This is a genomic window from Neisseria montereyensis, assembly GCF_024834045.1.
GTDB classification, from domain to species: Bacteria; Pseudomonadota; Gammaproteobacteria; order Burkholderiales; family Neisseriaceae; genus Neisseria; species Neisseria montereyensis.
Map to the genome: position 1 here is coordinate 57,079 of NZ_JANUXW010000003.1, position 57,671 is coordinate 114,749.

General features: G+C 48.2%; 49 protein-coding genes, 1 other RNA gene and 1 pseudogene (2 of these 51 only partly in view). 28 read left to right on the forward strand and 23 right to left on the reverse strand.

Annotated features, from left to right (window positions below):
- Positions 1-761, forward strand: partial view of an iron-containing alcohol dehydrogenase gene (locus NXS09_RS04560; RefSeq protein WP_259291382.1) — the 3' portion only. Its footprint begins 385 nt before the window's first position; only the last 761 of its 1,146 coding nucleotides appear in the window; its start codon lies off the left edge, out of view; the stop codon is at positions 759-761.
- Positions 762-1,161: 400 nt separating this feature from the next.
- On the opposite strand, the gene NXS09_RS04565 is transcribed toward NXS09_RS04560, so the two are convergent.
- The 3 genes from NXS09_RS04565 to NXS09_RS04575 all read right to left on the reverse strand — a co-directional run bounded on the left by NXS09_RS04565 (position 1,162) and on the right by NXS09_RS04575 (position 5,334).
- Complete coding sequence (locus tag NXS09_RS04565) at positions 1,162-3,399, reverse strand: nitric-oxide reductase large subunit (RefSeq protein ID WP_259291383.1); 2,238 nt, start codon at positions 3,397-3,399, stop codon at positions 1,162-1,164.
- 612 nt (positions 3,400-4,011) lie between these two features.
- Entirely contained in the window at positions 4,012-4,833 is an 822-nt protein-coding gene (dapB, locus tag NXS09_RS04570) for a 4-hydroxy-tetrahydrodipicolinate reductase (protein ID WP_259291384.1), read from the reverse strand.
- Between the two features lie 30 nt (positions 4,834-4,863).
- Positions 4,864-5,334, reverse strand: coding sequence for an outer membrane protein assembly factor BamE (locus NXS09_RS04575; protein WP_259291385.1), 471 nt, complete (start codon positions 5,332-5,334; stop codon positions 4,864-4,866).
- Positions 5,335-5,509: 175 nt separating this feature from the next.
- On the opposite strand from NXS09_RS04575, the pseudogene fur reads away from it, so the two are divergent.
- Together fur and aat are read left to right on the forward strand one after the other, a co-directional pair.
- Positions 5,510-6,017: pseudogene (gene fur, locus NXS09_RS04580) on the forward strand (ferric iron uptake transcriptional regulator).
- 80 nt (positions 6,018-6,097) lie between these two features.
- The gene (gene aat / locus NXS09_RS04585; RefSeq protein WP_259291387.1) at positions 6,098-6,844 is read left to right on the forward strand and encodes a leucyl/phenylalanyl-tRNA--protein transferase; all 747 of its coding nucleotides are present in this window, start codon (positions 6,098-6,100) and stop codon (positions 6,842-6,844) included.
- Positions 6,845-6,934: 90 nt separating this feature from the next.
- Here the strand turns inward: aat and pyrG are convergent, their stop codons facing one another.
- The 3 genes from pyrG to mnmA all read right to left on the reverse strand — a co-directional run bounded on the left by pyrG (position 6,935) and on the right by mnmA (position 11,540).
- Positions 6,935-8,581 (reverse strand): CTP synthase, encoded by a 1,647-nt coding sequence (gene pyrG / locus NXS09_RS04590; RefSeq protein WP_259291388.1) that lies wholly within the window; start codon positions 8,579-8,581, stop codon positions 6,935-6,937.
- Positions 8,582-8,679: 98 nt separating this feature from the next.
- Positions 8,680-10,350 (reverse strand): AMP-binding protein, encoded by a 1,671-nt coding sequence (locus tag NXS09_RS04595; RefSeq protein ID WP_259291389.1) that lies wholly within the window; start codon positions 10,348-10,350, stop codon positions 8,680-8,682.
- Positions 10,351-10,439: 89 nt separating this feature from the next.
- The gene (gene mnmA, locus NXS09_RS04600) at positions 10,440-11,540 is read right to left on the reverse strand and encodes a tRNA 2-thiouridine(34) synthase MnmA (RefSeq protein WP_259291390.1); all 1,101 of its coding nucleotides are present in this window, start codon (positions 11,538-11,540) and stop codon (positions 10,440-10,442) included.
- On the opposite strand from mnmA, the gene NXS09_RS04605 reads away from it, so the two are divergent.
- The 3 genes from NXS09_RS04605 (at position 11,539) to kdsA (ending at position 13,136) form a co-directional block, all read left to right on the forward strand.
- Positions 11,539-11,715 (forward strand): hypothetical protein, encoded by a 177-nt coding sequence (locus NXS09_RS04605; protein ID WP_259291391.1) that lies wholly within the window; start codon positions 11,539-11,541, stop codon positions 11,713-11,715. The genes mnmA and NXS09_RS04605 overlap by 2 nt on opposite strands.
- A 104-nt stretch (positions 11,716-11,819) precedes the next feature.
- The gene (panD, locus tag NXS09_RS04610; RefSeq protein ID WP_259291392.1) at positions 11,820-12,203 is read left to right on the forward strand and encodes an aspartate 1-decarboxylase; all 384 of its coding nucleotides are present in this window, start codon (positions 11,820-11,822) and stop codon (positions 12,201-12,203) included.
- A 90-nt stretch (positions 12,204-12,293) separates the two neighbouring features.
- Positions 12,294-13,136, forward strand: coding sequence for a 3-deoxy-8-phosphooctulonate synthase (gene kdsA / locus NXS09_RS04615; protein ID WP_259291393.1), 843 nt, complete (start codon positions 12,294-12,296; stop codon positions 13,134-13,136).
- Between the two features lie 125 nt (positions 13,137-13,261).
- Here kdsA and recB read toward each other — a convergent pair whose 3' ends face one another.
- From recB to NXS09_RS04635, 4 genes are all read right to left on the reverse strand, one after another.
- On the reverse strand, positions 13,262-16,906 hold the full coding sequence (recB, locus tag NXS09_RS04620; protein WP_259291394.1) for an exodeoxyribonuclease V subunit beta: 3,645 nt from the start codon (positions 16,904-16,906) through the stop codon (positions 13,262-13,264).
- A 210-nt stretch (positions 16,907-17,116) separates the two neighbouring features.
- Positions 17,117-17,719 (reverse strand): biliverdin-producing heme oxygenase, encoded by a 603-nt coding sequence (locus NXS09_RS04625; protein ID WP_259291395.1) that lies wholly within the window; start codon positions 17,717-17,719, stop codon positions 17,117-17,119.
- A 92-nt stretch (positions 17,720-17,811) separates the two neighbouring features.
- Positions 17,812-20,304: a TonB-dependent hemoglobin/transferrin/lactoferrin family receptor gene (locus NXS09_RS04630; protein WP_259291396.1), complete on the reverse strand. Its 2,493-nt coding sequence runs from the start codon at positions 20,302-20,304 to the stop codon at positions 17,812-17,814.
- A gap of 89 nt (positions 20,305-20,393) precedes the next feature.
- A complete protein-coding gene (locus NXS09_RS04635; protein ID WP_259291397.1) occupies positions 20,394-21,431 on the reverse strand; it encodes a Slam-dependent surface lipoprotein in 1,038 nt (345 codons plus the stop codon).
- A gap of 308 nt (positions 21,432-21,739) precedes the next feature.
- Between NXS09_RS04635 and NXS09_RS04640 the strand changes: the two genes are divergently transcribed.
- The 4 genes from NXS09_RS04640 (at position 21,740) to NXS09_RS04655 (ending at position 26,168) form a co-directional block, all read left to right on the forward strand.
- Positions 21,740-23,287 (forward strand): surface lipoprotein assembly modifier, encoded by a 1,548-nt coding sequence (locus NXS09_RS04640; protein WP_259291398.1) that lies wholly within the window; start codon positions 21,740-21,742, stop codon positions 23,285-23,287.
- Positions 23,288-23,755: 468 nt separating this feature from the next.
- Complete coding sequence (locus NXS09_RS04645) at positions 23,756-24,658, forward strand: Dyp-type peroxidase (RefSeq protein WP_259291399.1); 903 nt, start codon at positions 23,756-23,758, stop codon at positions 24,656-24,658.
- A 198-nt stretch (positions 24,659-24,856) separates the two neighbouring features.
- Positions 24,857-25,483 (forward strand): phosphoribosylglycinamide formyltransferase, encoded by a 627-nt coding sequence (gene purN / locus NXS09_RS04650; RefSeq protein ID WP_259291638.1) that lies wholly within the window; start codon positions 24,857-24,859, stop codon positions 25,481-25,483.
- 22 nt (positions 25,484-25,505) lie between these two features.
- Positions 25,506-26,168, forward strand: coding sequence for a DUF3108 domain-containing protein (locus NXS09_RS04655; protein ID WP_259291400.1), 663 nt, complete (start codon positions 25,506-25,508; stop codon positions 26,166-26,168).
- Between the two features lie 83 nt (positions 26,169-26,251).
- Here NXS09_RS04655 and NXS09_RS04660 read toward each other — a convergent pair whose 3' ends face one another.
- Entirely contained in the window at positions 26,252-26,800 is a 549-nt protein-coding gene (locus NXS09_RS04660; RefSeq protein WP_259291401.1) for an ACP-like domain-containing protein, read from the reverse strand.
- A 270-nt stretch (positions 26,801-27,070) separates the two neighbouring features.
- Positions 27,071-28,363, reverse strand: a complete 1,293-nt coding sequence (clpX, locus tag NXS09_RS04665) for an ATP-dependent Clp protease ATP-binding subunit ClpX (protein WP_259291402.1) — start codon at positions 28,361-28,363, stop codon at positions 27,071-27,073.
- Between the two features lie 443 nt (positions 28,364-28,806).
- On the opposite strand from clpX, the gene NXS09_RS04670 reads away from it, so the two are divergent.
- Together NXS09_RS04670 and NXS09_RS04675 are read left to right on the forward strand one after the other, a co-directional pair.
- Complete coding sequence (locus NXS09_RS04670; RefSeq protein ID WP_434803010.1) at positions 28,807-29,694, forward strand: serine hydrolase; 888 nt, start codon at positions 28,807-28,809, stop codon at positions 29,692-29,694.
- 311 nt (positions 29,695-30,005) lie between these two features.
- Positions 30,006-31,187: an NAD(P)H-dependent flavin oxidoreductase gene (locus NXS09_RS04675; protein WP_259291403.1), complete on the forward strand. Its 1,182-nt coding sequence runs from the start codon at positions 30,006-30,008 to the stop codon at positions 31,185-31,187.
- 149 nt (positions 31,188-31,336) lie between these two features.
- Here the strand turns inward: NXS09_RS04675 and NXS09_RS04680 are convergent, their stop codons facing one another.
- Positions 31,337-32,023, reverse strand: coding sequence for a peptidoglycan DD-metalloendopeptidase family protein (locus NXS09_RS04680; protein ID WP_259291404.1), 687 nt, complete (start codon positions 32,021-32,023; stop codon positions 31,337-31,339).
- 182 nt (positions 32,024-32,205) lie between these two features.
- Between NXS09_RS04680 and NXS09_RS04685 the strand changes: the two genes are divergently transcribed.
- From NXS09_RS04685 to accD, 3 genes are all read left to right on the forward strand, one after another.
- Positions 32,206-32,694 (forward strand): FxsA family protein, encoded by a 489-nt coding sequence (locus NXS09_RS04685; RefSeq protein ID WP_259291405.1) that lies wholly within the window; start codon positions 32,206-32,208, stop codon positions 32,692-32,694.
- 198 nt (positions 32,695-32,892) lie between these two features.
- The gene (gene trpA / locus NXS09_RS04690) at positions 32,893-33,675 is read left to right on the forward strand and encodes a tryptophan synthase subunit alpha (RefSeq protein ID WP_259291406.1); all 783 of its coding nucleotides are present in this window, start codon (positions 32,893-32,895) and stop codon (positions 33,673-33,675) included.
- Positions 33,676-33,958: 283 nt separating this feature from the next.
- Positions 33,959-34,831, forward strand: a complete 873-nt coding sequence (gene accD / locus NXS09_RS04695) for an acetyl-CoA carboxylase, carboxyltransferase subunit beta (RefSeq protein ID WP_259291407.1) — start codon at positions 33,959-33,961, stop codon at positions 34,829-34,831.
- Between the two features lie 93 nt (positions 34,832-34,924).
- Here the strand turns inward: accD and folE2 are convergent, their stop codons facing one another.
- A complete protein-coding gene (gene folE2 / locus NXS09_RS04700) occupies positions 34,925-35,698 on the reverse strand; it encodes a GTP cyclohydrolase FolE2 (RefSeq protein WP_259291408.1) in 774 nt (257 codons plus the stop codon).
- Between the two features lie 230 nt (positions 35,699-35,928).
- Here folE2 and NXS09_RS04705 point away from each other — a divergent pair, with 230 nt between their 5' ends.
- The 4 genes from NXS09_RS04705 to hpnC all read left to right on the forward strand — a co-directional run bounded on the left by NXS09_RS04705 (position 35,929) and on the right by hpnC (position 39,409).
- The gene (locus tag NXS09_RS04705) at positions 35,929-37,092 is read left to right on the forward strand and encodes a trans-sulfuration enzyme family protein (RefSeq protein WP_259291409.1); all 1,164 of its coding nucleotides are present in this window, start codon (positions 35,929-35,931) and stop codon (positions 37,090-37,092) included.
- A gap of 272 nt (positions 37,093-37,364) precedes the next feature.
- A complete protein-coding gene (locus NXS09_RS04710) occupies positions 37,365-38,189 on the forward strand; it encodes a class I SAM-dependent methyltransferase (RefSeq protein WP_259291410.1) in 825 nt (274 codons plus the stop codon).
- A 206-nt stretch (positions 38,190-38,395) separates the two neighbouring features.
- Positions 38,396-38,492: signal recognition particle sRNA small type (gene ffs, locus NXS09_RS04715), an RNA gene on the forward strand.
- Positions 38,493-38,593: 101 nt separating this feature from the next.
- Positions 38,594-39,409 (forward strand): squalene synthase HpnC, encoded by an 816-nt coding sequence (hpnC, locus tag NXS09_RS04720; protein WP_259291411.1) that lies wholly within the window; start codon positions 38,594-38,596, stop codon positions 39,407-39,409.
- A 50-nt stretch (positions 39,410-39,459) separates the two neighbouring features.
- Here the strand turns inward: hpnC and ruvX are convergent, their stop codons facing one another.
- From ruvX to NXS09_RS04740, 4 genes are all read right to left on the reverse strand, one after another.
- Positions 39,460-39,918 (reverse strand): Holliday junction resolvase RuvX, encoded by a 459-nt coding sequence (ruvX, locus tag NXS09_RS04725; protein WP_259291412.1) that lies wholly within the window; start codon positions 39,916-39,918, stop codon positions 39,460-39,462.
- Entirely contained in the window at positions 39,911-40,459 is a 549-nt protein-coding gene (locus tag NXS09_RS04730; RefSeq protein ID WP_259291413.1) for a YqgE/AlgH family protein, read from the reverse strand. Before NXS09_RS04730 ends, ruvX begins: the two co-directional genes overlap by 8 nt.
- 234 nt (positions 40,460-40,693) lie before the next feature.
- The gene (locus tag NXS09_RS04735) at positions 40,694-41,953 is read right to left on the reverse strand and encodes an RsmB/NOP family class I SAM-dependent RNA methyltransferase (protein WP_259291414.1); all 1,260 of its coding nucleotides are present in this window, start codon (positions 41,951-41,953) and stop codon (positions 40,694-40,696) included.
- Positions 41,954-42,083: 130 nt separating this feature from the next.
- The gene (locus NXS09_RS04740; RefSeq protein WP_259291415.1) at positions 42,084-42,485 is read right to left on the reverse strand and encodes an RNA-binding S4 domain-containing protein; all 402 of its coding nucleotides are present in this window, start codon (positions 42,483-42,485) and stop codon (positions 42,084-42,086) included.
- A gap of 246 nt (positions 42,486-42,731) precedes the next feature.
- Between NXS09_RS04740 and NXS09_RS04745 the strand changes: the two genes are divergently transcribed.
- Positions 42,732-43,691: an acetyl-CoA carboxylase carboxyltransferase subunit alpha gene (locus NXS09_RS04745; protein ID WP_259291416.1), complete on the forward strand. Its 960-nt coding sequence runs from the start codon at positions 42,732-42,734 to the stop codon at positions 43,689-43,691.
- Between the two features lie 102 nt (positions 43,692-43,793).
- Here the strand turns inward: NXS09_RS04745 and NXS09_RS04750 are convergent, their stop codons facing one another.
- Complete coding sequence (locus NXS09_RS04750; protein WP_259291417.1) at positions 43,794-44,669, reverse strand: cation diffusion facilitator family transporter; 876 nt, start codon at positions 44,667-44,669, stop codon at positions 43,794-43,796.
- Positions 44,670-44,726: 57 nt separating this feature from the next.
- A complete protein-coding gene (locus tag NXS09_RS04755) occupies positions 44,727-45,554 on the reverse strand; it encodes a ferritin-like domain-containing protein (protein ID WP_259291418.1) in 828 nt (275 codons plus the stop codon).
- Between the two features lie 219 nt (positions 45,555-45,773).
- Between NXS09_RS04755 and lolA the strand changes: the two genes are divergently transcribed.
- The 4 genes from lolA (at position 45,774) to NXS09_RS04775 (ending at position 52,929) form a co-directional block, all read left to right on the forward strand.
- Entirely contained in the window at positions 45,774-46,394 is a 621-nt protein-coding gene (gene lolA, locus NXS09_RS04760) for an outer membrane lipoprotein periplasmic chaperone LolA (RefSeq protein WP_259291419.1), read from the forward strand.
- Positions 46,395-46,780: 386 nt separating this feature from the next.
- On the forward strand, positions 46,781-50,176 hold the full coding sequence (mfd, locus tag NXS09_RS04765) for a transcription-repair coupling factor (RefSeq protein WP_259291420.1): 3,396 nt from the start codon (positions 46,781-46,783) through the stop codon (positions 50,174-50,176).
- Positions 50,177-50,312: 136 nt separating this feature from the next.
- Positions 50,313-51,254 carry a tRNA (adenosine(37)-N6)-dimethylallyltransferase MiaA gene (miaA, locus tag NXS09_RS04770; RefSeq protein WP_259291421.1) on the forward strand — a complete coding sequence of 314 codons (942 nt, stop codon included), beginning with the start codon at positions 50,313-50,315 and terminating at the stop codon, positions 51,252-51,254.
- A gap of 181 nt (positions 51,255-51,435) precedes the next feature.
- The gene (locus NXS09_RS04775) at positions 51,436-52,929 is read left to right on the forward strand and encodes a surface lipoprotein assembly modifier (protein WP_259291422.1); all 1,494 of its coding nucleotides are present in this window, start codon (positions 51,436-51,438) and stop codon (positions 52,927-52,929) included.
- A gap of 55 nt (positions 52,930-52,984) precedes the next feature.
- Here NXS09_RS04775 and NXS09_RS04780 read toward each other — a convergent pair whose 3' ends face one another.
- The 3 genes from NXS09_RS04780 to modA are packed head-to-tail and all read right to left on the reverse strand — an operon-like array spanning position 52,985 to position 55,118.
- Entirely contained in the window at positions 52,985-53,635 is a 651-nt protein-coding gene (locus NXS09_RS04780) for a sulfate/molybdate ABC transporter ATP-binding protein (RefSeq protein ID WP_259291423.1), read from the reverse strand.
- Positions 53,635-54,309, reverse strand: coding sequence for a molybdate ABC transporter permease subunit (modB, locus tag NXS09_RS04785; RefSeq protein WP_259291424.1), 675 nt, complete (start codon positions 54,307-54,309; stop codon positions 53,635-53,637). The genes NXS09_RS04780 and modB overlap by 1 nt, the downstream gene beginning before the upstream one ends.
- A 59-nt stretch (positions 54,310-54,368) precedes the next feature.
- A complete protein-coding gene (gene modA, locus NXS09_RS04790; protein ID WP_259291425.1) occupies positions 54,369-55,118 on the reverse strand; it encodes a molybdate ABC transporter substrate-binding protein in 750 nt (249 codons plus the stop codon).
- Positions 55,119-55,388: 270 nt separating this feature from the next.
- On the opposite strand from modA, the gene NXS09_RS04795 reads away from it, so the two are divergent.
- The 4 genes in view from NXS09_RS04795 to NXS09_RS04810 are tightly spaced (at most 2 nt apart) and all read left to right on the forward strand, a layout consistent with a single transcriptional unit that may run on beyond the window.
- Positions 55,389-55,637: a MoaD/ThiS family protein gene (locus NXS09_RS04795; protein ID WP_259291426.1), complete on the forward strand. Its 249-nt coding sequence runs from the start codon at positions 55,389-55,391 to the stop codon at positions 55,635-55,637.
- A 2-nt stretch (positions 55,638-55,639) separates the two neighbouring features.
- A complete protein-coding gene (locus tag NXS09_RS04800; RefSeq protein ID WP_259291427.1) occupies positions 55,640-56,101 on the forward strand; it encodes a molybdenum cofactor biosynthesis protein MoaE in 462 nt (153 codons plus the stop codon).
- A gap of 2 nt (positions 56,102-56,103) precedes the next feature.
- Positions 56,104-56,688 carry a molybdenum cofactor guanylyltransferase MobA gene (mobA, locus tag NXS09_RS04805; protein ID WP_259291428.1) on the forward strand — a complete coding sequence of 195 codons (585 nt, stop codon included), beginning with the start codon at positions 56,104-56,106 and terminating at the stop codon, positions 56,686-56,688.
- A protein-coding gene (locus NXS09_RS04810; protein WP_259291429.1) for a molybdopterin molybdotransferase MoeA crosses the window boundary here: on the forward strand, positions 56,682-57,671 show its 5' portion. It continues 204 nt past the right edge of the window; 990 of the gene's 1,194 nt are visible here — the first part of the coding sequence; its start codon is at positions 56,682-56,684; the stop codon falls past the right edge of the window. Before mobA ends, NXS09_RS04810 begins: the two co-directional genes overlap by 7 nt.

The following is a 57,671-nucleotide window of genomic DNA, read 5'->3' on the forward strand; positions in this document are numbered from 1 at the left end:
AGCTGCCGCTGATAGCGATTAATACCACGGCCGGTACGGCATCGGAAATGACCCGTTTCACGATTATTACCGATGAAACCCGCCATGTAAAAATGGCGATTGTCGATAAAAACGTGACTCCGCTTTTATCGGTGAATGACCCTGCATTGATGGAAAATATGCCGGCACCGCTAACTGCGGCTACGGGTATGGATGCGTTAACCCATGCGATAGAGGCTTATGTTTCTACCGCCGCCAGCCCGATAACCGATGCCTGTGCGGTTAAAGCCATCGAATTGATTGCCCGCTATCTGCCGACTGCGGTGGAAGAGCCGAAAAATAAAGAGGCACGCGAGCAAATGGCCTATGCGGAATTTTTGGCCGGCATGGCGTTTAATAATGCCTCTTTGGGCTATGTTCACGCTATGGCGCACCAGTTGGGCGGGGTTTACGATTTACCGCACGGAGTGTGTAATGCCCTGCTGTTGCCGCATGTGGAAAATTTCAACCAAGATGCCGCACGGGAGCGCTTGGAAGAAGTCGGCAAAATCTTAAACCAAAACAATTCGGATTTGGCCGGATTGGATGTGATTGCAGCCATTAGCAAACTGGCCGATATTGTCGGTATTCCGAAATCACTCAAAGAATTGGGTGTGAAACAGGAAGATTTCGGTATGTTGGCCGATAATGCATTGAAAGATGTTTGTGGGTTTACCAACCCGGTTCAGGCAACGAAAGAGCAAATTATGGCGATTTTTGAAGCGGCTTTCGAGCCGGCCTGATCAGTTTTGTTAATTGCTAATATATAAAAACAGGCCGTCTGAAAGATTTCAGACGGCTTCACTGATTTAATAACCCATGTAGTGTAGGCCGGATTATCGAATCCGATATTGACACATCATCACTATGATAAAACGTTTCCATCATACCAGCCGTTTTTTCGGATACCGGTATTCAATCTACACTTGCTTTTGTAGGGGCGGATTATATATCCTTCCGTGTCTGCCCATTCGACAATGTAACCCTTTACTGCACATGCCAACCCTACACCATCACGGTGATATTTTAGCGATAGCACACTCCCGAACAACGGGCGGATATATAATCCGCCCCTACAATCGGCTTAAAAACAGGCCGTCTGAAAGTTTTCAGACGGCCTATTTGTTTCATACCAAACCGATATCAGCGGTTGCGGCTGAATACGGTTTTGGCTGCCTGCCATGAGATACAGCATGCACCGCCGATAAAGATTAAGTCGGCAAGCGTGCGTACCCAGCGCAGGGTATCGAGCAGCTCTTGTTGCATAAAGCCTTCGCTGCGGGCATACCACAAGCCTTGGGTGATGCTGGCGTGGGCTTGGAAAATGCCGATAGGCAGCAGGCTGGTGGCAATCATGAGCGCTAAGCCAATGTTTAACATCCAGAATCCCCAAGTCATAATACTGTCGTTAAACGGTGTATCGGGTTTGAGATAGCGGGTAACCAGCAATACGAAACCCAGTGCCAAGAAACCATAAACACCGAATAAAGCCGCATGGGCATGCACTGCCGTTGTGTTCAGTCCTTGGAGGTAATAGAGGGAAATCGGCGGGTTAATCAGGAAGCCGAATACACCGGCGCCGACCATATTCCAAAAAGCGACTGCCACAAAACACATTAGCGGCCAGCGTAGGCGTTTGGCCCATGGCGAGGCATGTTGGAAAGACCAATGTTCGTAAGCTTCGCGACCCAATAAAATCAGCGGTACCACTTCCAAAGCGGAGAATGAGGCGCCGACAGCCATCACCGGTGTGGTGGTACCTGAAAAATAGAGGTGGTGGAAGGTGCCGGGCACACCGCCAATCATAAACAGGCTGGCCGATACCAAAGAGGCGACGGTTGCCGAACGTTGGGAAACCAAACCCATATTATAGAAAATAAAGGCAAGGGCGGCGGTGGCGAATACTTCGAAGAAACCTTCCACCCAAAGGTGTACCACCCACCAGCGCCAGTATTCCATAATGGTGAGGCTGGTGTGTTCGCCGTAAAACAAGCCCGGCGCATAAAACAAACCGACACCGACCATTGAGGCCACGAAAATCGCCAACATGTTTTTATCGGTTTTTTGTTTAAAGGCCTGAACGGTGCAACGCAGCATTAAAAACAGCCACAACAGCAAGCCGACCATCAGCAGAAGCTGCCAGAAACGGCCTAAATCAAGATATTCGTAACCCTGATGACCGAACCAGAAATTCAGGCCGGGCGGAATGGCGTGGCTTAATGCCAAAAAGTTACCGCCATAAGAGCCCAATACCACGATAAACAGGGCGATATATAAGAAATTCACACCGGCACGCTGATATTTCGGATCTTGTCCGCCATTGATAATCGGTGCCAGAAACAGGCCGGCCGTTAAGAAACCGGTGGCAATCCAGAAAATCGCCGATTGAATATGCCATGTGCGCACTAAGGCATAAGGAAACCATTGTGAAATATCAAGGCCGTAGAATTGTTGTCCTTCAACGGTGTAGTGTGCAGTCAAACCGCCGAGTAAAACCTGTGCCACAAATAGGGCGACGGTTAGGAAAACATATTTGCCCAATGCTTTTTGAGAGGGTGTTAACACGATTTTAGACAACGGGTCTTGTTGCGGGATGACCGGTTCGGGTTCGTTTTTTTTCAAGAAAGAGAAACCCCAAACCAATAAACCGACACCTAATAGCAGGAACACGATACTGGCCAGCGACCACATATAGTTTTCGGTCGTCGGTACATTATTAACCAAAGGCTCGTGCGGCCAGTTATTGGTATAGGTCGCATCATGATCCGGCCGGTTGGTCGAAGCCGCCCATGCTGTCCAGAAGAAGAAACGGGTTAGTTGTCGACGGGCATTTTCATCCGGCAGCGTATTGTTTTTCATGGCAAATGCTTCACGGGTCGGAATCATGGAAGCATCATTACCATAGAGCGTAATGTAGTAGGGGGCAACCTGCTCGATTGCCTGAATACGCGTATCGGATAAAACAACCCGGCCATCGGCTTGCATGCGGCTGTTGTTACGATATTCTTCTGCTACGCGCGTTTGCAAGGCTGCTTTTGTGGCGGTATCCAAATCGGCATAAGGTTTGCCGAATTCTTTTTGCGCCGTAATATCCAGCCATGCTTCAAGTTCACGGTGCAGCCAGTCTGCCGTCCAGTCGGGAGCCTGATAAGCGCCATGTCCTAAAATAGAACCCAACTCCATACCGCCGGTGCTTTGCCATGCCGATTGCCCGGCCAGAATGTCGTTTTTGGTAATGAGTGTTTTGCCTGATGCGGATACATAGGCTTGCGGAACCGGCGGTATTTTCCGGTAAACCTCGGTGCCTAGGTAGCCGAGTATGGAGAAGGTAATGGTCAGTACCGCAATCAGCGAGTACCAGAGCTTTTTATACTGGCCCATTTTTATGCTCCTGTGTTTGTGTTTTTGAATGTTATAAAATTCATAATATATGAATGTTATAAATTTTATCATGATTGTTTTTTAAAAGGTATACCTGTAAAAGTAGCTATTTTTAATATAAAAATACGCCTTTATAATTAATACTTTTGTATAATTGGATTATTTTTATTTTATAAAACAAATTATTAATTTATTTATGGGTATGATTGAAGGATATATGAAATAGCATTCTATGCATTATGATTTTTTAAAATATTCATATTTTATGAATTAATTGATTTGGGTCAATATGGATAGATTTTAGGTGATTCATAATCTAAAAAAAGAGTACAAAAGATATGGTTGCCCTTCTGAATAGTCATGAATCAGTACGGTTACGGGGAAAATGATGCTGTGTGTTTTCAGACGGCCTCAACGGATACCGATTGAACGGAGCCGTGCGAATAAGCACATGGTTATTGAAAAACAAGGCAGTCTTTTGGTGCGTTTAATACGCACCTTTTTTTGTATTGGGCAATAAAATGCTGCATTTGAATATTGATACATAATTATATAAACATCAGGCCGTCTGAAATCTCAGACGGCCTGATGTTAACCGGAAACGATAACAGGTTATTTATTGGCGGCGGCTTTTAAGCCTAATACATCCTGCATATCAAACAAGCCGTTTTGATGGTGGCGCAACCATACGGCGGCACGCACCGCACCGCTGGCAAAAGTCATACGGCTGCTGGCTTTGTGGGTAATTTCCACCCGTTCGCCTTCGGTGGCGAATAAGGCGGTATGGTCGCCGACAATATCGCCGCCGCGAACGGTGGCAAAGCCGATGGTGTTGGCATCGCGGGCACCGGTGTGGCCTTCGCGACCATATACTGCGCATTCTTTGAGGTCGCGCCCTAAAGCATTGGCAATCACTTCGCCCATACGCAAAGCGGTGCCGCTGGGGGCATCGACTTTGTGGCGGTGGTGGGCTTCGATGATTTCAATATCGTAGCCTTCGTTGAGTACGCGGGCGACGGTGTCGAGAATGTGGAAAGTCAGATTTACGCCGACGCTGTAATTGGCGGCAAAAACAATGCCGATTTGTTCGGAGGCCGTCTGAATGGCGGCTTTGCCGGCGTCGTCGAAACCGGTGGTGCCTATCACCATGCCGACACCTGCCTCAGCACATTTTTTCAAATAGGCCAAGGTCGGTTCCGGGCGGGTAAAATCGATAAGGATATCGCTGTTGGCCAATACGCTGTCGACATCATCGGTAATGTTAATGCCGGTTTTCAGGCCGGAAGTATAGCCTGCGTCGAATCCTAAGGCAGACGAACCGGAATGTTCGAGTGCGCCGCTTAAAACGGTATCGGGATGGCGTTCGACGGCTTCAACCAAAACCCTGCCCATACGGCCGTCTGCGCCGGCAATCGCGATTTTGAGTGCGTTCATGTGAAATCAGTCCTTGTTTGGGGGCGGCGGTTAGGGTTGTTGCGGTTGGGGTACTGCCTGCTGCTCTTGCGGAACCGCTTGCTGCGGTTGCGGTACCATTGGCTGTTGCTGTTGCTCGGCTTGTTGCTGTGCCGCAGCGGCTTGTTCGGCTTCAAGCTGTTGAATGGCATATTGGATGGCATCGCCTTCTGCACGAACCAGTTGGTCGTTATTGAAATACAGGGTTAGCGTGCGTTGTTCGGAAACAATGCCGTTACGCGAAGTATTGTATGTGTAGTCCCAGCGGTCGTTATGGAAGGGGTCGCGTAGTAGCGGGGTGCCTAATAGCAATTGAACCTGATCGCGGCTCATGCCGGGTTGTAAAGAGGCAACGGCACGGGCGTCCAGTTCATTGCCTTGAATCACTTTCAATTTATACGAGGGGAAATTGGATACGCGCTCGGCAGAGCAGGCCGCCAAACCCAACAGGGCGGCCATGGCAAGACATAATGGTTTATTCACAAGTTTTACCTTTCGTTTGATAGTCGTAGCAGGCTTCAGGCATCAGTATAACAAAGAAATCGGAAGATTCTACCGATATGATGCGGTACTGTCTTGATGTGGGCGGCTTTATAGTAGCGATTGTCCGATTTTGTACGGGTTTATATATATAGGATAATTGAAAACCTTTATTATCTTGGTAGTGGGCAAAGCTGTTAAAATTGCGTATTATAACGGTAATTAGACGACAAGGGTATGAACGCATTATGGAAAATAATTTTAGCAATATCGCCCAATTAAAAGACAACGGTTTAAAGGTAACCGGACCGCGCCTCAGAATTTTAGATTTGTTTGAAACACATGCGGAAGAACATTTAAGTGCAGAAGATGTTTACCGTATTTTATTGGATGAAGGCATCGAAATCGGTGTCGCCACGATTTACCGTGTTTTAACCCAATTCGAACAGGCGGGCATTTTGCTGCGCCATCATTTTGAAACGGGTAAAGCGGTATATGAATTGAACAAAGGCGATCATCACGACCATATCGTTTGTGTGAAATGCGGTAAGGTTACCGAGTTTCATAATCAGGAAATCGAACAACTGCAAGATAAAATTGCCGAAGAAAACGGCTATCAGGTGGTTGACCATGCTTTGTATATGTACGGCGTGTGTAGCGACTGCCAGCAAAAACGCAAACGTTAATCTCGTTTGATTGTAAACTTTTTTCAGACGGCCTTGATATATTGGGGCCGTCTGAATATTTTTATAGGAAGCCGTTGGGTATGGAAATCCCTTTTTTATATGATGATACAACCGCTTTCCCCGATGTTTTCGAGGCTATTGAAGAGCGTGACGGTTTCGTGGCTATTGGTGGCAGCCTGAGTGCGCAGCGGTTGTTAACGGCGTATAAGCAGGGCATTTTCCCATGGTTTTCGGAAGGTGATCCGGTGTGTTGGTGGGCTTTGTCGCCGCGTACGGTGCTGTATCCCGAAAAATGCCATATCGGCCGCTCATTACAAAAAACACTGCGCAATAAGCCTTATTTGGTCACCGTGAATCAGAATTTCCCGGCCGTGATTGCCGCTTGCGCCGGTGTGCGGCGGCCGGGGCAGTCCGGTACATGGATTACCGAAGAGATGCAACAAGCCTATATCGGCCTGCACGAACTCGGCCATGCCCATTCTTTTGAATGTTGGTATCCCGATGAAAATGGGGTGTTGAATCTGGCCGGCGGCTTATACGGTGTGCAAATCGGGCGGGTGTTTTTCGGCGAATCAATGTTTGCGCTTCGGCCGGATGCGTCAAAAATTGCGTTTGCATGTGCCGTACCTTATATGGTTGAGTGCGGGATTGAAATCATAGACTGCCAGCAAAATACCGATCATCTGGCCCGTTTCGGTTCGGAGCTGATTGCATTTGAAACGTTTCAGACGGCCTTAAATGATTTAACGGATAAAGCGTTAGATAAACCTATCGGTTCGGGATGGATTGCACAAAGTAAAATAGTGCTAGAGGGGCCGTCTGAATAAAATAATCAGAGTTTTTGTAAGATAAGATTATGGATACAAAAAGAGGCGGATATTATCCGCCTCTTTTATTTGCCTGTTATTTTATAAAACTTAGCTTTGGGTTTGTTCGGCAGGTTTCTGATTCGACAGCGCCGCTTTAATATAAGCGGTAAACAAAGGATGGCCTTTACGCGGTGTCGATGTGAATTCCGGGTGGAATTGGCAGGCGAAGAACCACGGATGAGTCGGCAGTTCGATGGTTTCTACCAAACGCTCATGGCCTGCAGAAACACCGCCGATTACCAAACCGGCTTTTTCCAATTCGGGCACGAAGTTGTTATTGACTTCATAACGGTGGCGGTGGCGTTCTTTGATTTTGGTGTCGCCATAGATTTTGGCTGCCAAAGTATCCGGTTTCAGATCAACTTCTTGCGCACCCAAACGCATGGTGCCGCCTAAGTCGGCATTTTCATCACGTTTTTCTACGCTGCCGTCGGCAGTTTGCCATTCGTCAATCAGGCCGACAACGGGGTAAGGCGTTTTCGGGTCGAATTCGCTGGAATTGGCATTCGGCATATTGGCGATATCGCGGGCGTATTCGACCAAGGCAATCTGCATACCCAAGCAAATGCCCAAATAAGGCACATTGTGTTCACGCGCATATTTCACGGCGGCGATTTTGCCTTCCACCCCGCGCACACCGAAGCCGCCGGGTACCAAAACGGCATCCATGCCTTCCAGGCAGCCGACGCCGTCTTTCTCAATCGCTTCGCTATCGATATAAGTGATTTGAACATCGGTTTCGGTATGGATACCGGCGTGTTTCAGGGCTTCGGTTAGCGATTTATAGGATTCGGTTAAATCGACATATTTGCCGACCATGGCGATTTTAACGGTATGTTGCGGATTTTTAATCGCATAAACGATTTTCTTCCACTCGGTTAAATCGGCTTGTTGAACGTTTAATTGCAATTGTTCGCAGATAATATTGTCGATGCCCTGATTGTGGAGCATTTCGGGAATTTCATAAATACTGTCCGCATCATAGCTGCCGACAACCGCACGTTCTTCCACATTACAAAATAGGGCGATTTTGCGTTTTTCTTCTTCGGGCAGAATACGATCCATACGGCAGATCAGGATATCGGGCTGGATACCGATTTCGCGCAATTCTTTAACCGAGTGTTGGGTCGGCTTGGTTTTGATTTCACCGGCTGCGGCAATATAAGGCACATAGCTTAAATGCACATACAACGTATTGTGGCGTCCGAGCTGGCTGCGCATTTGGCGGATGGCTTCCAAAAAGGGTAGTGATTCGATATCGCCGACGGTACCGCCGATTTCAACGATGGCGACATCATAGCCGGCCGCACCTTCGTGTATTTTGCGTTTGATTTCATCGGTGATGTGCGGAATCACCTGTACGGTGCCGCCGAGATAGTCGCCGCGGCGCTCTTTGGCGATTACTTGCTCATATACCTGCCCGGTACTGAAACTGTTGCGGCGCGACATGGTGGAGTTGATAAAACGCTCGTAGTGGCCTAAATCCAAATCGGTTTCGGCGCCGTCTTCGGTAACGAATACTTCGCCGTGCTGAAACGGGCTCATGGTGCCGGGGTCGACGTTGATATAGGGGTCGAGTTTCAACATGGTTACGTTTAAACCGCGTGATTCGAGAATGGTGGCAATAGAAGCGGCGGCGATACCTTTACCTAGTGAAGATACGACGCCGCCGGTTACGAATATAAATTTTGTCATGGTATTTACCGCTCGTTTTGAATCTATAATTTTACCCTGAATCGGGCATATCGGCAACTTAAAGGCCGTCTGAAAATGTTTCAGACGGCCTTTGTGGTTTAAGTTTTATTGGCGCTTTCACGCAATTCGCGGCGTAGGATTTTGCCGACATTGGATTTCGGCAGCTCGTCGCGGAATTCGATGTCTTTCGGCACTTTATAGGCCGTCAGTTCGGTGCGGCAGAAGGCAATCAGCTCTTCTTTGGTGAGGGAAGGGTCTTTTTTCACCACAAACAGTTTCAAGGCTTCACCGGTTTTTTCGCTGGCCACGCCGATACAGGCCACTTCGAGCACTTTATCATGATGGGCAACCACTTCTTCGATTTCGTTGGGGTAAACGTTGAAGCCGGATACCACAATCAAATCTTTTTTGCGGTCGACCAGTTTGAACCAGCCTTTTTCATCGACAACGGCAATATCGCCGGTTTCAAGGAATCCGCGTGCATCAATGGTTTTAGCCGTTTCTTCGGGGCGGTTCCAATAGCCTTGCATCACTTGCGGGCCGCGCACCCACATCTCGCCCGGTTGTCCGAGCGGCACTTCGTTGCCGTCGGCATCGCGTAATTCGATTTCGGTGGAAGGTATAGGCAGGCCGATGCTGCCGGTATAAGCCGAAATACCTAGAGGATTACAGCAAACGCCGGGGCTGGCTTCGGTGAGGCCGTAGGCTTCGACAATCGGGGTGCCGGTAATATTTTTCCATTTTTCCGCAACCGGTTTTTGCGTCGCCATACCGCCGGATAAGGTGAGTTTTAAAGTGGAAAAGTCTATTTCACTTAATTGGGGCTGATTAATCATGGCGTTAAACAGCGTGTTCACACCGATAAATACGCTGACTTTTTCTTTTTTCAATTCGCCGATAAAGCCTTTCATATCGCGCGGATTGGTAATCAGCACGATTTTGGCACCGGCTTGGGTGAAAATCATTAAATTAATCGTTAAGGCCAAAATATGGTACAGCGGCAGGGCGGCGGTAACGACTTCTTGGCCGTCGACCAGTAGGTTTTTAATCCATTCGGCGGCCTGCTGCATATTGGCGCAGATATTGCCGTGGCTGAGAATGGCGCCTTTGGCCACGCCGGTGGTGCCGCCGGTGTATTGCAGGAATGCGGTGTCGTCACGATTGAGTTCAACCGGCGTAAAGTTGTGCGCCGCACCTTGTTTTAAGGCCGTCTGAAAAGAAATAGCATGATTGATGCGGTATTCGGGCACCATTTTTTTAACTTTGCGTAATACAAAGTTCATCAGCTTACCTTTTAAGCCGAACATATCGCCGACGGTGGCGATAACCACGTTTTTAATTTGTGTGCGCGGCAGCACCAGCTCTAAGGTATTGGCAAAATTTTCCAATACGATAATGGTGGTTGCGCCGCTGTCGTTGAGCTGGTGTTCCAATTCGCGCGGGGTATAAAGCGGATTGGTATTCACCACCACCATACCGGCCTGCAATGTGCCGAATAGGGCAATCGGGTATTGCAACAGGTTGGGCATCATAATGGCGACCCGTTCGCCGCGCGGCAGTTTTAAGGTGTTTTGCAGAAAAGAGGCAAAATCGGTAACCAGTTTGGCGGTTTCGGCATAGGTTAGGGTTTTGCCCATGTTTTGAAAAGCCGGCCTGTCGGCAAATTTACGCGCGCTCTTTTGGAAAACATCGACAATCGATTGGTTGAGGGTCACATCGATTTCATGTGCGACACCTTGCTCATAACTTTGCAGCCAGATTTTTTCCATAAAGTGAGTTTCCTTGTTGTTATGGCCGTCTGAAAAATGGAATGGGTTTCAGACGGCTTCAATACATTATTTATTATTTGTTGGGGGTTTTATTCGGTCACAATCACCGGTTTGTCGGTGGCGGTAATAATGCCGCCGCCTAAGCAGATATCGCCGTCGTACAATACGGCGGACTGTCCGGGGGTAACCGCCCATTGGGGTTCGTCAAATAGTAATTCGGCGCTTTCTTCATCGATATAGCGCAATTCGCACGGCGCATCGGCCATGCGGTAGCGGGTTTTACAGGTATAGCGGCCGGGTTTGGGGCGTTCGGGCAAGGTCCAGCTTAAGTCGTTCATGGTCAGGCTGCGGGTGTAGAGCAGGGGGTGGTCGTGCCCTTGAACGACAATCAGTTGGTTGGCGGGCAGGTTTTTTCCGGCTACAAACCACGGCTCGCCTGCGCCGCCGATACCTAAGCCTTTGCGTTGGCCGATGGTGTAAAACATCAGGCCGAGGTGTTCGCCTACTTTTTTGCCTTCCGGCGTGATCATGTCGCCGCTGTCGGTAGGCAGGTATTGTTGTAGAAATTCGCGGAAAGGGCGCTCGCCGATAAAGCAGATGCCGGTACTGTCTTTTTTAGCGGCGGTTGGCAGCTCGGCTTGGGCGGCCAAGCGGCGGACTTCGGGTTTTTCCAAATCGCCGAGCGGGAAAATAGCGCGCTCAAGCTGATAGGGTTTCAGACGGTAGAGAAAATAGCTTTGGTCTTTATTGTTATCCAGGCCTTTCAGCAGATAATGCACGCCGTTGCGGATTTCTTTGCGGGCATAGTGGCCGGTGGCGATAACGTCCGCACCTTCTTCGATAGCATAGTCGAGAAAGCATTTGAATTTGATTTCGGCATTGCACAAAACATCGGGATTAGGTGTGCGTCCGGCCGAATATTCTTTTAAGAAATAGGCGAAAACATTGTCTTTATATTCGGCGGCAAAATTCACGATGTCGATGTCGATATCGAGAATATCGGCCACGGAAATGGCATCAAACGAATCTTGTTTGATGCTGCAATATTCGTCGTTGTCGTCGTCTTCCCAATTTTGCATGAAAACGCCGCGCACTTGGTAGCCTTGTTGTTGCAGGAGGTATGCGGTAACGGAGGAATCGACGCCGCCGGAGAGCCCGACGATGATATTGTGTGGTTCGGATTTGTGCATGGAAATGAAAGCCGCGTGGGTTGGTTTTTCAATAGAAAACCGTGAAACACGGCTGTTGTATGTTTACCAGAATTTTCAATTATTTGATTTTACCATTTTTAGTATGTATTGCGTCAAACACGGTTTGATTGTGTTGGAGGGTATGGTTTGGCGGATGTTTTTTCAGACGGCCTGAAAGATTGCGGTAATTTGTGTACAATAACCGGTTTGCCCGATACCTTTCGGTTCGGCAGTTTCGGGCGGCAGTAATCGTTTATCTATACAGAAAGAAAAAATTTCATGTTTCGTACCATGCTTGGTGGCAAGATACACCGTGCCACTGTAACCGAAGCCGATTTGAATTATGTCGGCAGTATTACCGTTGACCAAGATTTGCTTGATGCGGCAGGTATCTACTTGAATGAGAAAGTTCAAGTGGTGAACAATAATAACGGCCAACGTTTTGAAACCTATACCATTCCGGGAAAACGCGGCAGCGGTGTGATTTGTTTGAACGGCGCGGCGGCACGCTTGGCTCAGCCGGGTGACGTGGTGATTATTATGTCGTATCTGATGATGAGTAATGAGGAAGCGGCCAAACACGAGCCGAAAGTGGTTTTGGTGAATGAAAATAATCAAATCCGTGATATTATTCGCTATGAACCACCGCATACCGTTTTATAAAATTTTCAGATTGGTTTTATCACCATCTTATTCAGTAGGCCGTCTGAACAGTTTCAGACGGCCTATTGCCATAAAGGAGCTTTATTTATTATGAATATTAATATTAACCAAATCAGTGTGAGCAATGATGCACCGTTTACTCTGTTCGGCGGCATTAACGTGTTGGAAGATTTGGATTCGACGCTGAAAGCCTGCGAACACTATGTGAAAGTCACCGAAAAACTCGACATTCCGTATGTGTTTAAAGCTTCTTTTGATAAAGCCAACCGTTCGTCTATCCATTCTTACCGCGGCGTGGGTTTGGAAGAGGGGCTGAAAATTTTCACCGCCGTGAAAAAAGAATTTAACGTACCGGTGATTACCGATGTGCACGAGCCTTATCAATGTGCGCCGGTGGCGGAAGTGTGCGACGTGATCCAATTGCCCGCATTTTTGGCACGGCAAACCGATTTGGTGGTGGCGATGGCGGCAACGGGCAATGTGATTAATGTGAAAAAACCACAGTTTCTCAGCCCGCAGCAAATGAAAAATATTGTCGAAAAATTCAAAGAAGCCGGTAACGACCAAGTGATTTTATGCGAACGCGGTGCGCAGTTCGGTTATGATAATCTGGTGGTGGATATGCTCGGCTTCGGGGTGATGAAAAAAACGTGCGGCAACCTGCCGGTGATTTTCGATGTGACCCATTCATTGCAACAGCGCGAAGCCGGTGCCGCCGCATCGGGCGGACGCCGTAGCCAAGTGTTGGATTTGGCATTGGCCGGTATGGCGACACGCTTGGCCGGATTGTTTTTGGAATCACACGAAAATCCCGATCAGGCCAGATGTGACGGACCAAGCGCATTGCCGCTGGCGAAGCTGGAAGATTTTCTGATTCGGGTGAAAGCGGTGGATGAAACCGTTAAATCATTTGCACCGCTAACGATTGATTAATATTTAAATAAACCAAGATAAAGGCCGTCTGAAAAGGTTTCAGACGGCCTTCATGCTATTGAGGTTACCGTGTGTAATCAGCGCCTATATTGATTTGTAGAGGCGGATTGAAATACCCGCCCGTATCACGACGACGGCACCCATGCCGACAGCCAATCGCTATCGATATCCCAAGACCAAATACCATTGCCGCTGCCGTCTAATCCGCGCAAAAACAGATAGCGCACGGAAATACGGGGCAGGGCTTGGCCGCGCGATTGGAAATGGCGGGCGACGGCAATGGCATAAATGAGCGCCTGTAAATAATAATGGTGGTGGGCAACGGCTTCGTCCATCGCTTCGGGGGTGTAGTCGGCGGCGTTGTAACCCAAATGGTTGGATTTATAGTCGATAACGGTAACGAGGCCGTCTGAATCTTGGCAGGTCATATCGATAAAGCCGTTTAAAAAGCCTTTCACATCTTGAAAATCGAGCAGTTGCGAGGCTTGGATACAGGCTGCCGATAAACCGGTTCGGGCATCGGCAAACCATGCCTGCAAGGGTTTGAGGGGGAAATCGTTTAAATATAATGTAAAGCCCATTTCGGCCAAACGGCGCTCGGGCGGTATCACGGCCAAGCTATTTTGGCTGCGGTTGCCTAACGGGGTGAGGCGGGTATGGTCGAGCATATTTTCTACGGCGGGCAGCCATATCGGGTCAAAGCCGTAGCGGTCGAGCACATGGGAAACGGTTTCGTGTTGCTCGGCGGCAGGCGCGGCGAAATCAAAGTTTTCTAAAATTTCATGCAAACAGATACCGGCTTCGGCACCCTTTGGAAAATGATAGATATCGTTACCGTCGGTGGGTTCGGCCGTCTGAAAGTCGGGTAAATCCGCCATCCCGCTTTCGGCGGCATCAATGGCCGGTTGCAATTCTTCGCGGGCATCGTCGTTGCGGCTGAGGGTGTGGCGGCTCAGGCCGGTAAAGCTGGTGTGGCGGATGAGTTCAAACGAACGCGGCGGAATGGCGAGCGCCTGATAGTGGCCGTCTGAAGCATGGCCGTTAGTATAAACGGCTGTTTGGGGCGGTGTTTCGAGAAAGGCAAAGCTTGCGGCTTGCGGCGATGCTTCAAGAAAACGCTGCCAATTTGTTCTGAGTGTGGCCATTTCGGCGGCGGCTTTGCCGGTTTTTTTGGCGGTGGCATAAATTTCTTCGGCCTGACTGCGGTTTGTGTCGGGGCTTCCGGCCAGCAGATAGGCGAAGGTGTTGAAACGGGTATCGTTGCAATAGCCGGCATAGATAACCAATTGCTCTTCGGCGCGGGTGAGCGCTACATAAAGCAGGCGCAGGCTTTCGCTGAGGTTTTCGTCGGCAATCTCGTCGTTGTCGCTATCGCTGCGCTGATGTTCGGCCAATAATTCGGTGTGCCCGTCGCGGTGGATAATCTGCCAGCCGTCGTTGCGTCTGGCGGGGGCATCCCACACAAACGGGCAGTATACCAACGGATATTGCAAACCTTTGGCTGCGTGCATGGTTACGATTTTGACGAGGTTTTCATCGCTTTCCAATCTGAGCAGGTTACTGTCGCCCGCTGCGCCGCCTTCGTGTGCCGTCTGAATTTCTGTGAGCAGCCATTGGTGCAGGGCGGCTGGGCTGCGGCTTTGTTCGTCTTCTTCCGCCAGCCTTTCGATGATTTGATGGTAGTTGGTGAGGCTGCGTTCGTTATGTTGTGCTAATAGGTGCGTTTCAATGCCGTGTTGTGCGGAAAAATACTGCATAGCAGCATAAACGCCGGATTGCTGCCAGATATCGGCGGCGGTTTGGGCGGAGGCTATCCATGCCAATAAGGCGGCTTCGTCATGGTTGAGGGCATACAGTTCGGCGGCGGTTTGGCGGAACAATACGCCGCTGAGAACGAACCTTAAAGGCTCGGTACGCTGCGGTTGCAGCCAGAAACCGATAAGGGCGGCTATGGCTTCGGCTTCGGGCGAAGCAAAAACCGATTCGCGGTGGAGCAAAACGCTTTGGATACGGCGTTTTTTCAATTCGGTCGCAATCATGCTGCCTTCATTGTGGGTGCGTACCAATACGGCAATCTGCCCGGATTGAATCGGCACGGCATCACTGTTGCCGTTTTTGCGATAGGTGAGGCGGTTGGCTGCCGCTTCGTTGAGGGCGTGGGCGATTTCGTCGGCGCAATAGGCGGCGGCGCGTTGGCGCAGCATGTTTTTATTGGCGGAATCGTCTTCGGCCTGATTGATCCAGCGTATTCTTATCGGCGCTTCGGTATCGTTCAGACGGCCTGTTTCCCGGTTGGCTTTTACATCGGTATAGCCGATGCCGTTTAATACGAAAGGCTGGTTTTTTTGTTGGAATATGGCGCCGATACCGTGAATTAAATCGGCATGGCTGCGGAAGTTGGTGTCTAGGGTATAGTGGGCATCAGCATCGCGGGCGGCCTGCAGATAGGCATAAATATCGGCACCGCGAAAGCTATAAATCGCCTGTTTGGGGTCGCCGACCAAAAACAAAGGGTTGCCCTGCCGGATAAACAGACGGCTGAAAATTTCGTATTGCAGCGGGTCGGTATCTTGGAATTCGTCGATGAGTGCGGTTTTCCAATTCGCGGCAACGGTTTGCGCCAATTGCTCGCGCTTTGGGCTTTGGGTGAGGGCGTGGTGGACATCCAATAATAAATCGTCGAAATTGCGTTCGCGGCGGTTTTGTTTGTCTTCGCCTAATGCGGTGCGCACATATTCAAGCAAATCAAGATGTAGTGCGGTGAGTGCGTCTTGTTCGCTTTGTTCGTATTTGTGAATGGCTTCGCCCAAAAGCGCCAGATGGTTTAAGCTTTGGTATGCTTCATCGCTAACCGCTTTACCTTTTTTGGTTTTTTCGGTTAGCGCCTGAGTGGCAAGCATGGGTAGTTTTTCATGATACGACGGTATCGTATCGCTTGCATCGGCTTTTTGCAGGTTGGCAAACAGTTTTTCAAATGTGTTTTTGCGGTAGCTGTTGCCGTTTAAGGCGGGGTGTATGCGCCAAAAGGTTTCGGTATATTCCGCCAGCTTGGGTCGGGTGGTTTGCCAGATGGTTTGCAGCGCTGCATATTCTGTTGCTAAATCTACTTTAGGCCGTCTGAATTCGAGATAGGGGCGGCCGATAAAGGTTCGGATATGGTTTAAAGCGGTTTGCGGCGTTTCATGGTGTTTGAATACCAAGGGCGCGAGAATAGGGCTTTCGGCAACTTTCTGGCGCCAAAAATCTTGCGCGGCAATCAGCATGCGTTCGTGGGTTTCTTCGGAAAGTGTCAAATCAAAAGGTACTTGGCAGAGAAAGGCATAATCGCGCAGCAGCCTTTGGCAGAAGCCGTGTATGGTATAGATGGCGGCATTGTCAAACCTACTGATGGCGGCTTTCAGGCGCACAATCAGCCGCTGCCGGCTTTCTTGTGCCAATGCTTTTTGCAGCAGTTCCAGCAGAAACGCATCCCCCTCATGATGCTCGGCGCAATAATCACGCAGGCCGTCTGAACCGCCTGCGTCATCTGTTTTTTCCAATGCCAATAAAACATTATCCAAACGCGCCCGCAAACGGTTTTTCAATTCGGCAGTGGCCGCTTTGGTAAAGGTAACCACCAACACGCTTTCTACCGACATTTTTTCCAGCACAATCAGGCGGGTGAATAATGCGGCGATGCCGTAGGTTTTGCCGGTGCCGGCGGAGGCTTCCACAAGGTTGGTGCCTTCAATCGGCACATTGAGGGGATGGAAAGGTTGCATGTGCTGCATGGTTTTGAAAGGCCGTCTGAAAAGGTTGGAAAGGAAATGCGGTGTGATAAGGTATATGTTACTGCCGTTATCAAATCAAGTGATTTTATCCGAGTATGTGATTATAAACCACTTCAGACGGCCTAATGTGTGATTGAGTGGATATAGAAGCGCATAAACAAAAAGCCGTCTGAAAAAGATTCAGACGGCCTTGATGATTCGTATTTAACTTTATTTAGCAGGTGCTTCTGCGCCTTCAGGCAAACCGAAGATTTCGCGCAAGATCACTTTATAAAAAGCAAACGCTTCTTTGGCGCCTTCGATGGCTTCGTCTTGAGCGGCTTTATCCAAACCGAGTTGGTTTAAATAGCCGACAAATTCGCGCCAGTGTTGACCGCGGCCGTCGGGATGGGGTGCCAGATGGCGGGCGCCGTTTTCTTCGTTAAAGTTTAATTTTTTCGCATCTTTAAACAAGAATGCCGCGCCCAGATTGGAACCTTCGGCGCAATAAAGCCAGCCGATGGCTTTATTGCCGGTGGGGTGGGGCAATTCGCCAGAGAATTGATAAGGCTCGCTGTCTAAATCTTTCAAATCTTCTACAACGGCATCGTGGCGCGCCATATAAGCCAATTGCGGGATGGCTTTGTTTAAGGCTTCGTCTTTATAAATGCTGTCGACGATTTTATGAAACACGGATTGCAATTTTAAAAATTTAATATAATTTTCATTGTTTGAAAACGGTTCGACCGACATCACTAAATTATCAACACTGTCGTGAGTGGTGCGGTTTTCCTCTTTTAAACGTTGTGCAAACGTTTTTGTTTCTTCAGTCATTTTGTTTTCCTTTTTAAATTGGGGCTTGGGATTTTGAGTCAGGTTTCCAACTCAAAATCCCAAGCCGGCATATTTGCAAGGGCGCTATCTAATCAGAATTTAGCCTCGATTGTCAAGCCGTAGCTACGTCCGGGTGCGGCAAAACGTTGGATACCTATATGAGAACAAGAGGCATGTTGCGGGCCATTACCGGTATTACAGTCATCTACGCGGTTAACGGTACCGAATTCGCGAATACTGCGTAAGCTGTCCCAAGTGTAGTATTTTTTATCAAACAAGTTGAAAATACCGCCGCGGATGGTAACGTTTTTACCAATCATGTAGTGACCGAGCAAATCCACCAAGAAGTAGTTATTGCCATGTCTTGCATACGGCCACGGATTGTTTTGGTCGTCATCATTGTGAATGGTGTCTTTCGGTTTTTTGCGTGAGGTATAGCTTAAGTTGGTTCGCAAGCTCCAGCGGTTTTCCGGCTGTACATAACCGAGGCCGACTACCGCGCCGAAAGGTGCCAAGGCATTAATCGGGGTTTTTCTGCCGTCTTCATGTTTAGCTTTGCCTTTCAGATAGCTGGCAGACCAATTCATAAAGAAGCCTCTCGGTAAACCGACACTATCAAGATTCCAATCACCGGATAATTCCACCCCGTTGATGGTGGCTTCATCACGGTTTACGTTTTGCCAAGTCGGTGCGCTGTAACCGCGTGATTCCCATTGTTGGGTATTGTAATTCCACTGTTCACCACTACGTTGGCCGAGGTAGGCGAAGTCGATAAAGTCTTTATAGCGGGTATGGAAGCCGGATAGTAAGAAATTACCCCAATCGCCTCTGTTGCTAATACCTAATTCGTAGTTATGCGCTTTTTCGGCTTTTAAGTTGGTGTTAGCCAAAACGGTCATATCCGGATGAGGGAAAGTAAACCACATTTCATCGGTTGTCGGTGCACGGAAACCGGTGGAGTATTTGGTTAGTAAAGTCCAACCGGGTGCAAAGCGCCAGTCGAAGCTTAACGCATAGCTGGTGGCGCCGAATTTGGCTTTGGCATCATCCAAACCTTTTTGGCGCATGGCATTGATAAAGTCTTCATTAGGCAGGGTTTTATTGTCTACCCAGTCGTGACGGATACCGGCGCCGATGCGGAAATTGTTGATATTGAAGCTATTGTTCCAGAAAACGTGTTTTTTCTTGCTTTCGGCTTCCAATAAAAACTCTTGGGTTGCACGGCTACTTTTCTCAAAAGTGGGGTCGAACACATTCACAAACACGGTGTAATGGTCGTTTGTGTTGGTGTTTTTATTAATACCGCCCCCGTAGCTCATGCTCCATGCAACATTGCCCAATTCCAGGCTTTTGTCTGCTTTGGCTGAGAATTGTTTGGTATCTTGGTTCAAACGGCGGAAGGTTTGATAGATCTCGGAGTTAATACCCCGTGCAGTCATATCGGTCGGCACATCCCATGTGAAGGTGCTCATTTGGATTTTTTGCTTGTCGTAGCTCACTGTGAGTTTATCCCACGGGCCGGACAGCAATTGGTTTTCATAGGCGATGCCGGTACGTTTCAGATAAGTAATATCATTACGTTTACGATAATCTACACCCACATTGCCTTGCCAGTCGGCAACCAATAAATTGGAAAGTTCGTTGGTAATTCTATCTTCCCGTTTATCTTCATAGGTATAGTACAGATAGTTGTAATCGTTAAAGTGATAGCCTAATTTAAATAAAGTACTTTTTCCTTTATAGCTTTGGGGATCCGGCTGGCTGCGGAACCTACCGGCCGAACCAAAGTAACCCGTATTATTGGTTTGAGGGTTATAGACATTATCATTTTCAAAACGTACATTATGGTCTTGGCCGTCGTTATTGCTTTCGGTTTCATGACCATGACGGCGGGTATAGACGAAACGGGCGTCAAAACCCTTAAAATAGGCGGCCACATCGGTGCTGCCCATTTTTTCACCGTTGCGTCCGGTATAACCACCTTTTACGCCGACATATAAAGGATTATCGGCATCAACCACATCGCGGGGGGATTTGGTGGTGTATTCTACCGCACCGCCTAAGGCGCCGCTGCCGGAAGTGATGGAGTCGGCACCTTTGCGGATGCTCACTGCCGATATATTTTCTAATTCGGCTGCATTTCTATTGGCATTGAAGTTACCATAAGCACCGAATAATTCTTGGAAACCACCAGAGGATCGGCTTTCGGCTTGAGCCAAACCGTCCACATTAATGGCCACACGGTCTTTATCCACGCCGCGGATGGCAAAGCCGTTGGTACTGCCCCTGCCGCCTTCTACAATGGATACCGCCGGATCATAGCGCACCATATCGCGCACATCTTGAACTAAGTTTTCATCTAATTCTTCGCGTTTGGTTTTGGCTTCACCCAGCTTGGAAGGTGCTCTTCTTGCCCTTACTCTAACGGCATCAAGGTTTACCTGCCCGTTGGGTTCCGGTGCGGCAGATGTTTCTGTTGCTGCGGTTTCCGTTGTCGTGGTTTCTGCGGCTTCGTCTGCTGCGTATGCCGGAAACGCACTAATAATCAGAAATGAAATCAAGCCTAATCTGAATGGAGCTTTCATTTATTCTTATCCCTTTTTTATCGATTTAAAATTCTCAAACGTATAATTTATAAAGGCCGTCTGAAAGATAGGTTATAGGTGTCGGTTTTTTATTCTAAAGGTGTTAAATCCGTACCTTTATATTCGGCATCGACGGCCTGCCGTTTTCCGCCAAATACGGTATCTAAATTTTTATTACCATCGAATTTAACGATACCGCCGATAGAGCCACCGGCATATTCACTAATGTCATTACTCCACCAAGATGTAGAGTGGGCACCATAAAATGCACCGTCAACCGCGCCTGTTGCATTGCCGGAACGTGCGCTTCCGCTAAAGCGGTTGCCCTGTACATTGACATCCTGCATTACCACCGAATCACCAAAGTTTTCATTACCTAAGATTTCACCACCGAGTTTGCCGGTATTGAAGTTGACAGTGATTTTTGAAGCAACGGAAGGAATATCGGTTCTTATATTTTGAGTGCCTGTATAAGTAGAGCTGACAACCTGATCACCTTTGGTACGGAGGCCCCAAACATGATAAGTGGCTTTGCCTTTGAGTCCGTTAACTTCAGGTGCGGAGCCGCCCTGCATATAGGCCGGATCAGCCGCTTTACCGCCTACAAATAAATGGCTTTCACCGGTAGGGGAAATCCAAGCACCAAAGTGAAGTTGGTTGCGTAAATCAATGGCCGGTAGATATGTACTAGTAGATTCGCCGCAACATGCAAAAAATTTACCGCCGTCTGCAGTGTTTTGCATATCGTGTACGGTGCGGACGGTTTTATCCGGCGTGGAAAAACCGGGCAGCATCGGCTCGCTGAAGCTATTGAATTGGTAATATTTACCGTCGGGCGTTTTGTAAACATAAGTGTCGTTAGGTGTGTCTCTAAGCGAACCGTCCCAAGATGGCTCTTTTGTCGTCACTACATACTTTTCAACCGCACCGCCATTGTTGGTAATGCTCACAAAGCTTTTGTTATCGTCATGTTCTTTAACATTGTCGGCGGTAATGTCTAAAGATTCCAAAACAGGCCATTCTGCCAATACTTTGGGCGGTTCTACACTGCCGCCGCCTGCGCAGGCTGCCAATAAAATAGGCAGTGCCAATGTCGGATAAAGACGTTTGAAAGATGTATTTGCCATAAGGTACTCCAAATTTAAAAAATATATACAGCGTAAATAAAAGATAAAAACATTAAATTATTAATATAAATAGATTAATTAATATCTATGGTTATATTTAATATGAATGTTAATAATTGTAAATTAGTTTTTGGCGGTTTTATATTATTTTTAAATTAAATCAATAATTTATATAAATATAGCCTGTTTCAATATCATAACTTTTGTTATCAATGATATTTGTTCTTTTTATCATTTATGAACTATACTCTGAAAATTAAGTTTATTACAAATATTTTTTATTATTTTTTTACAAGTAAGTTATATATATGTTCAAAAAGTTAACATTTATGCCTGTTTTGTTGGGTTCTGTATCGTTTTATGCATATGGGGCAGACACGCCGGAAAGTTTGATTACCGATGAAATTAAGCAGGAACGTCCTGCCGTACGGGCGCAACAGCAGCCGTGGCTCGAACAATTGGCCAAGCCGTCTGAAGAGCCTGTTAAAACCAATATAAATCAGCAGAATAAGATCAATACCTTAACGAATGAAGATTTGCTGAAAAATCCCCAATTGCTTCAGCGATTAATGATAGAGGCATTAAACAGTAATAATCCACATTTGCTGTCGTCATTAACCATTGCTTACAGACAATATCCTCAAGCCGATCCGGTTTTATTGGCGCGCGCGGAAGGGATGTTGGCACGTTATGAAGGGGATTATGGAAAAGCCGTTCAGATTTATTCGAAATTGCATGAAAGCCAGCCGGAAAATACGCGCATTACCTTGGATACGGCCGCTATTTTGCAGGAAGACAAACAGTGGAAAGAGGCCGATAGCTTATTTGCGGAAGTGGAAAGTGTGCCCGGCCTGCCGACGGAAGTGGGCAATAATATCCGTCTTTACCGCGAACAAAATAAGGCTGCAAACCGTTGGCAAGTTGATGCCGGCGGGAGTTTTACCCGAGATAAAAATATTAATGATGTGGCGCCCCGCTATTGCCTGCCTTTGGGATGTATCGAACAACAGCCTGAGGATGCGGTCGGCCTGAATTATTTTGTTTCCGTGGATAAAAGCACGCCGATAAAAGGCAATCATAATCTGTTGTTTCGCGGCTATATGAGCGGTGTGAGTTATTATTTTGATAAAAAATCGGAATATGATAATGCGTTCGGGCGGGCTTATTTGGGTTGGCAATATCAAAATGCCCGCAGTAGTTTGAATATTCTGCCTTTTTATCAGTGGCAGCTTGCGGGTACGGACGAGTTTTCTGATAAACCCACGAAAAATCATACGTTTGATATGAGTATGCTGGCACATGCAACTGGCGTTCAGACGGCCTTTTCCCATCAGATTACCCCACGTTTGCAATCTTATGCTTCTGCCGAAACTTATCAGCAGAATTATCGGGAAGATGGCAGGGCATTGCGTAACGACGGTAGGTATTACAGCCTATTCGGTTCGTTGGCCTACCGCCTAACCCCGCAGCACACAGTGTTCGGCGGCGTGGGTGTCGGTGTGTTCAAGCCTAAAAATAAAATAGTCGGTAACCGTGTGAATAATACCGGTAATACCCGCCACAGCTTTAATGTCGGTTGGCTTGCCGATTGGCAGAAGTTGGGTGGGTTGAATACCCGTTTACAGGTTTACCGTACCAATAGGCGCTATCGCGGGCAGGCATTAAATACTGATTTTGAATGGGAACGTCAGTTTAATAAAGAAACAACTTATATTTTCTCGCTGTCTCATCCTAAAATCTCAATCGGCACGTTTATGCCGAAACTGACATGGGAGCGGCGCCGGACAAGTAGTACGCATAAATGGGCGGATCGTAAGCAGAATAGGTTGTTTGTGGAAATTGAAAAAAACTTTTAACCTTGCTTTGGCGGGTAAGTTTTTCCTAAAAAGAAAATCTACATAAATTGCTGAATATAGTTTGCAGCAAAGATAAAAAAACCAAATGAACAGTTTGGTTTTTTTTAATGTATTTTGCCTAAGTTAATGCGGTAAAATAATTTCAGCATATCAGTTTTATATAAAAATGAATTTTCAATAATGTTAAATTAATAAGTTTTTTATAATATATTGGCTAAATATTAATGATTAAATAATATATATTCCTTGAATTATTTTAATTGATTTTGGCCTGATTTTATATAGGTTTTTAGTTTTTTGATTGTGTTGATTAAATATTAATATACTAAATCAGGAAATGATGGGAATCAGGTTGTTCTGTTGTTTGAGATAATAAGGAAAATACTTAAATTATTTAAAATGTTAATAATGCGTTATAATAACTGAAAACACTACCATAATTTACAACTAAATTAAAAAGGAACACTCATGAAACCACAAACAGCTATTGAACCGGATAGCATTAAGGCTGCTATTTTTATCGAAGCCGATATTCGCAACGGCCAAACGGCGCAGATTCAGACGGCCTGCCGCAAGAGCCTTGATGCCTTGGAAAAATTACAACAAAAATATCCTGATGCACTACTTGGGTTGACCATTGCTTTCGGTAGCAGCTTTTGGAAAAGCTTGAATCATCCCGAAGAGGGTGGTGAAATCAAGCCTTTTAGGCCGTTGGGTAATGGTTTGGCACCGGCTACCCAGCATGATTTGATGTTTCATATCCAATCGTTGCGCCACGATGTGAATTTTTCATTGGGTATGGAAGTATTGGCGGCATTCGGCGACAGTATTCAGATTCATAACGAAACCCACGGCTTCCGTTGGGTTGAAGATCGCGGGTTGGATGGTTTTGTAGACGGTACCGAAAACCCGAAAGGTGATGATATTTTGGCGGTCGGCACTATTCCGCAAGGCAAGCCCGATGCGGGGGGCAGTTATGTATTGTTGCAAAAATACCGCCATGATTTAAACAAATGGGGTAAAGTTTCGCTTGCCGATCAGGAAGCTGCCGTCGGCCGTAGTAAAGAGGCCAATGAGGAATTCAGCAAAGATGTACGCCTGCCCGATTCGCATTTGGGGCGCGTGAATATTAAAGAAAACGGTGTCGGTTTGGATATCGTCCGCCGCAGCTTGCCGTATGGCACAATATCGGGCGAGCATGGTTTGATGTTTATTGCCTATTGCGGCACGCTCTATAATATCGAAACCCAGCTTTTGAATATGTTTGGAGAAAAAGACGGTAAAACCGATTTGCTGTTGAAACATCTCTCTACCGCTGTTTCAGGTGCTTATTATTACGCGCCGCCGGTTGAACGTTTGCAAAACCTTTAATATAATTTCTATATTAAAACAGGCCGTCTGAAAAAGCTTTCAGACGGCCTGTTTTAATATTTGGTACAATAGCGGTGAAGAAATTTTATAACACTATGTGTTGTTCTATCGGTAGCGTATAGCGTTTATTTACGGTTATCCGGTAGTTTTATATCATAGTTAAGGTAGTTATCGATTTATTATTAGGCCGTCTGAATGATGAAAAACATTGTTATCCTGATATCCGGCAGAGGCAGCAATATGCAGGCTATTGTAGAAGCCGCCATTCCCGATATCCATATTGCCGCCGTATTGAGCAACAATGAGCATGCCGCCGGTTTGGCATGGGCTGCGGAACGCGGCATCGCTACCGATAGTCTGAATCATAAGGGCTTCGGCAGCCGTCTTGAATTTGATCAGGCGATGATGGAAAAAATCGATGCCTACCAACCTGATTTGGTGGTACTGGCCGGCTTTATGCGTATTCTTACTCCGGAGTTTTGCCGCCGTTATGAAGGGCGTTTGATTAATATCCATCCTTCGCTATTGCCGGCTTTTACCGGATTGCACACACACGAGCGGGCTATCGAAGCAGGTTGCCGTATTGCAGGGTGTACCATTCATTTTGTTACCCCCGAATTGGATTGCGGCCCTGTGATTGCACAAGGTGCCGTGCCTGTATTTGATGATGATACGGCCGATACATTGGCTGCCCGCGTTTTAAAAGTGGAACATCAATTGTTTCCGCAGGCGGTAGCCGATTTTGCGGCGGGCCGTCTGAAAATAGTCGGAAACCGTGTTGTCCGCTCACCTTCGGCCAAGTTGGAATCACAACTTTTGGCCTGATTTCCGAGAAAGGAATCTTAATATGAAAACCGTTCGTTTTTCTTTGTTGGCACTTGCTTTGAGTGCACCGACTTTTGCAGCAGAGCTGCCTCAGTCGGCAGAACTCCATTATTCAGGCAACTGGGGTGTTCCTGCCGTGATGACGTTTAACCGCAGTGGCAATAATTATAAAATCACTTCAAATATTAAAGTGCCGTTATACAGTATTCGTTTTGAATCCGGCGGGAATATTGCCGGAAACCGTTTGATTCCGTCTTATTATAAAGATGTGCGCAAAGGCAAAACTTATGCTGAAGCCCGTTTTGGCGGTGGTAAAGTAACTTACGGCAAAACAGGCGAACAAAATACCGAAGCGATGACCGGCCCTACAATGGATTTATTTACCTTGGCGTGGCAGCTTGCCGCCAATGATGCCAAACTGCCTGCCGGCCTGCGTATTACCAATGGTAAAAAGATTTATAAGGTTAGCGGTTTGAACCGTACAGGTGGCGGCCAATATAAAATCGGCAGCGGCTCTACGCCGATTAATAAATATTCCCTCAAGCGCGGCGATAAAATCATCAATTATGCGTTTGCTCCCGATTTTTATAATATCCCCGCCCAAATCAGTTATACCGATGATGGCAAAACCTATAATCTCAAACTGACCAGTGTGAAAATTAACGGTCGGGAAATGAAACCTTAGTTTGGTTCGGGTTATTGATCAATAGAAAAAAGGACTTGTAAAACAAGTCCTTTTTTATTTTTTATCGGCTTTTTGATGCCGGTTTATTTCTTGGCGGCTCTGGCCAATCTTGCCGTGCCGGCTTTATCCAACATGCACATGCGGGTTACGATTTGGGAAACCTGCATTTGTTGGCCGTTTACGGTTTGCATAACTTCTTGGGTCAGCATATTGCCGTTTACTTTATCAACATTGGCAGCATTGGCTTTATCGGTCGCCCAAGTTATATTTTCACCTACGAATACATTCATATCGTTATTATCGATAACGCGGAATAAGCCCGGGGAAGTTTTATTTTGGTATTTCACTTGGGCCACCACAACTTCACCGTCTTTCAAACCATACATAACAGTCAGAGGGTTTTGACCGTTGTTACCGCATTTGTAGGCCACTTCTTTGGTGCTGTCGATAGAATCAACTTGTACGGTGCGCGGTGCTGCCTGTTGAGGTTGCTGTTGGGATTGTTGAGATGCAGCGGGGGTAGTCGCAGCAGCTTGTGTAGAAGGGGTGCTGTCCGAGCCGGTCATACCGCATGCACTTAACATACCGGCCATAGCAAGCGCCGGAACGATGGTTTTTAAATTCATTTTCATAAGTTACTCCGTTGGAAGTGATTCAATTGCGAAATGCAAGAATGGTGTATTGGTCAACCTTAACAGATAAAAAGTTCCTTGTCCGTATCAAAGTACTTCAAAAAGCGGTGCCGGCATAAATAGGCGGGCAAATCACTTATATCTTTTTGATTTATATTTTCTTATTTGGCATGAAAAAACAATTCAAATCAGGTAAAAATAAAATAAGGCCGTCTGAAAAAAACTTAATCTGCTTTCAGGCGGCCTTGATTATGCCAAGATTAAAAATGGTTATGCGGCCGGTTTTTTATCGCCGGCTTCGGCCTGTGCCTGATATTCGCTGCCGTCGGCCAACAACAGTTTCGGCTGTTCGCCTTTTTCAATCACATTTTCATTAATCACGACTTTTTTCACTTCTTTTAAATCCGGCAGCATATACATGGTTTCAAGCAGGCTGCGTTCGACAATCGAGCGTAAGCCGCGTGCGCCGGTTTTGCGCTCCATAGCCTGTTTGGCAATGCTGTGTAGGGCGGAGGGCAATACTTCTAATTCCACACCTTCCATAGCAAACAAGGCTTGATATTGTTTGATTAAAGCGTTTTTAGGTTCGGTGAGAATATTGATTAATGCTTCTTCGTCTAATTCTGCCAATGTGGCAATCACGGGCAGGCGGCCGATAAGTTCGGGAATCAGGCCGAATTTAATCAAATCTTCCGGCTCGACTGTTTCAAATAAGGCACTTATATCGGCATTTTCATCTTTGCTGCTGACAACGGCGCCAAAGCCGATGCCGCCTTTTTCGGTACGTTGGCGGATGACTTTTTCCAAACCTGCAAACGCACCGCCGCAGATAAATAGGATATTGGTGGTGTCGACATTAATAAATTCTTGATTCGGGTGTTTGCGCCCGCCTTGCGGGGGAACGGAAGCGACGGTGCCCTCTACCAGTTTCAACAAGGCTTGCTGAACGCCTTCGCCGGATACGTCGCGGGTAATCGAAGGGTTGTCGCTTTTGCGGGATATTTTGTCAATTTCGTCTATATAAACGATACCGCGCTGTGCTTTTTCAACGTCGAAATCGCATTTGCCCAGTAGTTTGGTAATAATCTGTTCGACATCTTCACCCACATAACCGGCTTCGGTGAGGGTGGTGGCATCGGCCATCACAAACGGTACGTCTAATTTACGCGCCAACGATTGCGCCAAGAGTGTTTTACCCGAACCGGTGGGGCCGATTAATAAAATATTACTTTTGGAAAGCTCTACGCTGCCACTGCTTTTCGGATGGCGCAAACGCTTATAATGGTTATATACGGCCACTGCCAAAGCTTTTTTCGCTTGCTCTTGGCCGATAACGTGATCATTCAGATTGGCAACAATCTCGGCAGGGGTAGGTAGTTTTTCGAGTGTGCCGTTTTCATTTTCTTCATCGGAAAAGTCGGCGTCATCGTGTTGGCTGTGAAGCATAATGCCGCAAGTTTCGACACATTCGTTGCAGATAAAGGCATGTTCGCCTTCAATTAGGTTTTGTACTTCGTGCTCGGGCTTGCCGCAAAACGAGCAGAAACGTTTTTCGTCAGACATATTTATATTTTCTTTTTGAATCATTTATCAATTTAAAGCAGGTTTAAACCTGCATAACCTTTTAGTATAATGAGTATCGGCCTGTTTATCAAACCGATACATTGCGGTTGAGTATAACAGGCGTTATTCAGACGGCCTTCATTTTGCAGAAAATAACCGCTATTGTGCGGCATAAGATGCAAACTAATGAAAAATATACGCTAATTTACTTTACAAGCGGATACTGTTTAATGAATAATCATAGCAGTTCGCATTAAGCGTAACGTCATAAAACACGGAAGGTAGTATCCGGAAACGTCCGGCGGGCATAATTTTAATATTTTAAAGCCCCGTACCTGTCTGTATTTTTTCATTTTTTTAACACTTGCGGATAATAAACAGAAAGATACTTTATGATGAATTTTAGTAAAAAAATTGCAGCAGCTTGTTTGAGCCTCGGATTGATGACTTTTGCGATTCCTGCATCAGCCGATGATTTAGACGTGCTTGGCCAGTTTTTAGAACAGAACTTCCCGGTAGAAAGCGATCCTTTAGACGCTTTTGCGGTTATGAATTCGGATAATCAGTTGGAAGCGCAAGCGGCCTATGCAGGGCCGTTATTGGCATCTCAATCCGCCTTGATTGTCAACAATAAAACCGGCGAAGTATTGTTTCAAAAAAACTCTAATCGGGTAATGCCGATTGCTTCCATTTCCAAATTGATGTCTGCGATGGTTTTGTTGGACGCTCATCTGGATATGAATGAGAACATTACCATTACGGAAGCGGAAATCGACCGCTTGAAAGGCACCAGCAGCCGTTTGAGTATCGGAACAACCCTGCCGCGCAGCGAGTTACTCCATCTGAGCCTGATGAGTAGTGAAAACCGTGCCACCCATGCCTTGGGACGGAGCTACCCCGGCGGGATGTCGGCTTTTGTGGCGGCAATGAACCGCAAAGCACAAAGCTTGGGTATGACCAACAGCCGTTTTTATGAGCCGACAGGTTTGGATTTCCGTAATGTATCCACTGCGGTTGATTTAAGCAAAATGGTTCAGGCCGCCAGCAAATATCCGGAAATCCGCCGTAACACTACATCGAATTATGGTTCTGTTTATACCAAAAGAGGCCGTCAGCGTTATAAAAACAGCAATGCTTTAGTTCGTGAAGGCAATTGGAATATCGAGCTTCAAAAAACGGGTTATATCCGTGAATCAGGCCGTTCTATGGTTGTGAAAGCAAACGTACAAAATCAGCCTGTAACCATCGTTTTACTCAATTCGCCGTCTTCGTTGAGCAGGGTTAACGATGCCCGTAAAATCGAATCTTGGATGTTGCAAAGACGCTCTTAATGGTTACTTTGTTAATCATATAATGGGTGTTTTTACCAAAAGCCGTCTGAAATGGGTTCAGACGGCTTTTTAAATATATAACTAAAATATTGTTTTTTATGAAATTTTAAAAATTTACAAGTATTATCAATAAAATTAACTATAGTTTTACTCTAATTTTTTATAAACTTAGAGTATAATTACTAAACTATAAAGCACACATGAGGCTTTCAACTGCATCTGCTCTTATTAAGACATAGATGTTTTAAAGAGTATTTTTTTAAGTATGAGGCGGTTAGGAAACCGGACATCTACAAGAGAAGGAAATTTTAATGCAACACAACTTTAACCCGTTAGTCATCCGTGGCAAATCTTTAATTCCGATTGTGCAAGGCGGTATGGGTGTCGGTGTTTCTGCTTCCAAACTTTCCAGCGCGGTAGCGCGTGAAAACGGTATCGGTACCATTGCCAGTGTGGATTTACGCCACTTGCATGATGATTTGCTTGCCGAATCCAAAGTGAACCCGACCGAAGAAAAATATTGCAAACTCAATCATATTGCGTTGGATCGTGAGATTCAGGCTGCGAGAGCCAACACCGAAGGCAAAGGCATGATTGCGGTGAATGTGATGAAAGCGGTAAAAGACCATCAGGCTTTGGTTCGCCAAGCGTGTGAATCGGGTGCTGATGCGATTGTGATGGGTGCAGGCCTACCGTTGGATTTACCGGAAATGACCGAAGGCTATCATAAAGATGTTGCATTGCTGCCGATTTTATCGGAATCGCGCGGTATTAATATTGTTTTAAAACGTTGGATGAAAAAAGGTATTTTACCCGATGCCATTGTTATCGAGCACCCTGCCCATGCAGCCGGACACTTGGGTGCGATGACGGTTGACGGTGTGAACGATGAAAAATTCGAATTCAAACGTGTGATTGAAGAAACCTTTGAAGTGTTTAAAAAACTTGGTTTGGAAAGCGAAAAAATTCCATTGGTTTTAGCAGGCGGTATGGCTAACTTTGAAAAAATTACCACGGCATTGAAAACTTGGGGTGCTTCCGCTGTACAAATCGGCACGGCATTTGCCGTGACGGAAGAGGGTGATGCCCATTTGAATTTCAAGAAAACTTTGGCCGGTGCGCCGACCGAGCAAGTGGTTGAGTTTATGTCGGTAGCCGGACTGCCGGCGCGTGGTGTCCGCACTAAGTTTTTGGATAACTACATTAAACGCGAAGCCAAATTGCAGGCCAATGCCAAAGCGGATCCGCGCCGTTGTACCCAAGGCATTAACTGCCTTTCCGTGTGCGGATTGAGAGACGGTTTGGAAAAAGTCGGTCAGTTCTGTATCGATATCCAATTGGCCGCCGCATGGCGTGGCGAAGTGGATAAAGGCTTGTTCTTCCGTGGAAAGGATCCGCTGCCGTTTGGTTATTCGATTCGCTCGGTACATGAAACCATACAATATTTATTGCATGGCCATATTGTGGAAAACCTGCAATTACAGGCAGGTTAATGGCGAACAACTGAATAACAAGGCCGTCTGAAAATCCTATTCAGACGGCCTTTTATTAATAGAAAAGTTTTCGATAAGATAATATCAAATCAAGCCGTCTGAAACTTTTCAGACGGCTTGATTGATGAAGAATGAAAGAAAGTTGGATATCAATTTAAATAAGGCGTTGGGTTCACGGCTTTACCGTTAATGCGGACTTCAAAATGCAATTTCACCCGATCGGTGTCGCTGCTGCCCATAGTGGCAATGGTTTGACCGGCTTTTACGGTTTGACCTTTTTTCACTAAAAAAGTATCGTTGTGGGCATAAGCCGTGAGTGTGCTGCTGTTGTGGCTGATTAAAATCAGTTTGCCGTAGCCGCGCAAGCCCTCGGCGGCATAGAGCACTTTACCGTCGGCAGCGGCTCTGACGGGTGTGCCGCGTACACCGCCGATATCAATGCCTTTGTTTGACGTGCCGTTATATGTTTTAATAATATTGGCTTTGCCATTGTCTATTGGCCATTGCATATGCAGCCGGTTGGTTGGTGCAACCGTACGCGCCGAGCGGGTGCGGGAAGTGGAAGATGTTGAGGACGAAGAGCCGGAGCGGACACGCAAAACCTGACCGACTTCTATTTTTGACGGATCTCTCAGGTTGTTCCATGCCGCCAATGTTTTCGTGCTTTGCCCGAAACGTAAACCGATACGATAAAGGTTGTCGCCACGTTGTACACGGTAATATCCGTCGGGTACGGGACCGTTGGCCGGGGTGCCGGCACAAGCTGTCAATATGGTTAAAGAAACAAGGAAACCGTATTTTTTAAGGGCGGTATAAAAGGGGATTTGTATATTCATGGCCGTAAGGATAACAAATTTTTCCCTTGCCATGACATATTCGGACAGATTTTGCCTCGGTGCTTTACTTTTTTTTACGACCTGAGTTTTACCCGTTTTGACAACCATCAAGCTTGAAAGTAGTGGCGCTTAGCTCTATTTTAGCGGTTCGGATAACAATTAATACTATCAAGGAAAACATTATGCGTTTTTTCGGTATCGGGTTTTTGGTACTGTTGTTTTTAGAAATTATGTCTATCGTATGGGTAGCCGATTTTATAGGAGGTACGGCAACGCTTGGTTTGATGATTCTCAGTTTTATCGGCGGCATGCTGATGTTGCGGCATACCGGCCTTTCCGGTGTGTTTTTGGCAGGAGCGGCGATTCGTTCGGGCGAACAAATTTCCATGTATGAAATGCTATGGCCGATACGTTATGCAGTGGCAGCGCTTTTATTCATGAGTCCGGGTTTTGTTTCCTTGCTGATTGGATTGATTTTATTGTTACCTTTTAAAGGCAAGCCTATTGCTACGATGCAGCAGCAGACCTTTGGCGGCAGCCGTGATGAAAATCCTTTTACCAGGCAGCGTACACGGAGTAATGATAATGACGATATTATCGAGGGTGAATACACGGTAACAACGCCGTCTGAAAAAGACAAACAAAACTATATCGAACACAAGCCCGATTAATAAGCAGATAATACTCGGTTTTTTATCAAGGCCGTCTGAATTTTCAGACGGCCTAAACATTGTCAAATGTATAAGGGAAATAGTTCCGGTCTGTTATGTGTAAATTATCGTTCGGCGTGAATCCAAGAAATGTTATACTTAACAACTTATGCAATACGGAGCAACCCGAACACTTGTTCGGGCACAATAAATTATTATATGAGTAGAATTCAGCAGATTTTCAGCAAACAGGGCGATAACAAGGCTCTGATTCCCTATATTACCGTCGGCGATCCCGATATCCGAACCACATTGGCGTTAATGCATAGCATGGCAGCAAACGGTGCCGATATTATTGAGTTGGGCGTGCCTTTTTCCGACCCGATGGCAGACGGCCCTACCATACAACGTGCTGCGGAACGTGCTTTAGCCAAAGGCGTGTCATTGAGCGATGTACTGGATTTGGTGAAAGCATTTCGGGAAACCAACCAAACAACGCCGGTTATTTTGATGGGTTATCTCAATCCCGTACACAAAATGGGCTATGTTGAGTTCGCACAACGGGCGGCAGCAGCAGGCGTTGACGGTGTGTTAACCGTTGACTCGCCCGTGGAAACCATTTCCCCGTTATACAAAGCCTTAAAAGCCAATGGTTTGGACTGTATTTTTTTGATTGCACCGACAACCGATGAAGAACGGATGGCGGCAATCGGCAAATTGGCAAGCGGCTTTGTTTATTATGTTTCACTGAAGGGCGTCACCGGTGCGGCTTCGTTAAATACGGACGAAGTTGCCGCCAAGCTGGCGGTTTTGCGCCGCCATATCCAAGTGCCCATCGGTGTCGGTTTTGGTATTTCGGACGCTGATAGCGCGCGTAAAGTGGCTGCGGTGGCCGATGCGGTGATTATCGGTAGCCGCATAGTGAAAGAAATCGAAAACCATCCCGGTCAGGAGGCGCAAGCCGTCGGCACATTGGTAGCTACGCTGAAAGCCGCTATTTAAAAGCCATTTCAGGATATAAAACAGAATGGTGAAGTAAAAATAGCAGTTGCCAATCCGGTTGTTGCTGGCTTATATTGGCGACCATATTTCAAAAATACATGTTCTGGTTATCTTATGGTGATTATCCGTATCCTATTAATTTAATGATAATGACTTAATATTTTCGGTTTTGTGAAATATGCCGTATTGAATAATATTGAGCCCAAACAAACCGCTGAATGTATGAATATACACAGCCATAGACGGCAAGATAAGCCGTCTGAAAACAATAAAGGAGCTTTCAATGAGCTGGTTAGATAAAATCCTTCCCCCAAAAATCAAACGTGAAGACAAAAACGAATCTACTGTTCCGGAAGGATTATGGTACAAATGCCCCAATTGTTCCGCCACGCTTTATACAACCGATTTGCAGCAGAATCAACAGGTTTGCCCGAAGTGCGGCTATCATAATCCTTTATCGGCCCGCGAACGGATTCATTTGCTACTTGATGAAGAAGGGCACGAAGAAATCGGTGCTAACGTTAAACCGGTGGATATCCTGAAGTTTAAAGACACTAAAAAATATCCCGATCGGCTTTCTGCAGCGCGTAAAGCAACCGGTGAAGACGATGCTTTGGTGGTGATAAAAGGTACGATGAACGGTTTGCCCGTTGTGGTTGCTTCTTTTGAATTCCGCTTTATCGGTGGTTCTATGGGTTCTGTTGTGGGTGAGCGTTTTGTCGAAGGTGTGCGCCGTGCCGCTGCCGATAATTGTTCGTTTATTTGCGTGGCTGCTTCCGGTGGCGCCCGTATGCAGGAAGGTTTGAGTTCTTTGATGCAGATGACCAAAACCAGCGCATCTTTGCATTTGCTTTCCGAGAAAAACTTGCCGTTTATCTCGGTTTTAACCGATCCGACGATGGGTGGCGTATCGGCCAGCTTCGCATTTTTGGGCGATATTGTGTTGGCAGAGCCGAAAGCATTAATCGGGTTTGCCGGCCCGCGCGTGATTGAGCAAACCGTACGCGAAACCTTGCCCGAAGGCTTCCAACGTGCTGAGTTCTTATTGGAAAAGGGTGCGATTGATCAGATTGTCGACCGCCGTGAAATGAAAACCCGTATTAGCAATTTGATTGCTTTGCTGCGTCGTCAGGAAGCGGTTACCTTGCCGGTATAATTTATAAAATAAAAACAAGGCCGTCTGAATTTCAGACGGCCTTGTTTTTATGGGAAAAGTGATATTGGTTATTCAACCTAATACAATACTTCTTTAAGGATGTGCGATATAGGCATAAGCGGAATGATTGTGTATGGATTCGAAGTTTTCACTTTCGACAATAAATCCGTGTATACGTTTATCGGCCAATAAACGGGTGGCAACATCGCGTACCATATCTTCGACGAACTTGGGGTTTTCGTAGGCTTGTTCGGTCACGAATTTTTCATCGGGGCGTTTGAGCAGGCCGTAAAGCTGGCAGGAGGCTTGCGATTCCACACAATCAATTACTTCTTCGATGCCGATTTCGCTGCTGCAAGTGAGCGTAACGGTAACGTGAGAGCGTTGGTTGTGGGCGCCGTATTGTGAAATTTCTTTGGAACACGGGCACAAGCTGGTAACAGGTACAAGTACTTTGAGCGTATGGCTGTATTCGCCGTTTTTAATTTCACCGGTAAGGGTGACATCATAATCGAGTAGGGATTGGATGCCCGAAACCGGTGCGGCTTTTTTACGGAAAAACGGAAACGATATGCTGATTTTGCCGGAATGCGAATCCAACAAAGTTGTCATTTCATTCGTGAGTGTTTGTAGGCGGTCGAAAGATAAGGCTTCGGTTTGCTTTTCCATGAGTGCGACAAAGCGCGACATGTGCGTGCCTTTTTGTTCGGCAGGCAGATAGACGGTCATGGTTAGGCGGGCGACGGTGTGTTGCCGGCCTTCTGCAGTGTCTAAGGTAATGGGAAAACGTAAGTCTTTAATGCCGACCTGATTAATCGGCAGGTTGCGTAAATCGCGGGTGGATTGCACGTCTGCAATGGCGTTCATGCGGTAGATTTCCTTTGCATCTAAAAGGCTGAGAGCCTTTATGTGTGGGTGTCGGCTAAAAATACAAGGCCGTTTGGAACGGTTTTTTCAGACGGCCTGAGTGTCGTCTGTAACCATCTGTTTTTCATTTTAGCGGTTAATTATATCACTTGGATTTCTGCACAACATTGATTGTTTCTATTTTTTAGATAGTGATAAAATTTCTTTTCGTCCACTTGAAAGGTTTTGCCATGAAATTTGCTACCGAAGCGATCCATAGCAGCTACAATCCAGATGAACATAACCGTGCGATTATGCCGCCGATTTATCAGAATAGTATGTTTCGGCTTAAATCCATCGGCGAGAATGTGCCGTTTCGTTATGCACGTTTGAGCAATCCGACCCGTAAAGTATTGGAAGATACGGTTGCGGCCTTGGAGCATGGTGCGGCAGGGTTTGCCTTTAGCAGCGGTATGGCCGGTATTGATTGCGTATACCGTGCTTTTCTGCGACCGGGCGATACCATTATCGCCGTGAGCGATATTTATGGCGGCAGCTACGATTTACTCACCGAAGTTTATGCCCAATGGGGCGTGAATGTGGTGTTTGCCGATTTAACCGATGCCAATAATTTTGATAAGGTTTTGGCGGAAAACAGCAATGTGAAAATGCTGTGGTTGGAAACGCCGTCTAATCCTTTGTTGCGGTTGGTCAATATTGCTGCATTGGCGGAAAAAGCCAAGGCGGCCGGCGTGTTGGTGGGCATGGATAATACGTTTGCTTCGCCTTATCTGCAAAACCCGCTTGATATGGGCTGCGATATTGTGTTTCATTCGGCAACCAAATATCTATGCGGGCATTCCGATGTATTGATGGGTGTAGTGGTGGTAAAAAGCGAAGCTTTGGCCAAACCGATGCGTTCGATGATGGTGAATACCGGCGGTGTGGCGGGACCGATGGATTGTGCTTTGGTGTTGCGCGGCATTAAAACCTTGGCATTGCGCATGCAGCGGCATTGTGAAAACGCTTTGGAATTGGCAAGGCGTTTGGAACAACATCCTGCCGTTGACAAAGTATTCTATCCGGGCCTGCCGTCGCATGAGCACCATGAATTGGCCAAACGGCAGATGCGCGGTTTCGGTGGTGTGGTAACGATTTGGTTGAAAAATGACACAAAAGAAGCGGCAAACAGCGTGATTCAAAACCTGAACATTGTTCAGATGGCCTCCAGCTTGGGCGGCGTGGAAAGTTTGGTAAACCATTGCTACTCGCAATCGCATAGCGGCGTACCGCACGAAGTTAAAACGGCTGCCGGCATTAAAGTGGGTTTATTGCGGTTTTCAGTGGGGGTGGAAGATATTGAAGATATCTGGGCAGACGTATCTGTCGCTTTAGAGGTATCTTTAACTTCATAGGCCGTCTGAAAGGTTTGGAGTAATCATAAAACATGATGTTATTAAATATTAAAAAAGGGCGGATACCGCCCTTTTTTTGCGGAATTCAAATACCGAAGGTTTGATATGATTAAAATTAACAATTTGAAATGCTTATCTTTACTGTTTATAGGGCTATGATATAACTAAACTTATTGACCTAGTCTGATTGTTTTGGCTGCGCAATATTGGTATCCGTTAGGGATTGATATTGTTGTCGGATAAAGTAGTAAAACAGCGTTAGGGAGGTAGATATGAATGCAACATTATCTTCTGAAATTGTGAATACGTTGTCGGAAACCATGTTGATTCCCTTATGGGCGAAAGCTGTCGAATACGACCGCCCCGATGCGTTGATTCGTGATGCGGTTGCGGCCGATATGCTGAAACAGATAGATTATGATTTTGGCATTTTTGCCAAATCCAAAATGTCCCAGCCCGGATGCTGCGGGCGGGCGGCGTTGTTTGACGGGGAAATCAAGCGGTTTTTGGCGGAGTATCCCGATGCGGTTGTGGTGCAATTGGGGGCGGGCTTGGATGCACGTTTTGAGCGTTTGGGCAAACCTGCGGTGACGGCTTGGTATGATCTGGATTTGCCGGATGTGATTGAGGTGCGCCGCCGTTTATTACCCGAATCGGGCAATGTGTATTTAAGCGGCTCGATGTTTGACGAGGAATGGGCAAAAACCGTCGCAGCCCACGGGAAACCGGTATTGTTGGTGATTGAGGGGGTATTGATGTATTTTAAAATACCCGAAGTTCAGGCATTTTTTGCCATGATCAGCCGTTTATTACCGAGGGTGTCGGTTGTTTTCGATATGGTGCCTGCTATTGCTGTCGGGCATGCTAAGCATCATGATGCGCTGAGTAAAATGAGTCAAAACCGTCCTGAGTTCGAATGGTCGTTAAAAGAACCGAAAGAAATGGAACAATGGCAACCCGGCCTGCGTGTCAGCCGTGTACTTTTTTTAAGCGATTATTGTGGTCACCGCTACCCTTGGCTATTTCAAATGATCTACCGTACCGAATGGGGACGGCGCTACTTTGATCAACGTATTATCCGTGTTGATCTGGCATAAAAATCATGTTTTAAAACGGATAATTTGAAAGCAGACGAATATATGATGATAGGCCGCCCGAAGTGTTTCAGACGGCCTTATTGTTATTAGGCGGCTAAAAATAACTATATTATGAAAATGATTCGATAAGCATCAATATGATTGCGCCTGTAAATAGATTTATTGCTTGGTATACGGCTAAAAAGCCGTTATAATAATCAATCTTTGGCGGGTCTCCCCGCATGGTAATTCGGAGCAACGGGTCAGGGGCGGAAGCCAGCAGCCCACTCTGATGCGCTAGTGCCGGGGGTTTGGCTCGCCGCCCTTATTCTGAAAGCACCGATTGCAATTGGCCGTCGGTGCTTTTGTTATGTTTTTTAACATTCGATATTGATGCGCTTGTTTGTTTCGCTATTGGAAAAAATATGTCGGTTAACCATTATGAAAATTTCCCCGTCGGCTCGTTGGTATTGCCGCGGCGTTTGCGTAAACCCATTCATGCCGTTTATGCGTTTGCGCGTACTGCCGATGATATTGCCGACGAAGGCGGGGCTTCCGATAGCGAACGTTTGCAACAATTGGATGCATTGTCGGCACAATTGGATGCCATTGCCCGCGGTGAAACGCCGCAAACGCCAATGATGCGCCATTTGCAAACCCGTGCCATTCAACCGTTTAATCTGCCGTTGCAGCCGTTTTATGATTTGCTGTCGGCATTTAAGCAGGATGTAGAAAAAAAACGTTATCAGAATTTTGGCGAATTGGTGGATTATTGCCGCCGCTCGGCCAATCCGGTCGGCAGGATTATGCTGCATCTTTACGGCGAACATGATCCGCTCAGTATTGCCCAAAGTGATGGTATTTGTACCGCCTTGCAATTGATTAATTTCTGGCAGGATGTGGCGGTGGATTGGGAAAAAAAACGCGTTTATCTGCCGCAAGACGATTTGGTTAAATTCGGTGTTACAGAAGCGCAGATTGCGGCCGGAAAAGCCGATTTTGCTTTTCAGCGCCTGATGGCTTATCAATGCGAACGTGCCCATAAAATGTTGAAAGCCGGTTCGCCTTTGGGCAAAACGCTGAAAGGGCGTATCGGTTTTGAATTGCGGATGATTATGCTCGGCGGCCAACAAATTTTAAATAAATTGTCTAACAATCAATACAATGTATTTGAAAAAAGGCCGAAGTTGGAAGCCAAAGATTGGTGGGTGATTGTGAAGCGTGCCGTTTTGAAAAAATAGCGGCCGATATGCTTTATCGCCGCTATGGATAATTGATCAATAAGTAGAAGTTAGTTTTCGGAGCGGCCGTTAAAAAATTCGGCTGCTCCGCCTTCAAAAAAGCTTTGCAAGATTGCTTGTGCGGCAACCTGATCCAATACCTGTTTTTGTTTTTTACCGAATACTTGCGCTTCGGCCAACAGGCTTTCGGCATAGAGCGACGACATGCGCTCGTCTACCCAATAAACCGGCAGCTTGAAACGGCCGTGTAGGCGCTGGCCGAATTTGCGGCTTAGGCGGGTCATTTCGTGTTCGGTACCGTCGGTGTGGAAAGGCAGGCCGACAACCAGTTGTTTTGGCTGCCATTCTTGCAATAATTTGCCGATGGCTTCAAATTTGGCTTCGTTGCTGTTTCCGGTTATCGTGGTTATCGGATGGGCAGTGCCGACTTCGGCATTACCTTCTGCCACGCCGATGCGCGCTTCTCCAAAGTCAAAAGCCAAAGTGGTGCCGTGAGGGGCTTTAAGCATGCCCGGCACCGTTCATAATCAGGCTGGGATTGATGCCGATTTTGGCAAAAGCGGCGCCATAGCGTTCGCCATAAGGCAGATCAAATAAAATATGGGTGTCGGCAGGCACGGTAACCCAAGCATTATCGGCCAATTCTTGTTCAAGCTGGCCGGGTTCCCAGCTGGCATAACCGATGCTGACAACGGCTTTGTCTACCGTGTCGGGTTGCGCCAAATTTTCAATAATATCGCGCGAGGTGGTGAGGGCGATATTGTCGTTTACAATCAGGCTATTCTGCCAATTGCCTACGGGAGTATGGACAACATAACCGCGGTCAATCTGCACGGGGCCGCCCATCATTACCCATTCGTTTTGAAAACGTTCGGGGATAGTGGTGTCGGCGGCGGCGAAGATTAAATCCATCGTTACCGGTGAGGGTTTGTTAATTACCACGCCCATGGCGCCTTCGTCATTGTGTTGGCATAAATAAACCACGCTGCCTTCGAAGAAAGGATCGTCCATAGATGGCATGGCTACCAGAAAATGGTCGGCTAAATTCATAGTGAGGATTTTTCTCTAGATAATTTATATTGATTTAAATGGGGGCTGGTGTGTGTTTTACAAGTATTTGGAAGGTAGGGAATAAAAGTTTCGGAAGTGTTATGTAAACAGGCCGTCTGAATGGTTTTCAGACGGCCTGTTTGTTAATATAAGCAATTGAATCAAATAATGAATATTTATATTTATATTCGGGGTAAACAGCTTGAAACGGCGATGGCTGTTTTGCACGAACGTTTAGGCTTTGCGCTGCATAACGGCGGCAAAGAAGCCGTCGGTTTGGTGCTGTTCGGTGTTCAGCCGCAGATAGGGGCCGGTATCCAAATCCACTTTGGCAGCCTGCAATAATTCGGCGCAGTTTAATAATTCAAACTCGGGATGCTCGGCCAGAAACCGCTCAACTTGCTGCTCGTTTTCTTCCGGCAAAATGCTGCATGTGGCATAGACCAAACGGCCTTTTTCTTTTACCAGTTTGGCGGCTGCCTGAAGAATATTGTGTTGTTGTTCGAGCAATTTAGCCACGGTTTCGGGCGATTGGCGGTATTTTAAATCAGGGTTACGGCGCAGGGTGCCTAAGCCGGAGCAGGGGGCATCGACCAATACGCGGTCGGCTTTGCCGTTTAAGCGGCCGATACGGGCATCGTTTTCATGGCTGATGCGTTCGGGGTGGATATTGGTTAATCCGGCGCGCACCATACGCGGCTTCAGATTGGCCAGACGTTTTTCGGCAATATCGAATGCATAGATGCGCCCTTTGTTGGCCATCATCGCACCGATAGCCAGTGTTTTCCCGCCGGCGCCGGCACAAAAATCAACCACGATTTCCCCACGTTTGGCGCCAAGCAATAAGGCCAGCAGTTGGCTGCCTTCGTCTTGCACTTCTAAGGTGCCGTCGAGAAACAGCGGGTGTTTATTGAGGGCGGATTTGTCGTTTAGGCGGATACCCCACGGCGAATAAGGGGTGACTTCGGCGGGCAGCCCTTCGTTTTGCAGGGCAGCGGCCACTTTATCGCGTTTGCCGTTGAGGGTGTTTACGCGCAAATCGAGCGGGGCGGGGTGGTTGATACTGCGGCCGAATGCGAGCAGGGCCTGCTCATCCCAATACGGCTTCATTTGGTTGATTAACCATTCGGGCAGTTCCGCTGCGGTATTGAGGCCGTCTGAAAATGTGGTTTTTAAGCTTTTCAGATGGCTTAAAAATTCACGCTCTTCTTCATCAATCAAATCGGCAAGCTGGCTGATATTCATGCCGCGCCCGACAACCAAAGCGGCTAAGGCTGCTTTTTTTGGCAGGGCATGGGGGCGGCGGATAACGGCGGCGATTTTCTGATAATGGCGCAAAGCGGCAAAAGCGGTTTCGGCAATTTCATGACGGTCTTGGCGGCCGAGTTTTTTGTGTTGGCGGAAATAGGCAGAAAGCACGGCGTCGGCCGGTTGTTTGAAAGTCAGCATGTCGGATAAAACGGCGGCGGTGTGGTCGAGTTGGGCGGGAGTCATGATTCTGCTTTATTAAAATAGGGAAAACGGGCAATTATACGCGAATAAGGAAACAGTCTAAACGGGCAAGATAATAGGCCGTCTGAAACGGTGTTATTAAAGGTGCGGCGTGATAGAGTGTTGCCTCAACCTACCATTCGCCGCGTTTGATTTTTTCAATCTGGCGGCGGTCGCGTTTGGTCGGCCTGCCGTCGGGATAGGCGGCGCTCACACGGCTGGCTTGGTCGAGCAGTTTTTGCTCTTCGCGGCGGGCGGCGGTGGCGGCGTCTTCTTCGTATAACAGTCGGGCTTCGGGAGCGGGGCGGCGTTGATGGTTTAGCGCCAATACTTTGATTTTATACGGCAGGGAGTTTAAGGTTAGATCGATGGTATCGCCGGTACTGATGTTTTTGCTGTTTTTCACCTTCGAGCCGTTTACCTGCACACGCCCTAATTCGATGTGTTTTTGTGCGAGCGCACGGGTTTTAAAAAAGCGTGCCGCCCACAACCATTTGTCGAGCCGCATGGCTGTTTGCTCATTCTTCTTGTTCATAGTGCTGTGATTATGGATTGAAGTATCGCTGAGTTTAGCATAAGATTGGCAATCCGGCTTGTTAAGAGTATTTATACTAAATAGCTTGGAAAGCCAGTAAAAACAGCGGTCTTACAGCTATTTTATAGAAACGGAACAACATTATCCGACCGGCTTTACAGGCAAAAACCTGCCCAAATTTTTGTTATTAGCGTATGATAACGCCCGAATACTATCGATATAAGAGCATTAAACATGGCATTAAATATGAAACCCGTTTTTCTGGATTTTGAGCAACCGATTGCCGAACTAACCAAAAAAATTGACGAATTGCGCTTTGTGCAAGGCGAATCTGCCGTAGATATTTCCGATGAAATCACTCGCCTGCAAAAGAAAAGTAATGATTTGACCAAGTCGATTTTCAATAAACTCACCCCCGTTCAAATCTCACAAGTATCACGCCATCCGCAACGCCCCTATACCCTTGACTATATAGAAGCGATTTTCACTGATTTTGAAGAATTGCACGGCGACCGCCATTATGCCGACGATAAAGCGATTGTCGGCGGTTTGGCGCGTTTTAACGGCCAAAGCGTAGTGGTTATCGGCCATCAGAAAGGCCGTGATACCAAAGAAAAAATCCGTAGAAATTTCGGTATGCCGCGCCCCGAAGGCTATCGCAAAGCCTTGCGCCTGATGCAGACGGCGGAAAAATTCCATCTGCCGGTAATGACTTTTGTCGACACGCCCGGCGCCTATCCCGGTATTGATGCCGAAGAGCGGAACCAGTCCGAAGCCATCGGCCGTAATTTGTACGAGCTGACCAAACTGCGCGTGCCGGTATTGTGTACCATTATCGGCGAGGGCGGTTCCGGCGGCGCATTGGCGATTGCCGTGGGCGATTATATCAACATGCTGCAATATTCTACTTATTCGGTAATTTCGCCGGAAGGCTGTGCGTCTATTTTATGGAAAACAGCCGAAAAAGCCCCCGAAGCTGCACAAGCTTTGGGAATTACCGCAAAACGCCTGTCGGAATTGGGTTTGATTGACCGCACGATTGAAGAGCCTTTGGGCGGTGCACACCGTGATCATGCCGAAATCACCAAACGGGTGAAAGAGGTATTGGCCGAGCAGTTGCGTGAGGCACAAGATATGCCGCTATCTGATTTGCTGACACGTCGTTTCGACCGCATTATGGCTTATGGTAAATTTACCGAGAAATAAGCAGGCGCAAGATTGAAGATTTAAAAAACAGGCTAATCAGCCTGTTTTTTGCTTTCAGACGGCCTATTATGTTTAGAGGCCGCCTGAAAATATTGATACGCTTTAACTGCTATGGCGAACAGGGTCGGTATGTACAATCACATCTGCCTCTTCAAATAAGGCTTTGATTTTATCCTCCACACTTCTAGCCGCCTGATGCGACGTTTCCAAACTCAAGCCACCATCCATACTGATATGGAGCTGAACAAACACCGTATTGCCGGCTTGACGGGTTTTTAAGCTATGCACATCCGCTACCGTATTCACCGATAAAGCGGCTTGCCGGATAGCATCGAGGGTTTCGGCGGAAAGCGCTTTGTCCATCAGCGTATTCACCGCGCCTTTACCGATATCGACCGTATTTTTAAACATCCATACCGCCAAAACCAACGCCAGCCAAGCATCGGCTGTATGCCAACCGTAGGCCGCCATTACCAAAGCAGCCAACACCACCGCATTCGATAAAATATCGCTCAGATAATGCAGGCGGTCGGCTTCCACCGCTTGGGAAACGGTTTGCCGCAATACATAACGCTGAAAGGTAACCAACGCCAGTGTAACGGCAACGGATATCAGCATCACGCCGATACCCCAGCCGGTATGCTGCACTTGTTCGGGGTTGATTAAACGATTAACGGCGTTGAGCAACAGAAAAACCGCCGAGCCGCCGATAAAAGCCGATTGGGCCAGCGCCGATAAACCTTCAGCTTTACCATGCCCGAAAGTGTGGTCGGCATCGGCCGGCCTTAACGCCACCCGCACGGCGATTAAATTCAATGCACTGGCGGCCAAATCAATCAAGGAATCTGCAAAACTGGCCAGAATACTCACCGAGCCGCTTAACAGCCATGCGGCCGCTTTTAAAAGCACCAAAAATACGGCGGTCAGCGTTGAGGCATAGGTTGCCATCGTTAACCATTTTTGTCGTGATAAAGCCACGCTGAAACTCCTTTACACCATTGTGATTTTTTCGGGGATACCGAAAACCCCGATTATTCAGACGCCGGCTTTCAAACTTTGTTCGAAGTCTTCCAGCATATCCAATTCAAAGCGGCTGAATCCCGCCTGTTCGCGGGCTTCGATATTCACATAACCGCGGAAAATAAAAAGATCATAGCGGGCGACAAGGTTGCGGAATAAGGCCGTCGGTTCCAAGCCGCGTTCGGCGCATAAATATTGATACCAGCGGTTGCCCGTTTTTACATGGCCGATTTCATCGCGGTAGATAATATCGAGCACATCGCAGGTTGCCAAATCACCTTTTTGGGCGACTTTGGCGCGTATGGCGGGGGTAACGTCCAAACCGCGGGCTTCCAATACGCGCGGCACCAAAGCCATGCGCAACAGCGGGTCGAAAGCGGTTTTATAGGCCATGTCCCATAAATGGTTATGCGCTTCAAAATCGCCGTAATCAAAGCCGTATGCCTGCAAACGGCCGCGCATCAGTTGGAAATGATAGGCTTCTTCTTTGGCGATACGAATCCAATCGCCCGTAAAGTCGGCGGGTAGGTTGCGGAAGCGGTAGGCCGCATCCAAAGCCAGATTGATGGCGTTGAATTCAATATGGCAGATGGCATGCAGCATGGCGGCGTAGCCTTCCGGCGTATTCATTTTGCGGGCGCGTACGGCGCGGGAGGGGACGAGTTCGGGCTTGGCGGGGCGGCCGGCTTCGCGGAAATCAAGCGGTTTTTCAGACGGCCGGTTATCGAAAAGGCCGTCTGAAAAACCGGAAAAAATCAGGGCGGTTTGGCGGCATTTTTCTTCGGGGCTGCTTGCCTGTAAGGCCGATAAAAGTGCGGGGTAAACGGATTGTGTTGTATTCATGTGATACATTTTACGGGTAAACAAGGTTTAAATTCAGGTTAAGCAAGCCGTGATTTTACCCTTGTTCATAAGCGTTTAGGCGTTCAGACGGCCTTTACACACAAACCATAATTATTTCAAAAAAACTCAAAGTATTGTATTTTCAGCAAAAAGGCTTAATATAGCCCTTGCCGTTCTGCACACGGCAGACGAATTTATTTCCGAAAAAGGAACATTTTGATGACACAAAAGAAGATTTTATTCCCCGCTTTCGCCGCCCTGTTTGCTTTGGGTATCGGCAGTGCCCAAGCAGGTGCGATTGATGCGCTGAAAAAATTCAACACCGATGCCGACGGCATCAGTGGCAACTTTACCCAAACCGTAAAAAACAAAAAGAAAACCCAAACCACCAGCGGCTCTTTCCAAATTTTGCGCCCCGGTCTGTTTAAATGGCAATACACCAAACCCTACAAACAAACCATTGTCGGCGACGGTAAAACCATTTGGCTTTACGACGTTGATTTGGCGCAGGTAACCAAATCTTCACAAGACCAAACCATCGGCGACAGCCCGGCCGCTATTTTGTCGAACAAATCGGCACTCGACAGCAGCTACACCCTAAAAGAAGACGGCTCGGCCGGCGGCATTGATTATGTACGCGCCACGCCCAAGAAAAACAATGCCGGATATCAATATATCCGCATCGGTTTCAAAGGCGAAGCCTTAGCCGCCATGCAGCTGAAAGACGGATTCGGCAACGAAACCACCATCCGCTTCAGCAATTTGAATATGCAGCCCAAACTTTCCCGCAGCGCCTTTAGCTTTACCCCGCCCAAAGGCGTGGATGTATTGAGCAATTAATTTTTAGGGTGTTTGCCCTATAACGGGATAACAGGCCGTCTGAATCAATATTTCAGACGGCCTGATTGATTAATGGACGGATTGCATGCATGTAGGGGCGGATTAAATATCCGCCCGTTGTTTGCATTTTTAAAGCCGCCTGTTTACATCGCCATCGTTTGGCTTTGGACTGTATCGGTTTGTTTAATCGGAAGTCCGACACGGGCGGATATTTAATCCGCCCCTACATCGGTGTGTTTTTTATTTGCCATATATTTTGGGTTTCCCCGATGCCGGTTAGATTTGCCGGTGATACATGATAGAATCTACCGTTTTCAATTTATTCAGGCCGTCTGAAAACGTTTGAAAACCTTATTTTCAGACGGCCTGATTCCTCCGCCATTATCATGACTTATTCCATTCCCGCCCCTGCTCAAAAATCCCATTGGAACGGCCTTTCCCGCGGCAGCCTGCCGTGGGCGTTGGCACAATATCTGCCGGAAAAAAAACTGAAAGTTATCCTTACCCAAGACGTAGAACAGGCATTGCGCCTGCATACCGCTTGGCAGTTTTTCCGCCCGCAGGATAACGCCGTATTCCTGCCCGATTGGGAAACGCTGCCTTACGAACGGTTTTCACCGCATCACGATTTGGTATCCGAGCGGCTTTCGGCTTTATGGCAGGTGAAAAACGGGCAGGCTGATGTTTTGATTGTGCCGGTATCTACCGCCATGCAGAAGCTGGCGCCGGTATCGTTTTTGCTCGGGCGCACATTTTGGCTGAAAACCGGGCAAACGCTCGATATCGAAGCCTTGCGAGAAAATCTGGTTGAAGCCGGATACAGCAACGTTTCCAATGTGATTGCCGCCGGTGAATTTGCCATGCGCGGCGGTATTTTGGATATTTTCCCGATGGGCAGCGAACTGCCGTACCGCCTAGATTTATTCGGCGACGAAATCGACAGCATCAAAACATTCGATCCCGACAGCCAACGCACACTGGCGCCGATTTCCGAAATCCGTCTGCTGCCCGCGCACGAATTTCCTTCCGATGACGACGCGCAAAAAATATTCCGCGCCCGTTTCCGCGAAGAAATCGATGCCGACTACAATGCCGCCACCGTTTATAAAGCCGTGAGCAGCGGCCATTACGGTGCCGGTGTCGAATATTATCTGCCGTTGTTTTTTGAAAACGAATTGGCCACCTTGTTCGACTATATCGGCGAAGACGCCTTATTGGTTTTTGTCGGCGATGTGTATGCCGAAGCCTCGCGCTTTTGGGGCGATGTCAAAACCCGTTTTCAGATGGCGCAGGGCGACGAAACCTACCCGCCTTTGCATCCACGGCATTTGTATCTCAGTGAAGATCAGTTTACAGGCCGTCTGAAACCTTATCCGCAGATATTGCCCGACTTTAGCGCACCCGAACATCAATTGCCCGATGTGGCCGTGAACCGCCAGTCTGAAACCCCGCTGGCCGCTTTAAAGCATTTTCAGACGGCCTTTAACGGGCAGGTTTTATTGTGTGCCGAAAGTGCCGGCCGCCGCGAAACCATGCTCGGCTTTTTCGCCCAGCACGGCCTCAAACCGCAAAGCGTGGACGGCTGGCAGGCATTCCTCGACAGCGGCGCCGCGTTGGCCATCACCGTAACCCCGCTGGCCTACGGCTTCCAACTGCCCGACCAACACCCGCTGGCCGTGATTACCGAATCCGACCTCTATCAATACGTTGCCCGCAGCCGCAATGTGCGCCGCCGTAAACATGCCGCCGTTTCAGACGGCCTGTTGCGCGACTTGGCCGAAATCAATATCGGCGACCCCGTTGTTCACGAAGAACACGGTATCGGCCGCTATATGGGCTTGGTGAATATGGATTTGGGCGAGGGCGAAAATGAAATGATGCTGCTCGAATACGCCAACGAAGCCCAGCTTTATGTGCCGGTTTCGCAGCTACACCTCATCAGCCGCTATTCCGGCCATGCCTATGAAAACGTGCAGCTACATCGGCTGGGCACCGCCGCTTGGAACAAAGCCAAACGCAAAGCCGCCGAAAAAGCCCGCGATACCGCCGCCGAATTGCTGAATTTATACGCCCAACGCGCCGCCCAAGAAGGCTTTAAATTCCCACTCAACGAAATCGACTACCAAGCCTTTTCAGACGGCTTCGGCTATGAAGAAACCGAAGATCAGGCCGCCGCCATTGCCGCCGTTTTAAAAGACCTCACCCAAGGCAAGCCGATGGACAGATTGGTATGCGGCGATGTCGGCTTCGGCAAAACCGAAGTGGCATTGCGCGCCGCCTTCGTAGCCGTGATGGGCGGCAAACAAGTGGCCGTACTTGCCCCGACCACCTTATTGGTCGAGCAACACGATAAAAACTTCAGCGACCGCTTCGCCGATTTTCCGGTAAAAGTCGCCTCGCTTTCCCGTTTCAACAGCAGCAAACAAACCAAAGCCACGTTGGCGGGTATGGCCGACGGTACCGTCGATATCGTGATCGGCACGCACAAACTGGTTCAAGACGATATTGTTTTCAAAAACTTAGGCCTAGTGATTATCGACGAAGAACACCGCTTCGGTGTGCGCCAAAAAGAGCAGCTCAAACGCCTGCGCGCCAATGTCGATGTGCTCACCCTCACCGCCACCCCGATTCCGCGCACCCTCAGCATGGCATTGGAAGGGCTGCGCGATTTCTCGCTGATTACCACCGCCCCCAGCCGCCGCTTGGCCGTAAAAACCTTTGTCAAACCCTTTAGCGAAGCCAGCGTACGCGAAGCCGTTTTGCGCGAACTCAAACGCGGCGGGCAGGTTTTCTTTCTGCATAACGAAGTCGACACCATCGAAAACATGCGCGAACGGCTGGAAACCCTGTTGCCCGAAGCCCGTATTGCCGTTGCCCACGGCCAATTGCGCGAGCGCGAACTCGAGCAGGTGATGCGCGACTTTTTGCAACAGCGTTTCAACGTATTATTGTGTTCCACCATTATCGAAACCGGTATCGATATCCCCAATGCCAACACCATCATTATCAACCGCGCCGACAAATTCGGCATTGCCCAACTGCACCAATTGCGCGGCCGGGTAGGGCGCAGCCACCACCAAGCCTACGCCTACCTGCTCACCCCCGAATACATCAGTAAAGACGCCGAAAAACGGTTGGATGCCATTGCCGCCGCCGACGAATTGGGCGCAGGCTTCACCCTCGCCATGCAAGACCTTGAAATACGCGGTGCCGGCGAAATACTCGGCGAAGGCCAAAGCGGTGAAATGATGCAGGTCGGCTTCAGCCTCTACACCGAAATGCTCAAACAAGCCGTGCGTGACCTCAAAAAAGGCCGCCAGCCCGATTTAGACGCCCCCTTAGGTGTCACCACCGAAATCAAACTACACAGCCCCGCACTGCTGCCCGAAGACTACTGCCCCGATATCCACGAACGCCTAGTGCTCTACAAACGTTTAGCCACCTGCGAAACCGAGCAGGATATCAACGCCGTACATGAAGAACTGGTCGACCGCTTCGGCCTGCCCGAACAGCCGGTTAAAACCCTGATCGAAAGCCACCGCATCCGCCTGATTGCCAAAGAAATGGGCATCGACGCCATAGACGCCACCGCCGAAGCCGCCACGTTTACCTTTGGCAAAAACAACCAAATCGACCCCGCCGATATTATTATGCTGATGCAAAGCAATAAAAACTACCGCTTGGCCGGCGCCGATAAGCTCAGAGTCAGCGCGGTGATGGACAATATAGAAACCCGCATTCAGACCGTAAAAGCCGTTTTGCGGAAATTGCAGGGGAAGTGATTGGTTTGAGTGTTGGAAAGGTCGTCTGAAAGGGTTTCAGACGGCTTTTGGTATTATTCAGCCCTTTTAAAGATTCACATTTCTAATAATTCGCTGTTTGCTATAATCGCCTCTTTTCTCAAACCAATATCCCCCAATGACTTCTCTTCCCAAAGCACTGGCGATTCTCGGCCCGACGGCCAGCGGTAAAACGGGTTTGGCTTTAAAAATAGCCGAACATCTGCCTGTTGAAATTATCAGTTTGGATTCTGCGTTGGTGTACCGCGATATGGATATCGGCACGGCCAAGCCGTCGGTGGTGGAGCGAGCGGCGGTGCCGCATCATTTGATTGATATTATTTCGCCTTTGCAAACGTATAGCGCTGCCGATTTTGTCCGTGATTGTGTCGGGTTGGTGCACGCTATCCGTGCGCGCGGTCGGCTGCCTTTGATTGTCGGCGGGACGATGATGTATTTTCATGCGCTCACCGAAGGGTTGAATCAGTTGCCCGAAGCGGATGCGGATGTACGCCTTGCTTTGCAGGTGGAAAAGGAACGGCACGGCTTGGCGCATTTATATGGCCGTCTGAAAACCGTCGATCCGCTCACCGCCGCGCGTTTGGAGCCTGCCGACAGCCAGCGTATCGAACGGGCTTTGGAAGTGTTTATGCTAACGGGCAAGCCTTTGAGCAGCCATTTTGCCGAAGCCAAAAACCGTGAGCCGTTGTTGGATTTATATACCGTTGCTCTGATTCCGGAAGACCGCGCGTTATTGCATGCCCAAATAGGGCGGCGGTTCCGCGATATGTTGGCGCAGGGCTTTTTAGAGGAAATGGGCCGTCTGAAACAAATATATCCGGGGTTGGATTTGGATACGCCGTCTATGCGTTGTGTCGGCTACCGTCAGGCTTGGGAGTATTCAGATGGCCTTTATGATTATGAAACTTTTGTGGAAAAAGGCATTGCCGCCACGCGCCAGTTGGCCAAACGCCAGTTGACATGGTTGCGTAAACTTTCGGTAGATCGCCGTATTGATCCTTATCAGGGCGATATATTGGCAACGGTTTTGGCGGATGTGCGGCGGCATTTTGCCGTATAGGGTGGTTGTTTTTCAGACGGCCTATGGATACTTGTGGTTTTTATAGGGTTAAATATCGTTAATAAACGTTTTCTATGATAAAATACAAACAATTCTCAACAAGCTGTATCCGTATCGTGATGGTACGGATATTTTTAATATTTATACCGATTAAAACTTAACGCTATCTTTTTCATTGATAATGAAACAAACATTACTTTTCCTCTCTCTGGCCGGTTGGCTGATTCCTGCCGTTGCCGCCGATGCGCCCGCTGCCGTACAACCTAAGCCCGAATTGGAGTTAAACCTCCATACGGCCAAACCGCCCGTGCTTCAAGAAAAAAATAAAGAAGCTGTTGAAGCGCCGTCTGCACAAGAAAAAGTAGTCGAAGTGGATGAAGCAACTCTACTTGCTCATACGGATTTACTTAATAGAGCGATGTATTCGGCGGTGATGGTGCAAAACATCGCCGGTATTAAGGTTTTGCTGCCGATTTATGAAAAATGGCCACAACATGATCAAGAAATGGCAACGTTCGCCCGTGCCTTGGTTTTGCAGGATGAAGGCCAAGCGGGAAAAGCGGTTGAGCTTTACCGCCAATTGATTGCCAAACAACCGGATTCGCCGATTATCCGTATGCAGATGGCGAAAGCATTGTTTGAAGACCAACAAAACGAAGCGGCAGCCGACCAGTTCGACCGTTTGAGAGCGGAAAAGCTGCCCGAAGAAGTGCTGCAACTGATTGAAAACTACCGTGCCGCTTTGCGCCGCCGCGATGCATGGCAGTTTTACGGCGGCATCAATATTGCACACGAACAAAATATCAATCAGGCGCCCGAACAGCAGCGTATCGGCAGGCAGTTAGAAGGGTTGGAATGCCAAATTTATCAGCAAAACAACCCCGGTAGCGATTGTTTTCAAGGCTGGACGTTTGATAAACCGGTTGATGCGACCGGTATCAGCTATCAGGCCGGAGCAGAGAAAAAATGGTCGTTAAACAAAGGTTTCTATGCCAAAGCAGGCATAGATTTATACGGCAAAATATACCGTTCTTATTCGCGCTATAACGATTCGACCGCGCGCTTTTCGGCCGGTGTCGGTTATGCCGACCAGCGCAACGATATCGGCATTACGCCGTTTCACGAGCGCCGTTTTTACGGCAATCATGCTTATAGTTATACCAACGGTGCGCGGATTTATTGGAACCGTTGGCTGAAGCCTAATCTGCAAAGCCTAACGGCTATTGAAGCAGGCCGTCTGAAAAACCAGCAGCGCGCCCGTTCCGATCTCAGCAACCGTTTATATAGCGGGGCATTGGTTTATTATCCGAGCGCCCGCCAAAACTGGTTAATCGGCACCGACTTCTACCAAGACCGTAATAAAGAAGACCGTTCCGATAATTTCAACCGCTATGGTGTTCGGGTAGGCTGGGGTCAGGAATGGAACGGCGGTTTGTCGAGCCGTGTACAAGTTGGTGCGGCCAGACGCCTGTATCAGACGCCGAGCTTTTTCAGCCAAGGCGAACGGCGTAGCGATAAAGAGTTATATACCTCGCTGTCGTTGTGGCATCGGGCGTTTCATTTTTACGGCATCACGCCGCGTTTAACGTTTAGCCATAGCCGTATTTCAAGCAATGATGTTTACTATAACCATAAGAAAAACCGCATGTTTATCGAAATGGGTAAGGTTTTTTAAGTTAATATCCAAACAAAGGCCGTCTGAAAATGTGTTCAGACGGCCTTTAATCTTTTTAAGCTTTTGAGCGCGATAGCCGCCCGTTTTCCATACGCCAAACTTCATCGGCGATTTCGGTGTCGGCCGGATCGTGGGTAATCAGAATCATCGGTATGCCGTTTGCCTGTTGCAGTTGCAGCAGTTCTTGGCGGGTGTGGCGGCGCAGTTCGGTATCGAGGGCGGAAAAGGGTTCGTCGAGCAATAGCAGCGGCGGTTGGGTGGCAAGGGTGCGTGCCAAGGCGGCGCGCTGTTTTTGGCCGCCGGAAATCTGATGGGGGTAGCAGTCGGCAAACGGCGTCAGTTGCATTAAATCCAACCAGTAGCGTACGTTTTCAGACGGCCTTTTGGGCGGATTACGCCAGCCCCGATGCAGGCCGAACGCAATATTTTGGGCAACGGTTAAATGGGGGAAGAGGGCGTAATCTTGAAACATCAGCCCGGCTTTGCGTTGTGCCGCAGGCAGGTGGGTCGGGTGGTCGAACCATGTTTGGCCGTTGATGCGGATATGGCCGCTGTCTGGTTGGAGCAGGCCGGCAATCAGCCGCAGGGTGAGGCTTTTGCCCGAACCGGAAGCGCCGATTAACACCAGTTTTTTCGCATCGGAATGCAGGCGGATGTCTAGCTTGAAAGCGGGCAGTTGTTTGTGGATGTCGATATCGAACAGCATCAGCTTCTCCCGTCGCGTGCGCGTGCCAGACGGCTGATAGCGAGTAAGATAACGATACAAACTGCGGAAATCAGCAATACCAAACCGTTGGCGAGCCCGTCTTCACCGGCCTGAACCGCTTCGTAAACGGCAATCGAGAGGGTTTGCGTTTGTCCGGGAATGCTGCCGGCAATCATGAGTGTGGCGCCGAATTCGCCAAGCGCGCGGGCAAAGGCCAATAGGATGCCCGCCAGAATGCCGCGCCATGCCATCGGCAGGCTGACACGGAAAAATACCGCCCAAGGGCGTAAACCCAATACTTCGGCGGCTTGCTCAAGTTGCGGGTTCACGCTTTCGAAAGCCGCCCGTGCCGGTTTGAAAACCAGAGGAAAAGTGACTAAAGCGGCGGCAATGACCGCGCCCTGCCAAGTAAACACCAATTGAATATCCAAAGTATCTTTCAGCCAGCCGCCGAATGTGCTGTTGCGCCCCAATAAAACCAACAGGTAATAGCCCAAAACCGTCGGCGGCATCACCATCGGCAGCGTTAGTAGGGTGTCGAGCAGGTCGCGGCCGGGAAAGCGGCAGCGTGCCAGCATAAATCCTGTGGCGGTGCCGAGAATCATATTGATCAGGGTGGCCGTTCCGGCTACTTTTAAAGAAAGCAGTAGGGTAACGGATAGGGCTTCGGTCATATTTCCGTGCTTTCTGCGGCCGCCGTTTTCAGACGGCACCGGCATGGGCGGTTGGATAATTAAGGTTGTTTGAAGCCGTAGCGTGCCAGTATGGCGCGGCCTGCGGGCGACAAGACATAGTTTACAAAACGTTGTGCTTCGGCCCGCTGCCCGCCTGCCCGCGCAACGGCAATCGGATAGGAAACGGGTGTATCGGTCGGCACCGTGCGCAAAATCCTGACTTTGTTTTTCATTAAAGCGGCATCGGTCTGATACACAAAACCGACATCTACTTCGCCGCGGGCAATATAGTCTAAGGTTTGCCGCACATGCTGGGTGCGGATGATTTTAGGTTGTAATGCCCGCCATACGCCTGCTTTTTGCAATGCCGCTTGGGCGTAGCTTCCAGCCGGTACGCTGTTCGGATTGCTGACGGCAACGCGTTCGAATTGCGGCTTGGTTAAGTCGTTTAAACGCGCCAGTGTCAGTTTGCTTGCGGCAGGGGCGGCAGCGACTAAGGTGTTTTGCGCAAAGTTACGGCGGGTTTGCGGGTAAATCAGGCCTTTGGCGGCGGCTTTATCCATGGTTTGCTGATCGGCAAATGCCAATACGTCAACCGGAGCGCCCTGTACGGCCTGTTGCAATAGGGTGCCGGAGCCGGCGGTATTCAGCCGCACACGGCTATCGGGGTATTGCTGCCGATAACTTTGGGCAATATCTTTAAACGCATTGCTCAGGCTGGCGGCCGCGGATACGGTGATATCGGCGGCAATAGCGGGCAATGCGGTTAAGGCGGTTAATAAAATCCAAACGGCTTTATGCGGCTTCATGGTTCCCTTTGTCGGCATTTTAAAGCATGCGGTATTATACTTGATATGCTGTTTTTGTTTTATCGGCATAAAGGCTTAGCCGGTATGGCTATGCCGTCTGAAAAGATTGTCGGCAACAGCGTAAGCGTATTATTTTATTACTAAATAAATAATATCGGCTTATCCGCCGTTTGGATAAGAGACAATTTACGCAAACTGCTTTACTATATAGTAAATTCTATTTATTTTTGTTATTTTAAGGGACAAGCCGTTTCAGACGGCCTGAACATTATGATTACCATTTTATATTTCGGTGTGCTCAAACAGCAATTGAATACGGAGCGGGAAGAGATCAACTGGCCGGGCGGCACGGGTAGCGAGTTATTGGCTTTGCTAAACCGTCGTGGCGGCGAGTGGGCTCAATATCTCAATACCCAATATATTTTCCGTTTGGTGATCAATAAAAAAATCAGTAGTTGGAACGATATCATTCCCGATAATGCCGAAGTCGGTTTTCTGCCGCCGGTAACAGGGGGCTGATAATGCAGCCGCTTATCCGTATCCAAACCACCGATTTCCATTTCCAACAGGAATACGACAATCTGCGTTTGCAGGGCGGCAATATAGGGGCGGTGGTCGGCTTTGTCGGATTGGTGCGCGACCGTGATACCGATATTCCGCTCTCGGCACTGTTTTTGGAACATTACCCGGAAGTTACCGAAAACGAAATTGCCCGCATTATCGAAGAAGCAAACACGCGGTGGCCGCTCACCGCATGTACCGTTATCCATAGGGTGGGCCGTCTGAAAGCCGATGAGCAAATCGTATTGGTGCTCACGGCTTGTGCACACCGCAAGGCGGCTTTTGCGGCGGCGGAATTTATTATGGATTTTTTAAAAACCGAAGCGCCGTTTTGGAAAAAAGAAATTTTTTCAGACGGCTTGGAAAAGTGGGTGGAGGCAAAACAGAGCGACAGAAATGCCGCGTTAAAATGGGAGGAATAATAATGACAATCAGTGCGTTGATTATGGCCGGCGGCCAAGGGCTGCGTATGGGCGGGAAAGACAAAGGGCTGGTGCTGTGGCAGGGCAAGGCGTTTGTGGATTATGTGGTTGATGCGTTGCGTTCGCAAGTAGACAATATTGCCATCAGTGTGAACCGCAATTTTGAAGAATATGCCGAACGTACCCCCAATGTTTTTACCGATGCCCGCCAGTGGCAGGGCTTGGGGCCTTTGGCTGCTTTGGCCACGGCCGCCTGTAATATCCAACTGAATATGGCGGAATGGCTGTTGATTGTGCCGTGCGATACCTTACTGCTGCCGGCCGATTTGGTGGCAAGGTTTACCGCCGCTGCAGAAGAAGAACCTTCTGTTTATGCATTTTATGCCGAAACCGCAATGCATCCGCATTATAGTGTTATGTTTATCCGCCCGCGTTTGCTGCAAAGCACGCCTGCCTATCTTTCAACCGGTATGCGTACTTTGCAGGGTTGGCTGGAACAGCAACATGCGCAGGCGGTGCGGTTTGATAACGAGCGGAATTTTATGAATTTTAATTCCGAACAGGAAATAGAAAAACCGATATGCTAGATTTCGATACCGCGTTGCAACAATTGCTCGACAGCCATTCCTGCGGTTTGGCTACGCTTGAGCTGCCGTTGGCCGAAGCGGCAGGCCGTATTTTGGCCGAACCGCTGTATGCCGTTTATCCCAGCCCGATGTTTGATAACAGCGCCATGGACGGCTATGCCGTTTGCGATCCGGAAGGCCGTCTGAAAAACTTTACCGTTATCAGCCGTGTTCAGGCGGGCGAGCCTACGGCGGCGGCATTGCAGGCAGGGCAGGCCGTGCGCATTTTTACCGGTGCGCCGCTGCCCGAAGGTACAACGGCTGTGGTGCCGCAAGAGCAAACCGAAACGGATGGCGACAGCGTGCATATCACCGCTGATATCCGCCCCGGCCAACACATGCGCCTGAAAGCCGAAGAAATCGAAGTCGGGCAGGCATTGTTGGCGGCGGGCAGCAGGCTGAATGCCGCCGCATTGGGGTTGGCCGCTTCGCAGGGGTATGAACAATTGTCGGTATTTCAACCGCTTAACGTCACCGTATTTTCAAGCGGTAATGAAGTAACCGAGCCCGGCAAGCCGCTAGGCGAAGGCAAAATATACGATGCCAACCGCTATCAGATGATGGCATGGTTGCAGGCACGCGGCGTGGCCGTGACTGACGGTGGTATTCTGCCCGATGATTTGGCCGGTACCGAAAATGCGCTCAAGCAGGCGGCGGCAACGGCCGATGTGATTATTACCAGCGGCGGCGCATCTGTGGGCGAGGCCGATTATTTGAAACAGGCGGTCGAAAGCGTAGGCACGCTAAGCTGCCACACTTTGGCCATCAAACCGGGCAAACCTTTTGCTTGGGGGCATATCGGCAGCACCGCCATATTCGTGTTGCCGGGCAATCCGGTAGCCGCTTTTGTTACCGCTAATATGCTGCTGTTGCCCGTTTTGAATGTATTGGTCGGCCAGCAAAAACGCTTGGGTTTGCCGATGGTTACGGCACAAGCCGCATTC

Excerpts from the sequence above, each read along its gene's own strand:
- NXS09_RS04655 (WP_259291400.1), top strand. The coding sequence starts at position 25,506 with ATGAAAACCGTTCGTTTTTCTTTGTTGGCACTTGCTTTGAGTGCACCG.
- pyrG (WP_259291388.1), bottom strand. The coding sequence starts at position 8,581 with ATGACAAAATTTATATTCGTAACCGGCGGCGTCGTATCTTCACTAGGT.
- NXS09_RS04705 (WP_259291409.1), top strand. The coding sequence starts at position 35,929 with ATGAAATTTGCTACCGAAGCGATCCATAGCAGCTACAATCCAGATGAA.
- NXS09_RS04680 (WP_259291404.1), bottom strand. The coding sequence starts at position 32,023 with ATGAATATACAAATCCCCTTTTATACCGCCCTTAAAAAATACGGTTTC.
- panD (WP_259291392.1), top strand. The coding sequence starts at position 11,820 with ATGTTTCGTACCATGCTTGGTGGCAAGATACACCGTGCCACTGTAACC.
- ruvX (WP_259291412.1), bottom strand. The coding sequence starts at position 39,918 with ATGCTTAAAGCCCCTCACGGCACCACTTTGGCTTTTGACTTTGGAGAA.
- NXS09_RS04565 (WP_259291383.1), bottom strand. The coding sequence starts at position 3,399 with ATGGGCCAGTATAAAAAGCTCTGGTACTCGCTGATTGCGGTACTGACC.
- purN (WP_259291638.1), top strand. The coding sequence starts at position 24,857 with ATGAAAAACATTGTTATCCTGATATCCGGCAGAGGCAGCAATATGCAG.
- NXS09_RS04635 (WP_259291397.1), bottom strand. The coding sequence starts at position 21,431 with ATGGCAAATACATCTTTCAAACGTCTTTATCCGACATTGGCACTGCCT.
- dapB (WP_259291384.1), bottom strand. The coding sequence starts at position 4,833 with ATGAACGCACTCAAAATCGCGATTGCCGGCGCAGACGGCCGTATGGGC.
- folE2 (WP_259291408.1), bottom strand. The coding sequence starts at position 35,698 with ATGAACGCCATTGCAGACGTGCAATCCACCCGCGATTTACGCAACCTG.
- NXS09_RS04645 (WP_259291399.1), top strand. The coding sequence starts at position 23,756 with ATGAAACCACAAACAGCTATTGAACCGGATAGCATTAAGGCTGCTATT.
- NXS09_RS04740 (WP_259291415.1), bottom strand. The coding sequence starts at position 42,485 with ATGAACAAGAAGAATGAGCAAACAGCCATGCGGCTCGACAAATGGTTG.
- aat (WP_259291387.1), top strand. The coding sequence starts at position 6,098 with ATGGAAATCCCTTTTTTATATGATGATACAACCGCTTTCCCCGATGTT.
- NXS09_RS04675 (WP_259291403.1), top strand. The coding sequence starts at position 30,006 with ATGCAACACAACTTTAACCCGTTAGTCATCCGTGGCAAATCTTTAATT.
- NXS09_RS04745 (WP_259291416.1), top strand. The coding sequence starts at position 42,732 with ATGAAACCCGTTTTTCTGGATTTTGAGCAACCGATTGCCGAACTAACC.
- NXS09_RS04640 (WP_259291398.1), top strand. The coding sequence starts at position 21,740 with ATGTTCAAAAAGTTAACATTTATGCCTGTTTTGTTGGGTTCTGTATCG.
- trpA (WP_259291406.1), top strand. The coding sequence starts at position 32,893 with ATGAGTAGAATTCAGCAGATTTTCAGCAAACAGGGCGATAACAAGGCT.
- accD (WP_259291407.1), top strand. The coding sequence starts at position 33,959 with ATGAGCTGGTTAGATAAAATCCTTCCCCCAAAAATCAAACGTGAAGAC.
- NXS09_RS04775 (WP_259291422.1), top strand. The coding sequence starts at position 51,436 with ATGAAACAAACATTACTTTTCCTCTCTCTGGCCGGTTGGCTGATTCCT.
- hpnC (WP_259291411.1), top strand. The coding sequence starts at position 38,594 with ATGTCGGTTAACCATTATGAAAATTTCCCCGTCGGCTCGTTGGTATTG.
- mobA (WP_259291428.1), top strand. The coding sequence starts at position 56,104 with ATGACAATCAGTGCGTTGATTATGGCCGGCGGCCAAGGGCTGCGTATG.
- NXS09_RS04605 (WP_259291391.1), top strand. The coding sequence starts at position 11,539 with ATGGAAATGAAAGCCGCGTGGGTTGGTTTTTCAATAGAAAACCGTGAA.
- NXS09_RS04595 (WP_259291389.1), bottom strand. The coding sequence starts at position 10,350 with ATGGAAAAAATCTGGCTGCAAAGTTATGAGCAAGGTGTCGCACATGAA.
- NXS09_RS04710 (WP_259291410.1), top strand. The coding sequence starts at position 37,365 with ATGAATGCAACATTATCTTCTGAAATTGTGAATACGTTGTCGGAAACC.
- NXS09_RS04630 (WP_259291396.1), bottom strand. The coding sequence starts at position 20,304 with ATGAAAGCTCCATTCAGATTAGGCTTGATTTCATTTCTGATTATTAGT.
- NXS09_RS04800 (WP_259291427.1), top strand. The coding sequence starts at position 55,640 with ATGCAGCCGCTTATCCGTATCCAAACCACCGATTTCCATTTCCAACAG.
- modA (WP_259291425.1), bottom strand. The coding sequence starts at position 55,118 with ATGAAGCCGCATAAAGCCGTTTGGATTTTATTAACCGCCTTAACCGCA.
- modB (WP_259291424.1), bottom strand. The coding sequence starts at position 54,309 with ATGACCGAAGCCCTATCCGTTACCCTACTGCTTTCTTTAAAAGTAGCC.
- mnmA (WP_259291390.1), bottom strand. The coding sequence starts at position 11,540 with ATGCACAAATCCGAACCACACAATATCATCGTCGGGCTCTCCGGCGGC.
- recB (WP_259291394.1), bottom strand. The coding sequence starts at position 16,906 with ATGCAGCACATGCAACCTTTCCATCCCCTCAATGTGCCGATTGAAGGC.
- NXS09_RS04685 (WP_259291405.1), top strand. The coding sequence starts at position 32,206 with ATGCGTTTTTTCGGTATCGGGTTTTTGGTACTGTTGTTTTTAGAAATT.
- NXS09_RS04780 (WP_259291423.1), bottom strand. The coding sequence starts at position 53,635 with ATGCTGTTCGATATCGACATCCACAAACAACTGCCCGCTTTCAAGCTA.
- NXS09_RS04755 (WP_259291418.1), bottom strand. The coding sequence starts at position 45,554 with ATGAATACAACACAATCCGTTTACCCCGCACTTTTATCGGCCTTACAG.
- clpX (WP_259291402.1), bottom strand. The coding sequence starts at position 28,363 with ATGTCTGACGAAAAACGTTTCTGCTCGTTTTGCGGCAAGCCCGAGCAC.
- NXS09_RS04735 (WP_259291414.1), bottom strand. The coding sequence starts at position 41,953 with ATGACTCCCGCCCAACTCGACCACACCGCCGCCGTTTTATCCGACATG.
- lolA (WP_259291419.1), top strand. The coding sequence starts at position 45,774 with ATGACACAAAAGAAGATTTTATTCCCCGCTTTCGCCGCCCTGTTTGCT.
- NXS09_RS04660 (WP_259291401.1), bottom strand. The coding sequence starts at position 26,800 with ATGAAAATGAATTTAAAAACCATCGTTCCGGCGCTTGCTATGGCCGGT.
- kdsA (WP_259291393.1), top strand. The coding sequence starts at position 12,294 with ATGAATATTAATATTAACCAAATCAGTGTGAGCAATGATGCACCGTTT.
- mfd (WP_259291420.1), top strand. The coding sequence starts at position 46,781 with ATGACTTATTCCATTCCCGCCCCTGCTCAAAAATCCCATTGGAACGGC.
- NXS09_RS04730 (WP_259291413.1), bottom strand. The coding sequence starts at position 40,459 with ATGAATTTAGCCGACCATTTTCTGGTAGCCATGCCATCTATGGACGAT.
- miaA (WP_259291421.1), top strand. The coding sequence starts at position 50,313 with ATGACTTCTCTTCCCAAAGCACTGGCGATTCTCGGCCCGACGGCCAGC.
- NXS09_RS04795 (WP_259291426.1), top strand. The coding sequence starts at position 55,389 with ATGATTACCATTTTATATTTCGGTGTGCTCAAACAGCAATTGAATACG.
- NXS09_RS04625 (WP_259291395.1), bottom strand. The coding sequence starts at position 17,719 with ATGACTGAAGAAACAAAAACGTTTGCACAACGTTTAAAAGAGGAAAAC.
- NXS09_RS04670 (WP_434803010.1), top strand. The coding sequence starts at position 28,807 with ATGACTTTTGCGATTCCTGCATCAGCCGATGATTTAGACGTGCTTGGC.